General features: G+C 57.8%; 57 protein-coding genes and 2 pseudogenes. 13 read left to right on the top strand and 46 right to left on the bottom strand.

Annotated features, from left to right (window positions below; genetic code table 11):
* Positions 1 to 956 precede the first annotated feature (956 nt).
* Both ACZO0A_RS08290 and ACZO0A_RS08285 read left to right on the top strand, forming a co-directional pair.
* Positions 957 to 1274 (top strand): annotated as a pseudogene (locus ACZO0A_RS08290) (winged helix-turn-helix transcriptional regulator); the annotation flags it as partial.
* Between the two features lie 78 nt (positions 1275 to 1352).
* Positions 1353 to 1625 (top strand): GNAT family N-acetyltransferase, encoded by a 273-nt coding sequence (locus ACZO0A_RS08285; protein WP_308133119.1) that lies wholly within the window; start codon positions 1353 to 1355, stop codon positions 1623 to 1625.
* Between the two features lie 85 nt (positions 1626 to 1710).
* Here ACZO0A_RS08285 and ACZO0A_RS08280 read toward each other — a convergent pair whose 3' ends face one another.
* Both ACZO0A_RS08280 and ACZO0A_RS08275 read right to left on the bottom strand, forming a co-directional pair.
* Positions 1711 to 6192: a carboxypeptidase regulatory-like domain-containing protein gene (locus ACZO0A_RS08280; RefSeq protein ID WP_302375891.1), complete on the bottom strand. Its 4482-nt coding sequence runs from the start codon at positions 6190 to 6192 to the stop codon at positions 1711 to 1713.
* Between the two features lie 145 nt (positions 6193 to 6337).
* A complete protein-coding gene (locus ACZO0A_RS08275; protein WP_302375892.1) occupies positions 6338 to 7099 on the bottom strand; it encodes a sialate O-acetylesterase in 762 nt (253 codons plus the stop codon).
* A gap of 250 nt (positions 7100 to 7349) precedes the next feature.
* On the opposite strand from ACZO0A_RS08275, the gene ACZO0A_RS08270 reads away from it, so the two are divergent.
* From ACZO0A_RS08270 to ACZO0A_RS08240, 7 genes are all read left to right on the top strand, one after another.
* Positions 7350 to 8717: an ABC transporter substrate-binding protein gene (locus tag ACZO0A_RS08270; RefSeq protein ID WP_302375893.1), complete on the top strand. Its 1368-nt coding sequence runs from the start codon at positions 7350 to 7352 to the stop codon at positions 8715 to 8717.
* Between the two features lie 184 nt (positions 8718 to 8901).
* The gene (locus tag ACZO0A_RS08265; protein WP_279034024.1) at positions 8902 to 9816 is read left to right on the top strand and encodes a carbohydrate ABC transporter permease; all 915 of its coding nucleotides are present in this window, start codon (positions 8902 to 8904) and stop codon (positions 9814 to 9816) included.
* Between the two features lie 15 nt (positions 9817 to 9831).
* Positions 9832 to 10683: a carbohydrate ABC transporter permease gene (locus ACZO0A_RS08260; protein ID WP_279034023.1), complete on the top strand. Its 852-nt coding sequence runs from the start codon at positions 9832 to 9834 to the stop codon at positions 10681 to 10683.
* 151 nt (positions 10684 to 10834) lie between these two features.
* Positions 10835 to 12841, top strand: coding sequence for a glycosyl hydrolase 115 family protein (locus ACZO0A_RS08255; protein ID WP_279034021.1), 2007 nt, complete (start codon positions 10835 to 10837; stop codon positions 12839 to 12841).
* 82 nt (positions 12842 to 12923) lie between these two features.
* The gene (locus tag ACZO0A_RS08250; RefSeq protein WP_279034020.1) at positions 12924 to 14696 is read left to right on the top strand and encodes a sensor histidine kinase; all 1773 of its coding nucleotides are present in this window, start codon (positions 12924 to 12926) and stop codon (positions 14694 to 14696) included.
* The gene (locus ACZO0A_RS08245; RefSeq protein WP_279034018.1) at positions 14674 to 16182 is read left to right on the top strand and encodes a response regulator transcription factor; all 1509 of its coding nucleotides are present in this window, start codon (positions 14674 to 14676) and stop codon (positions 16180 to 16182) included. Before ACZO0A_RS08250 ends, ACZO0A_RS08245 begins: the two co-directional genes overlap by 23 nt.
* Before the next feature lie 711 nt (positions 16183 to 16893).
* Positions 16894 to 17913 carry an Abi family protein gene (locus ACZO0A_RS08240; RefSeq protein ID WP_279034017.1) on the top strand — a complete coding sequence of 340 codons (1020 nt, stop codon included), beginning with the start codon at positions 16894 to 16896 and terminating at the stop codon, positions 17911 to 17913.
* Positions 17914 to 18908: 995 nt separating this feature from the next.
* Here ACZO0A_RS08240 and ACZO0A_RS08235 read toward each other — a convergent pair.
* The 42 genes and pseudogenes from ACZO0A_RS08235 to ACZO0A_RS08030 form a co-directional block, all read right to left on the bottom strand.
* Positions 18909 to 19100, bottom strand: a complete 192-nt coding sequence (locus tag ACZO0A_RS08235; RefSeq protein ID WP_486846206.1) for a hypothetical protein — start codon at positions 19098 to 19100, stop codon at positions 18909 to 18911.
* A 3-nt stretch (positions 19101 to 19103) separates the two neighbouring features.
* Positions 19104 to 19457 carry a hypothetical protein gene (locus tag ACZO0A_RS08230; protein WP_444272132.1) on the bottom strand — a complete coding sequence of 118 codons (354 nt, stop codon included), beginning with the start codon at positions 19455 to 19457 and terminating at the stop codon, positions 19104 to 19106.
* 2 nt (positions 19458 to 19459) lie between these two features.
* Positions 19460 to 20251, bottom strand: coding sequence for a GH25 family lysozyme (locus tag ACZO0A_RS08225; protein ID WP_486846207.1), 792 nt, complete (start codon positions 20249 to 20251; stop codon positions 19460 to 19462).
* Between the two features lie 48 nt (positions 20252 to 20299).
* Positions 20300 to 20593, bottom strand: a pseudogene (locus ACZO0A_RS08220) (M23 family metallopeptidase); the annotation flags it as partial.
* Positions 20594 to 20746: 153 nt separating this feature from the next.
* Positions 20747 to 21790, bottom strand: a complete 1044-nt coding sequence (locus ACZO0A_RS08215; RefSeq protein ID WP_302377458.1) for a hypothetical protein — start codon at positions 21788 to 21790, stop codon at positions 20747 to 20749.
* On the bottom strand, positions 21791 to 22186 hold the full coding sequence (locus ACZO0A_RS08210; protein ID WP_302377457.1) for a hypothetical protein: 396 nt from the start codon (positions 22184 to 22186) through the stop codon (positions 21791 to 21793). It lies immediately after the preceding gene.
* A gap of 1 nt (position 22187) precedes the next feature.
* Complete coding sequence (locus tag ACZO0A_RS08205; RefSeq protein ID WP_486846205.1) at positions 22188 to 23948, bottom strand: hypothetical protein; 1761 nt, start codon at positions 23946 to 23948, stop codon at positions 22188 to 22190.
* Between the two features lie 12 nt (positions 23949 to 23960).
* A complete protein-coding gene (locus ACZO0A_RS08200; RefSeq protein WP_288672073.1) occupies positions 23961 to 24329 on the bottom strand; it encodes a hypothetical protein in 369 nt (122 codons plus the stop codon).
* Positions 24329 to 27268, bottom strand: a complete 2940-nt coding sequence (locus tag ACZO0A_RS08195) for a hypothetical protein (RefSeq protein WP_302377452.1) — start codon at positions 27266 to 27268, stop codon at positions 24329 to 24331. Before ACZO0A_RS08195 ends, ACZO0A_RS08200 begins: the two co-directional genes overlap by 1 nt.
* A gap of 4 nt (positions 27269 to 27272) precedes the next feature.
* Complete coding sequence (locus ACZO0A_RS08190; RefSeq protein ID WP_291231207.1) at positions 27273 to 27833, bottom strand: Gp15 family bacteriophage protein; 561 nt, start codon at positions 27831 to 27833, stop codon at positions 27273 to 27275.
* A complete protein-coding gene (locus tag ACZO0A_RS08185) occupies positions 27830 to 28273 on the bottom strand; it encodes a hypothetical protein (protein WP_291231206.1) in 444 nt (147 codons plus the stop codon). The genes ACZO0A_RS08190 and ACZO0A_RS08185 overlap by 4 nt, the downstream gene beginning before the upstream one ends.
* A gap of 15 nt (positions 28274 to 28288) precedes the next feature.
* On the bottom strand, positions 28289 to 28771 hold the full coding sequence (locus tag ACZO0A_RS08180) for a hypothetical protein (RefSeq protein WP_291231205.1): 483 nt from the start codon (positions 28769 to 28771) through the stop codon (positions 28289 to 28291).
* Between the two features lie 5 nt (positions 28772 to 28776).
* The gene (locus ACZO0A_RS08175; RefSeq protein ID WP_291210632.1) at positions 28777 to 29190 is read right to left on the bottom strand and encodes a hypothetical protein; all 414 of its coding nucleotides are present in this window, start codon (positions 29188 to 29190) and stop codon (positions 28777 to 28779) included.
* Positions 29187 to 29636 carry a minor capsid protein gene (locus tag ACZO0A_RS08170; RefSeq protein WP_291231204.1) on the bottom strand — a complete coding sequence of 150 codons (450 nt, stop codon included), beginning with the start codon at positions 29634 to 29636 and terminating at the stop codon, positions 29187 to 29189. The genes ACZO0A_RS08175 and ACZO0A_RS08170 overlap by 4 nt, the downstream gene beginning before the upstream one ends.
* Positions 29637 to 29702: 66 nt before the next feature.
* Positions 29703 to 30011 (bottom strand): DUF6751 family protein, encoded by a 309-nt coding sequence (locus ACZO0A_RS08165; protein WP_291231203.1) that lies wholly within the window; start codon positions 30009 to 30011, stop codon positions 29703 to 29705.
* On the bottom strand, positions 30011 to 30379 hold the full coding sequence (locus ACZO0A_RS08160) for a head-tail connector protein (RefSeq protein ID WP_291231202.1): 369 nt from the start codon (positions 30377 to 30379) through the stop codon (positions 30011 to 30013). Before ACZO0A_RS08160 ends, ACZO0A_RS08165 begins: the two co-directional genes overlap by 1 nt.
* Positions 30380 to 30392: 13 nt before the next feature.
* Positions 30393 to 31562: a phage major capsid protein gene (locus ACZO0A_RS08155; RefSeq protein WP_291210640.1), complete on the bottom strand. Its 1170-nt coding sequence runs from the start codon at positions 31560 to 31562 to the stop codon at positions 30393 to 30395.
* A 6-nt stretch (positions 31563 to 31568) separates the two neighbouring features.
* Positions 31569 to 32102, bottom strand: a complete 534-nt coding sequence (locus ACZO0A_RS08150) for a phage scaffolding protein (RefSeq protein ID WP_302377444.1) — start codon at positions 32100 to 32102, stop codon at positions 31569 to 31571.
* 190 nt (positions 32103 to 32292) lie between these two features.
* Positions 32293 to 32463, bottom strand: coding sequence for a hypothetical protein (locus ACZO0A_RS08145; RefSeq protein ID WP_291210526.1), 171 nt, complete (start codon positions 32461 to 32463; stop codon positions 32293 to 32295).
* Positions 32432 to 34123, bottom strand: a complete 1692-nt coding sequence (locus ACZO0A_RS08140; RefSeq protein ID WP_302377443.1) for a phage minor capsid protein — start codon at positions 34121 to 34123, stop codon at positions 32432 to 32434. The genes ACZO0A_RS08145 and ACZO0A_RS08140 overlap by 32 nt, the downstream gene beginning before the upstream one ends.
* Positions 34123 to 35529 (bottom strand): phage portal protein, encoded by a 1407-nt coding sequence (locus tag ACZO0A_RS08135; protein ID WP_302377441.1) that lies wholly within the window; start codon positions 35527 to 35529, stop codon positions 34123 to 34125. The genes ACZO0A_RS08140 and ACZO0A_RS08135 overlap by 1 nt, the downstream gene beginning before the upstream one ends.
* 1 nt (position 35530) lies before the next feature.
* Entirely contained in the window at positions 35531 to 36805 is a 1275-nt protein-coding gene (locus tag ACZO0A_RS08130; RefSeq protein WP_302377440.1) for a PBSX family phage terminase large subunit, read from the bottom strand.
* Complete coding sequence (locus ACZO0A_RS08125) at positions 36792 to 37202, bottom strand: hypothetical protein (RefSeq protein ID WP_302377438.1); 411 nt, start codon at positions 37200 to 37202, stop codon at positions 36792 to 36794. The genes ACZO0A_RS08130 and ACZO0A_RS08125 overlap by 14 nt, the downstream gene beginning before the upstream one ends.
* Positions 37203 to 37529: 327 nt before the next feature.
* Positions 37530 to 38114, bottom strand: coding sequence for a hypothetical protein (locus ACZO0A_RS08120; protein ID WP_486846204.1), 585 nt, complete (start codon positions 38112 to 38114; stop codon positions 37530 to 37532).
* Positions 38115 to 38138: 24 nt separating this feature from the next.
* Positions 38139 to 39179, bottom strand: a complete 1041-nt coding sequence (locus tag ACZO0A_RS08115) for a hypothetical protein (protein ID WP_337808372.1) — start codon at positions 39177 to 39179, stop codon at positions 38139 to 38141.
* A 114-nt stretch (positions 39180 to 39293) separates the two neighbouring features.
* A complete protein-coding gene (locus ACZO0A_RS08110; RefSeq protein ID WP_486846203.1) occupies positions 39294 to 39698 on the bottom strand; it encodes a hypothetical protein in 405 nt (134 codons plus the stop codon).
* Positions 39695 to 39850 carry a hypothetical protein gene (locus ACZO0A_RS08105; RefSeq protein WP_337808374.1) on the bottom strand — a complete coding sequence of 52 codons (156 nt, stop codon included), beginning with the start codon at positions 39848 to 39850 and terminating at the stop codon, positions 39695 to 39697. Before ACZO0A_RS08105 ends, ACZO0A_RS08110 begins: the two co-directional genes overlap by 4 nt.
* Positions 39847 to 40200, bottom strand: coding sequence for a hypothetical protein (locus ACZO0A_RS08100; protein WP_337808375.1), 354 nt, complete (start codon positions 40198 to 40200; stop codon positions 39847 to 39849). The genes ACZO0A_RS08105 and ACZO0A_RS08100 overlap by 4 nt, the downstream gene beginning before the upstream one ends.
* Positions 40197 to 40595: a RusA family crossover junction endodeoxyribonuclease gene (locus tag ACZO0A_RS08095; RefSeq protein WP_302377724.1), complete on the bottom strand. Its 399-nt coding sequence runs from the start codon at positions 40593 to 40595 to the stop codon at positions 40197 to 40199. The genes ACZO0A_RS08100 and ACZO0A_RS08095 overlap by 4 nt, the downstream gene beginning before the upstream one ends.
* Positions 40596 to 40852: 257 nt before the next feature.
* Complete coding sequence (locus ACZO0A_RS08090) at positions 40853 to 43072, bottom strand: AAA family ATPase (RefSeq protein WP_486846202.1); 2220 nt, start codon at positions 43070 to 43072, stop codon at positions 40853 to 40855.
* A gap of 9 nt (positions 43073 to 43081) precedes the next feature.
* Positions 43082 to 44662 carry a DEAD/DEAH box helicase gene (locus ACZO0A_RS08085; protein ID WP_486846201.1) on the bottom strand — a complete coding sequence of 527 codons (1581 nt, stop codon included), beginning with the start codon at positions 44660 to 44662 and terminating at the stop codon, positions 43082 to 43084.
* Entirely contained in the window at positions 44663 to 45151 is a 489-nt protein-coding gene (locus ACZO0A_RS08080) for a DUF669 domain-containing protein (protein WP_337808378.1), read from the bottom strand.
* A gap of 19 nt (positions 45152 to 45170) precedes the next feature.
* The gene (locus ACZO0A_RS08075; protein WP_337808379.1) at positions 45171 to 46289 is read right to left on the bottom strand and encodes an ATP-binding protein; all 1119 of its coding nucleotides are present in this window, start codon (positions 46287 to 46289) and stop codon (positions 45171 to 45173) included.
* The gene (locus ACZO0A_RS08070; RefSeq protein ID WP_337808380.1) at positions 46290 to 47600 is read right to left on the bottom strand and encodes an AAA family ATPase; all 1311 of its coding nucleotides are present in this window, start codon (positions 47598 to 47600) and stop codon (positions 46290 to 46292) included.
* The gene (locus ACZO0A_RS08065) at positions 47591 to 48730 is read right to left on the bottom strand and encodes a hypothetical protein (protein WP_486846200.1); all 1140 of its coding nucleotides are present in this window, start codon (positions 48728 to 48730) and stop codon (positions 47591 to 47593) included. The genes ACZO0A_RS08070 and ACZO0A_RS08065 overlap by 10 nt, the downstream gene beginning before the upstream one ends.
* Entirely contained in the window at positions 48720 to 49274 is a 555-nt protein-coding gene (locus ACZO0A_RS08060) for a hypothetical protein (protein WP_486846199.1), read from the bottom strand. The genes ACZO0A_RS08065 and ACZO0A_RS08060 overlap by 11 nt, the downstream gene beginning before the upstream one ends.
* Positions 49274 to 49543, bottom strand: a complete 270-nt coding sequence (locus ACZO0A_RS08055) for a hypothetical protein (protein WP_291210581.1) — start codon at positions 49541 to 49543, stop codon at positions 49274 to 49276. Before ACZO0A_RS08055 ends, ACZO0A_RS08060 begins: the two co-directional genes overlap by 1 nt.
* Entirely contained in the window at positions 49533 to 49733 is a 201-nt protein-coding gene (locus tag ACZO0A_RS08050) for a hypothetical protein (protein WP_337808384.1), read from the bottom strand. Before ACZO0A_RS08050 ends, ACZO0A_RS08055 begins: the two co-directional genes overlap by 11 nt.
* Complete coding sequence (locus ACZO0A_RS08045) at positions 49730 to 50032, bottom strand: hypothetical protein (RefSeq protein ID WP_337808385.1); 303 nt, start codon at positions 50030 to 50032, stop codon at positions 49730 to 49732. Before ACZO0A_RS08045 ends, ACZO0A_RS08050 begins: the two co-directional genes overlap by 4 nt.
* Entirely contained in the window at positions 50017 to 50313 is a 297-nt protein-coding gene (locus ACZO0A_RS08040) for a hypothetical protein (protein WP_337808386.1), read from the bottom strand. The genes ACZO0A_RS08045 and ACZO0A_RS08040 overlap by 16 nt, the downstream gene beginning before the upstream one ends.
* 1 nt (position 50314) lies before the next feature.
* Entirely contained in the window at positions 50315 to 50614 is a 300-nt protein-coding gene (locus ACZO0A_RS08035; protein ID WP_337808387.1) for a helix-turn-helix domain-containing protein, read from the bottom strand.
* A gap of 73 nt (positions 50615 to 50687) precedes the next feature.
* Positions 50688 to 50879 (bottom strand): helix-turn-helix domain-containing protein, encoded by a 192-nt coding sequence (locus tag ACZO0A_RS08030; RefSeq protein WP_302375157.1) that lies wholly within the window; start codon positions 50877 to 50879, stop codon positions 50688 to 50690.
* Between the two features lie 237 nt (positions 50880 to 51116).
* On the opposite strand from ACZO0A_RS08030, the gene ACZO0A_RS08025 reads away from it, so the two are divergent.
* From ACZO0A_RS08025 to ACZO0A_RS08010, 4 genes are all read left to right on the top strand, one after another.
* On the top strand, positions 51117 to 51455 hold the full coding sequence (locus ACZO0A_RS08025) for a helix-turn-helix domain-containing protein (RefSeq protein WP_291210596.1): 339 nt from the start codon (positions 51117 to 51119) through the stop codon (positions 51453 to 51455).
* A gap of 4 nt (positions 51456 to 51459) precedes the next feature.
* On the top strand, positions 51460 to 51879 hold the full coding sequence (locus tag ACZO0A_RS08020) for an ImmA/IrrE family metallo-endopeptidase (RefSeq protein ID WP_302375154.1): 420 nt from the start codon (positions 51460 to 51462) through the stop codon (positions 51877 to 51879).
* A gap of 97 nt (positions 51880 to 51976) precedes the next feature.
* Positions 51977 to 53290 (top strand): restriction endonuclease, encoded by a 1314-nt coding sequence (locus tag ACZO0A_RS08015; protein WP_302375152.1) that lies wholly within the window; start codon positions 51977 to 51979, stop codon positions 53288 to 53290.
* 152 nt (positions 53291 to 53442) lie between these two features.
* Positions 53443 to 54540, top strand: coding sequence for a site-specific integrase (locus ACZO0A_RS08010; RefSeq protein ID WP_302375148.1), 1098 nt, complete (start codon positions 53443 to 53445; stop codon positions 54538 to 54540).
* 342 nt (positions 54541 to 54882) lie between these two features.
* Here ACZO0A_RS08010 and ACZO0A_RS08005 read toward each other — a convergent pair whose 3' ends face one another.
* Positions 54883 to 56319, bottom strand: a complete 1437-nt coding sequence (locus ACZO0A_RS08005) for a tyrosine-type recombinase/integrase (protein WP_302375894.1) — start codon at positions 56317 to 56319, stop codon at positions 54883 to 54885.
* Positions 56320 to 56372: 53 nt separating this feature from the next.
* A complete protein-coding gene (locus ACZO0A_RS08000; protein WP_256272375.1) occupies positions 56373 to 56606 on the bottom strand; it encodes a helix-turn-helix domain-containing protein in 234 nt (77 codons plus the stop codon).
* Positions 56607 to 56823 lie beyond the last annotated feature (217 nt).

The raw sequence follows: 56823 nt of genomic DNA, 5'->3' as shown, positions 1-56823 counted from the left end.
CACTGGGAAAAGGCAAAAGGTAACGCTCGCTGAAAAAATAATGGAATTTTTTCATTAAATTTCAGTATAACAGTATAACTTGCAGGATTTCTGCAAGTTTAGAGATGTAAAGCGAAGAATTTTTTCTCAAGAACTGGCCTAAACGCCAAAATTACACTTCAAAAACAGCATATCACCCATTGTGCTAAAAACCCTTGCACTTTTACAAAATATCTAAATCCATTTTAACAGGCAACGGGGCAAAAACCCTGCCACATTACTCAAAATAAAACAGGCAAGCCGCAGATTAAAACGGCTTGCCTGTAGAATGACGATGCTGACGGTGATGACGATGTTTTTGATATACCCCTTTACCCTATCCCACGAACACCGTCACCATCGTCACCACCGTCACGCTTATAGTGAAATGACGCTTGCAGTTTACTACTGCTCGAAACAAAAACAATGATACTACGAGAAACACAAAATCAGAATGACGCAGATGACGCTAATGACGCTGAATCTGGGATATGGTATAGGGATGTCCTAAAAACAGCGTCACGAGCGTCATCAGCGTCACTATCGTCACGCAAGAACTGTGCCGGGGGTCTGGGGTACGCCCCAGAAATGTGCATGTGGATGACCACATGCTATGCTAGCAAAACACGTCTACCACCAAAACGAGGGCAATCAAACTCGATGCCCATACAAATCCGTATATTCCCAGAGTAAATCGACTATTGACTCACTTTGCCCACAAAAGAAAAAACACCCTCAAATCCAGCCAATACTCCAATAGTGAATCACTTCTGATTCATCCAAAAATCTTGACCCGAAAAAATGAATCCGTTCTGATTCACTTGAGATTTAAGATCGGTATCGCGATATTTAGTGTAATTTAAGACGAATAAATACCATAGCAGCTTCCATAATATGCAGCCATCTGCTAAACTAAGAGCAAGGGAGTGGCAGACAGTATGCATCAGAAAAAGCTGGAAAAAGACAACCGCTGCCCTTTGCAATATAGGCTACGCGTATTCGGCGGCAAGTGGAAGTCACGGATTATCTGCGTGCTGGCGGCAAAAGAGCCATTGCGTTACAGCGAACTGCGCAAAGAAATGGCGAACATCACGGATGCAGTGCTGGCCACAACGCTGAAAGAACTGATTGCGGACGGCATCCTTGTCCGCCAATCCTATGACGAGATACCGCCCAGAGTGGAATATTCCCTGACATCCAAAGGAACATCAGTTGTACCGATCTTGCAAAGCATCTGCCGCTGGTCGGGTGTTTTTATCGGTGCATTGGGTCTCCGGCAACTATCCCAAGAGGCTGTACAAGGCGCTGATGCACTCCTCCACCGTGCTTACGGCGTGGACGGTGACAAGCTGGTCGGCCTTATCCGGGTGCCGGGTGATTCCGAGACGCTGGCACAGATCCATTATATGCTGGTACACCCGGATTATCAGGGGCAGGGAATAGCCGGGAAGATGCTGGAACTTATCAAAGAAAAGTATAAAGACTACCTGTATATTGAGAGTATGCCCAAAGACAAAAGCAATGTGCCGCTTTATGTAAAGCACGGGTTCACCATGACGGAAAACGGCGCGGCTATTCAAATCTGCAATTACAGCAACGCGCAGTAAGTGCAGCATTACAAAGAAAAATCCCGGCTGGCGGCAGTCGGGATTTTTCTTTAATGAGAGAACGATTGTTCAGGGAATGGTTTGGTTAGTGCTCTTTCTTGCGGCAGATCACCAGCCCGGTCAGGGCAGCGGCACTGCACAGAGCCAGTATGGCCAGCAGAACCAGAGGGAAAGAATCGGCGGTCTGCGGGATAACAGCAGCCGGTGCCGTGGGTGCTGCCGTTGCCTTGGGGGCAGCGGTAGATGCCGGGGCAGAAGTAGTGCCGGAAGAATTGCCGCTGTTGGAGGAAGCATCACTCGCGGCAGGAGCAGCCGTCGGCGCGGGGGTCGCGGTGGGCGCTTGCGTGGGCTTCGGCTCTTCGCTCGGCTTGGGCTGCTCCTTGAGCTTCCAGCTGATGCCGAAGGGCGACAGGGAAGAAACCGTCACGACCAGCTTGCCGTCTTTCAGCGCGGGGGTAAGCAGTTCAACCTCGCCGCTGTCCTTCATATGGCTGACGACGAAATCATACTGTGCGGCCGTCTCGGCGGTAATACCGTTCGGCAAAGTGAAGCTTATCTCAAGGCCGTTCTTCGGGAAATCCTCAGCGGTGGCATCGACCCAGTTTATACCATCTGTGCTGACTTGCAGCCTGACTTCATAGACAACAATATTGTCGGAGGATAGCTTTTTGGAGCTTTCCAGTTTAAGCTTTTCGGTGATTTTTTCGGGAGTATCGTAGCCGACATTCTTCAGGGAATCGGGAATGTTGTTGTCAGAAAGATCATCCGTGACGACCTTTGTCTCAACCGTGGGCTTCGGTTCTTCGGTCGGCTTCACTTTGAGCGCTGCAGCGGCATCGGTCAGCGCCTTGGCAGCGGCATCGACCTGTGTCTGCGTGGCGTTCTCGTCGGCCAGCACGGCATTGGCATCGGCAAGGGCCTTGGCAAAATCAGCCCATGTTTCGGCCGTATAATCGGTTTCGACCTTGCCGGTGTTGGCATCAATGGCTTTCTGCAGAGCGGTCTTATCAACGGCGACAGGCTCCGGCTCGTTGCTGCGGGCGGTCAGCACAAAGTTGTCGATGTACTGGGTCTTGGCCTGATACCAGTTGCTGCTGTACATTCTGGCAAGGTTCTTGGCGGTGGTGGGGATGTTCAGCTCCTGCAGAACGACCTTATCGGTAGCTTTGTCCTTGAGCTGGTAGCTGACGGTGCCGGCTTCAAAGTCTGCGTGGACGCGGACGACATAGGTCTTGTTAGCGTCAGCCGTGTGATCCACCCATTTGGGCTCCGACATTTGGGTGCCGCCGACAAGGCTTGCTGCGGCAGGTGTGCGCATGGTGTTGCCGCCATCTGCGGTCTTGACGCACATGGCAAACAGAAGTCGGCCATCACTGTCACGGAACTGGAAGCCGCCCTTGTTGGTGCCGTTCTGGTACTTGAAGTCAAAGCTGAAGTCCACAGCGGTGCGGCTTTGTATCTCCGCAGCAAAATCCGCATAACTGGAAGCTGCGTTGCCGGGGCTAAGGGCAAGGCGGCCGTCCGCCACGGTTGCCTTGGTGTTAAAGGCGAGAGCGCCCGCGTTCTCATCAAAGGCTTCGCTGATGAGGGTATCGCTGTACGCGTTGGGCATAGCGGGCATCGGGACGGCAATGTCGAGAATGTTGACCTTGCCGCCCGCAAGGGTGATGGTTTTGGTGAGCGTGTCACGGCCCTCGACCACGGCGGTCACAGTAGCTTCACCGGCGGTCAAGCCCTCGGTGATGGTGTAGGTGCCGCTTGCGTTGGTGGTGGTCTCCACGGTTTTGCCGTTTACCGTGACGGTGATTTTGGCATTGCTGCAGGGGCTTACATCATCGCTGACCGTGCCGCGCAGGTAGACAGCATCCTCCGGCATGGAAACCTCAAACAGGCCGATGGTCGGCGCGGTGGTGCTGGCGGCGGTATGGGTGTAGCTGGTGTTCAGCGTTGCATTGGAATCGGTAGCGTCAAAAACGGGGTAGGCGGTGGCGGCCATCGGGACAATGCTGCCGTAGGCCTTGGCCAGAGAGGTAAAGTTAAAGCGGCTGCCCTTGGCAAACAGGCCATCCGTCAGCGCAGTGCCGGTGGCGTCTGTGCTGGCACCGGCGGCAACCAGTGCGGAGCCGGTCTTGGGCATCAGGCCGTTGGCCTCCAGCAGTGCGCCGGTGGCGGCATTGCCAAGGCGGCTCATGCTGGGGGCAGTGCCGACAAACGGATCCTCGCTCAGCATGATGGGGCTGGAATCCTTCCAGCAGGCGGGCGTGCCGTAGTAGGCATTGTTTTTGTAGGAGAAGCTGGTTCCGCCGCTGAAGCCGAAGCCTGTGCCCTTGCCGTCGTAGAACACATTGTTGACATAGGAGGCCGTGCCGCCGCCCCACGGGTCAAAGTTGGAGGTGCCATTGCCGTCCTTGCTGCGGTAAAAGACATTGTTGCTGAACTGGAAGTAACCGCCGCCCATCGAGTAATGGACATAGGAGTACAGGCAGTCCTGAATCAGGTTGTAGCGGATGATGCCGGAGTTGAATTTCATGCCGCAGAGCAGCAGACCTTCGCCGCAGTCATGGACATAATTGTACTGGATCAGGATGTTGGTGGCGCGCCAGTCGGGGTCGATGGCGTTGGAGTCCTGACCACCGCCCTTGTGGCGGACATCAAAGACCTCGTTGTACTGGATAGCAACATTGTCGGCAAAGAACAGCTCAATGCCGCAGGTGCCGATATGCTCCAGTAGGTTCTTCTCAACAACAGAATCCTTGACGCCGCACAGGTAGATGCCGTTGCAGGCGTAGGCAGAAGCGCCCTGATTGATGTAGTTGCCGGTGATGAGGATGTTGGTGTGGGGCTTCCAGTTGGGGTCATAGTAATCGGGTGCGCCGCCCGCACTGTTGCGGTTGGCCCAGCCGGTGCTGCCGTCGCGGCCTTTGCCGTTGTTCCACTGCTTGATTGTGATGCCGCCGAAGGAGTTGTTGACAAACTCGCTGTCAGCGATCGTAATATTGCTGAAAATGGTGGGGGTGTTGGTTGTGGTCGCAAGGCTTTCGATCAGGATGCCGCCGGTGCGCTTGGAGCCATCGAAGCCGTAGTTGTTGCCGATGCCGGCATCGCGCACGCCGGTATCGCCGATCCAGGTCACAATGCCGGAAACATCATGTACGCGGACATTGTGGATGTTGAAGCCCTGCAGGCTCGGAACATCGCGGCCTGCAATGTGTATGCCGCGGTAGTCGCCGAGCTTTTCACCCTCGCTGTTATCGCGGGCGGTCACATTGCCGGTGGGGTTTGTGTCGCCGGCAACCATCTTGCAGCCGTCCACGGTGTTGGAAATGTCCAGATTGCAGATCTCCCAGTATTCCTGATTGTACAGGTACAGGGCATCGTTGACCTTGCCGTTGGCGGCGATGCGGGGCATATGTTTGGTTTCGTCGCCGTAGGCGCCGATTGTGATGTGGGCATCGGCGCTGCCGCTTCCCTGGGGCTGCAGCGTGGTGTTCTCCCACTCGCCGCCGCGCTCAAACAGGATCTTGTCGCCGGGAATATAGGTGTCCTGATTCACGCGGGCGATGGTCTTCCATGCGGTTTGTTCGGTTTTGCCGTCTTTGCTGTCGTCGCCGTTGGGGCTGACGTAGTAAGTGGCAGCTGTGGTGTGCGGCGCAAAGGGGTCGGTGTTGCTGGCAGTTACGGAAACGGACTTGATGTAGAGTGTGCCGCGGTTCCAGCTGTCGGCGTAGAACTTGATTTTTTGCAGATTATCAGTGGCGGTGCGTGCCTTGGCGTTGCGCAGAGACATCACGCCGTCTACGGATACACGGAAGGTATCGCTCTGCATATCAATGTCCATGCGGACGGTCTGCCAAGTGTCGGTGGTCAGCGTACCGGCATCGGTTGTGTTTTTGCCGTTCACATGGGACTGGTACTTGGCAGCGCTGTCGTTGGTGAACAGGCTGTATGCAACCGCGCCGCTGTTGTCGAAGATATAGGGAATGCTGTACTGGTGGGCATAGCCGTCCTTGTCCAGCTTCATCTCGGCGGTGACGGTGACATAGCGGGTATCGCTCTCGGTGATGCTCAGGCCATCGTAAATCAGAGCAGTCTCGCCGCCGTCAGAGGTGCGGCTCATCTTGAGTACCTGCCCCATTTCGGCATCGGCAACAAGCTCGGTAGTGCCGCCGCCGTTGGAGTAAGTCCAGCCGTTCAAATCATCGTTCAGGCCGGCAACATCGGCAAAGTCGATAGAAGCGCCCACTTTGACATCCGGCTCGGCGGGGGCGGCTTTGGCCATTACGGCAGCGACGGCAGATTCGTCTGCCAGAACGGCGATTTCCGGGGCGGCAGTGGTCTCCGCAGCGGGGGATCCTTCTGCAAGGTCTGCTTCAGGCAGGGGGGCCTCCGCTTCGGAAAGTGCGCCATCGGGTACTTTCTCGGCGGCGGTTTCAGGCGTGGCCTGTACGGTTTCGGGCGCGGCGTCGTACTCTTCTGCCAGAACCGGAACAGCACCTAAATTAGAAAGTGCCATACCGCCCGCCAGCAGAAGCGCGAGCCCGCGCTGCAGGGTGCGTTTGTTTCTCATACGTTACTCCTTCTTCGTAGAATTGGTTTGCTAGAGCTACTTACAGGGTAACAGAGAAACAAAATTTGCGAAATGGACAAATCCGACTTTTTCCTTGAACGATTCCGACTTCTTTTGGGGAAAATGGGTCGCTTTTGTTCAAATCCTACTTTTCAGCCCAGTATTCAGCCACGCTGCGCCCGGCTTCCTCGCCTACTTCGTTGTAGGCGGGCTGTAAATAGTGGAAGCGGTCTTTCATCAAGCCTTTGGCGGCAAAGGTCTTGAAGCTGCGGCTGACCATGACAATATCATCGTAGGCTGCAGCCAGCTCCTCCTGCGCCTGCTGGATCGGCACGTACAGTTCCGGCTCGTCGCGCTGGTTGCCAATCTGGATCAAAAAACAGGTCTCCAGCCCGGCATCGGTCATAAACTCGTGGATGACGCGGTCGGTGTCCAGCTTATACACGGCTTTTAAGGTGTGCAGGTCGCCGTCGGTGCAGCCCTGGCACCAGACCATCGCGCTGTGGCGGATGGTGTAGCCGTTTTCGGCTAAGAATTTGCGCGCCTTGCGGGCGCGGCGGACGGCATCCTCAAAAAACGGCATGCCGGGCAGCCACTCGGTAATGGAAGAACCGCCCTTGGCGCAGGATACGCCCATGATGGCAACCCCGGTCTTGGCTGTGCAGGCATTGACAAAGGCGGAAACCATGCTGCCCGTTTTCATGCCCGGCTCATTGACGCCGGTGGGGTCGTTCTCGTTCACGCCGAACGGCTCGGCCAGCGGGTGCAGCTGCGCGGGGTCAGTCACGGCGCGGTACTCGTACCCCATGCCGGGGGGAACAGCGGGGGCAAGGGCGGCATCCCCGCGCCCGGCCATGTTGCTTTGGCCCATAAAGAAGATAAGATCGACCAACTGTGTGCATTCCATGCGAAATCGCTCCTCTCATCATTGTATAAAAGAGTATAGCAACCGCATTTTTAGATGCCAAGAGACAAATCCGACTTTTTGCTTGAACGTTTCCGACTTCCCGGCAGGAATCCGTAAAAATCCGAATAAAGTCGGATTTGTTCAAGGTTTAAGTCGGATTTGTCCATTTTCAAACCAACAAAAAGCGTGTATCATAAAGACAACGCAAGGGGCACAAGACAAAGCCCCACAATGAAGGAGGAAAATCCAAATGAAAAACAAGCGCATTATGAGCGCGGCGATGGCCGTCCTGATGGCCGGTTCTCTCGCAGCCTGCGGCGGTTCCGCTTCCAGCACTGCTGACAGCACCGCAGCCGAGAGCACTTCCACTGCCGCCTCCACCGAGGCCACTGCCGAAAGCACCGACGAGCCTGTTACCATCCGCATCACCTGGTGGGGCGGTCAGACCCGCCACGACCTGACGCAGCAGGTGCTCGATCTCTACACCAGCGAGCATCCCAACGTCACCTTCGAGGCTGTTCCCTCCGGCTGGGACGGCTACTTTGAGAAGCTGGCCACCGACACTGCCACCGGCGGTATGCCCGACATCGTGCAGATGGACTATATGTACATCTCCACCTACGCACAGAACGGCTCTCTGGCCGACCTGAGCGAGTACATCAACGACGGCACGATCGATGCCTCCGGCATTGACGAGGCCCTGATGAACGCCTCCAACATCGGCGGCAAGACCGTCGGCATCCCCCTGTCCACTTCTTTGGTCGCCTTCACCTATAACCCCTCCGTTCTGGAGGAGGCTGGCCTGGAAGCTCCTACCGACGACTGGACCTGGGACGACTTTGCCACCGCCGCCAAGACGGTGAAGGAAAAGACCGGCAAGTACGGTATGTCCACCTCCCCGGTCATCGACACCAACCTGTTCAATTACTGGGTGCGCGGTTACGGCGAGAAGCTGTTCGCCGACGACAACAAGAGCCTGGGCTACGATGACGACAAGATCACCGAGGACTTCTTCACCTACTGGCTCGACCTGATCGATGCCGGTGCCGTGCCCAACCCCGATGAGTACGAGCAGATCGCTACCCTGGGCAACGATGCGAACCCCGTCATCACCAACGATGCAGCCTTCCACCAGAGCTGGAACAACTTCACCACCATCGGCGCCAACGCCGGCAACGACACCCTGAAGCTGGTTGCTCCGCCGACCAACACCACCAACACCAAGGCACTGTGGTACAAGCCTGGTATGTTCTTCTCCGTTGCCGAGACCTCTTCCGTCAAGAAAGAGGCTGCCGAGTTCATCAACTGGTTCCTGAACTCCGACGAGGCCAACGACATCATGATGGGCGAGCGCGGCACGCCTGCTTCCGCTACCGCTCGTGAGCACCTGATCAACTCCGGCAAGCTGAGCGCCCAGCAGACCGATATGTTCAACTTTGTTGACACGGCCGCTGCTTACTGCGGTGACACCCCTGCAGCTGACCCCGCTGGCATCAGCGAGATCAACACCATCTTCAAGAACATCGGTTATGCCGTCTTCTACGGCCAGACCACCCCGGCCGACGCTGCTGCCCAGTTCCGCACTGAGGTCAACGCAGTTCTCGAAGCTAACAACTAATCACAAAATCTCCTGAAGTTTCTTCTTCTAAAAAGTGTTTTCTTCTTCTTTTTCATAAGCTTTCTCCTAAAAGTTTTTCTCCTTATATCATGTGAGCAGAAACGGGGGAGGGTCAAACCCTGACCCTCTCCCTTTCTTATGCCAAAAATCCAAGTCAATCCAAGGAAAAGGGGGATTTTTACCCATGCCCGCACTGAAAACCGCAGCACCGGCCAAGAAGTACTATAAGATGAAGGACAACGTGACCGGCTATCTTCTGCTGGCACCGTGGCTGTTCGGCTTCTTCTTTATGTGGCTGATCCCGGCTGCTATGTCCATCTACTACTCCTTGACAGACTATAACCTGCTGTCCGCCCCGAACTTTGTGGGGCTGAAAAACTACATCACGATTTTCACCAACGACAAAAACTTCAAGCAGGCAATGATCGTCACCTTCAGCTATGTTTTCATGGTTGTGCCGCTGCGTCTGGCGTTTGCCCTGTTTGTGGCAACGCTTTTGAACAAAAAGCACAAGGGCATGGCGGTCTACCGCGTTCTGTACTACATCCCGTCCATCGTCGGCGGCTCTATTGCGGTTGCCGTTGTCTGGAAGCAGATTTTCGGCAACAAGGGCGTTTTTATGACGCTGCTGGGCGCGATCGGCATCGAGCAGAAGATGTCCCTGCTGGGCAACCCCAAGACGGCGCTGTTCGTCATCGTGCTGATGGGCGTGTGGCAGTTCGGCTCCTGCATGCTGATCTTCCTCTCCGGCCTGAAGCAGATCCCAAACTCTCTGTATGAGTCCGCCGCCATCGACGGTGCTTCCCCGATGAAGCAGTTCTGGAAGATCACGATGCCGATGCTGACCCCCACCATCTTCTTCAACATGGTGCAGCAGATCATCACCAGCTTCCGCGTCTTTACCGAGAGCTATGTCATCACCAATGGCGGCCCGATGGACAGCACCCTGACCTACGTGCTGTACCTGTACCGCTCCGCATTCACCAACTTCCACATGGGTTACTCCTGCGCACTGGCGTGGATTCTGGTCGTCATCATCGGCATTGCGACCGCAATCCTCTTCAAGAGCCAGGATGCCTGGGTCCACTACGAGGGTTAAGGAGGAAATACAACTATGGTTGGTCAAAAGAGCTCCAAGGCACAGTCTGTGTTCTTCCACGTTTTTTCCTGCGCACTTGGCTTTATCATGATTTATCCGCTGCTCTGGCTGCTGATGAGTTCGTTCAAGTCCAATGACACGATGTTCCACAATGCGTTCAGCCTCATTCCCGAAAAGTGGGACATCATCCAGAACTACGCCTCCGGCTTTAAGGGCATCGCGGGCATCTCGTTCTGGACGTTCTTCAAGAACTCTGCCATCGTCACGGTGGCCTCGGTGGCCGGCTCTATCTTCTGCTCGCTGCTGGCGGCTTACGCCGTATCCCGCGTCGAGTTCAAGGGCGCGAACTTCTGGTTTGGCTGCATCGTTATGACGATGATGATCCCCTCGCAGGTCATGGTCGTGCCCCAGTACATCATCCTGAAAAAGGTCGGCCTGTCCGATACGCTGGTGTCCATGACGCTGCCGTGGATCTTCGGTTATGCGTTCTTTATCTTCCTGATCGTGCAGTATATGCGCGGCATCCCCCGCGATCTGGACGAGGCCGCCATGCTGGACGGCTGCTCCAAGATCGGCGTGCTGTTCAAGATTCTGGTGCCTGTCGTACAGCCTTCCATCGTCACGGCGTCCATCTTCGCGTTCTACTGGATCTGGCAGGACTTCTTCCAGCCGCTGATCTTCGTCTCGAACCCGAAGAACTTCACGATTCCTCTGGCGCTGAAACTGTACACCGATCCCAACAGCTACAACAACTACGGCGGCCTGTTCGCGATGTCGGTCATCTCGCTGCTGCCTGTTATTCTTATCTTTATCAAGTTCCAGAAATATCTGGTAGAGGGTATTGCCACCGACGGCATTAAGGGTTAAAATAATATAATATAGGAAACCAAATTGTAGGGGCGGTCATTGACCGCCCGCCAATGGAACGCGCGACGCTTTCTCGGAAAGTGTTTACCACGGGAAAGGGCGGGCGAGCAATGCTCGCCCCTACAATGCGTTCCCTAGAGGGGCATTTGTTATGATTCTCAACCGCAACACCATCCTCCCCGCCGCGCCTGCGGCCAAGCCGGTGCAGTACGCACTGAAAGCGCTGCGCCGCGATTTTGACCGCGTTTTTACAGATACCGCCGCACCGGGCGGGCGCATCCTGCTGACCATCAACGACACGCTCCCCGCCGAGCAGTACACGCTGACGGTGGATGCCGACACGCTGCTGCTCTCGGCTGCCGATGACCTCGGCTTTGTCTACGGTTTGTTTGAAATCAGCCGCCGCTTTTTGGGCGTGCAGCCGTTCTGGTTCTGGAACGACCAGCCGTTTACTGTGCGGGAGGGTGAGAAAATCCCCGTCGGAACGGTGGTGGAGTCCAAGTCCTACAAAGTAAAATACCGCGGCTGGTTCGTCAACGACGAGACGCTGCTCTCCCACTGGAAAGTCGAGCGCCGCGCCAATCTGCCGTTTGTTATGGCGTTTGAGACGCTGCTGCGGCTGGGCGGCAACATGGTAATCCCCGGCACGGGCAAAAACGCCGTGCTGTACCGCCGGACGGCTGCCGATATGGGGCTTATCATCACCCACCACCACGCCGAGCCGCTGGGCGCGGAGATGTTTGCCCAAGCCTACCCCGACTTAGAGCCGATGTACAGCAAGTACCCAGAGAAATTCCGCGCCTTGTGGCAGGCGGGTATTGACGCGCAGAAAGATATGCGTGTGATTTGGAACATCGGTTTCCGTGGGCAGGGCGACAAGCCTTTCTGGGACGACGACCCCCAATACGACACGCCGGAAAAGCGCGGCGCGTTGATTTCCGCGCTGATAAAAGAACAGTATGACCTCGTCAAAGCCAACGACAAGCACGCCGTCTGCTGCACCAACCTGTACGGCGAGACGATGGAGCTGTACAAGGACGGCTTTTTGCACCTGCCGGAGGATGTTATTAAAATCTGGGCGGACAACGGCTACGGCAAGATGGTCAGCCGCCGTCAGGGCAACAGCAATCCCCGCGTGCCTGCCCTGCCGCCGCGCGGAGATACCAGCGCGCACGGCATTTATTATCACGCGTCGTTCTATGATTTGCAGGCGGCCAGCCATATCACGATGCTGCCCAATTCCACCGAGTTTGTGGCGCGGGAGCTGGCCGACGTGATGGCGCACGGCGCGGACGATTACTGGCTTGTGAACTGCTCCAACGTCAAGCCCCACGCCTTTTTGCTGGATCTGATCGCCCGCTGCTGGCGGGACGGCACGGTGGACGCCGGGCAGCAGTGCATCGCCTACACGGCGGCCTATTACGGTCTTTTGCACCGCTGCGAGATTGCGCAGTGCCTTGTGGATTACGCACAGTTTGCCGTCCCCTACGGTTCTAACGCCGACGACCGCGCGGGCGACCAGTTCTATAACCATGTGCCGCGTATGCTGATTTCGCAGTTTGTCCAAGACCGCACCGCGCCCGCCGACGACCTGCGCTGGCTGTGTGAGCAGCCGACCCTTGCCGGGCAGCTGCAGCACTGCACCGCCGTCTTTGACAAGGCAGTCCAAAGCTATGCAGCCTACCGGCGCGAATGTGAAAAGGTGCTGGCCGAGCTGACCGGCCGCCCGCGCGTGCTGTTTATGGACAACATACTTTTGCAGGCGCAGCTGTATGACCTGTGGGCGCAGGGCGCAGCGTTTGTCTGCAAGGCGCTGGACGCCGGATTTACCGCGGACTGGCAGCACTGCTTCTACTATGCCGGCTGTGCCAAACGGCTGTACGCGCTGGCCTACCGCGCCATGCAGGATTGCGAACACGGCAAGTGGGTGGGCTACTACGCCAACGAGTGCCAGACCGACGTGCGCCAGACGGTGCAGGTGTGCGGATACCTGATGAGCTTTGCCCGCACCCTCGGCGAAGGACCGCACTACTATGCGTGGATGCGCGAGTTCGGCGACCCCGAGGACGAGCGCCGCATCATGCTGATCCTGAACACCGAGCCCCACCCCGGCGATGACGACCTCTGGCTGCTGATGGAGCAGCGGTGGGGGGAGTGAAATCTCTTGCCTTCCCCCAAGGGGGAAGCCATTTGCCGCCCCCACACCCATGCAACGATATTTTCCAAAGGAGTCTCTCCTCATGCTCACCCGCCTCAAAAAACGATTTCTTGACCTGCCTATATCGCAGAAATTCGTCAGCATCTTTGCGGTGATGACGCTGCTCAGCTGTGCCGTTATGGTCGGTGCGCTGCATCTGGGTCTGAGCGTTTTTGAGGAAAAGCTCTACGAGAAATCCCTGCAAGAGCTGGACTTCTTCGTCCAGAGCATTGATGACGATTTGCAGCAGATGGACGTGCTGACCCGCAGCATTGCGGTGGATACCACAATTCAAAGCCAACTGGCCCAGCTGACGGCGGCAGACCCCGAAACCGCACAGTATTACTATCTGCTGACCGGCGTGCGCCCGCTGCTGCTGGAAAAGCTCTATATGAGCGGGCAGGCGGACGCGCTGCAATTTGTCGATTTGAACGGCAACGCCATTGTGGTGGGGCAGTCCTTCCCCGACCCCGGCGAGGAGCGCCGCATACAGTTGGCCGATGCCCTGAACCGCACCCCCGGCAGCTTTGCCCTGCTGCCGCCGGATGCCGATTACCCCTATTTTATCTGCGGGCGCGATGTGCTGCGCAGCCAGAATATGAGTATGCAGCGGCTGGGCACAGTCCTTGTCACCGTGGATATTGAAAAGCTGCTGAACAACCAAATCGACGCACTGTCCAACAAGCCGTCAGAACTCTACCTTTATAATAAGGAAGCGCTCGTCTACCAAAGCGGCGAGACGGCGGCGGATTTTACACTGCCGGACACCCGCCAGGGCTATGCCGTGCAGACCATGAACGGGCAAAAGGTGTTTGTCTGCTGGCTGACTTCCGGCGTCAGCGGGCTGCGGCTGTGCAGCGTGTTCAACTACTCGGAAATTTACGGCCAGACCACCCGCGCACGCTGGGCGCTGCTGCTGGGCGGCTGCGCTATCCTTGTGCTGTTTGGCTGGGTCATGCTGCGGATGGCGCGCCTTGTCACCCGCCCCGTGCATACTTTAAGCGAGGCCGTCAAGAGCGTGGAGGGCGGCGACTTTACCACCGCCCGCGCGATGCTGCCCAACACACCCGCCGCCGATGAGATCGGTACGCTGACCCGCGATGTGGACGCGATGCTCGGCCAAATCGACACGCTGATCCACGAAAACTACGAAAAGCAGCTGCTTTTGCAGGATACCCGCTATAAGATGCTGCAAGCCCAGATCAATCCGCACTTTTTGTACAACACGTTAAGCACGCTGAGCTGGCTTGTGCGTGCCGGCAAGAACGAGGACGCCGGGCGGCTCATCATTAACTTGGGCGATATGCTGCGGGCGGCGCTCTCGCCCAAGCAGAACACCACCGCCGCCGCTGACGTGCAGCTGGTGCGCAGCTATATTGAGATCCAGCAGCTGCGCTATAAGCGCCGCGCAGTCTTTACGCTGGACGCGGACGGTGCGCTGGAAAGCTGGTATCTGCCCCACTTCACCTTGCAGCCACTGGTCGAAAACGCCATCAAGTACGGCGTGGAGGAGAGCGAGGATGTCTGCGAAATCACCGTGACCGCCCACGCCGAGGCCGACACCCTGCTGCTGGCCGTACATAACACCGGTACACCCATCGACACGGCGCGGCTGGCGGAAATTCGCAATTTTACCGTAAAGCCGCAGGGACACGGAATTGGGCTGAAAAATATCTACGAGCGCCTTTCCATGCTGTACAAGACGTTCGCCTTTACGGTGGACAGCACGGAAACGGACGGAACAACGGTACAAATACTTCTCAATCGGCAGGACGCAAAGGAGGAACAACCGCATGGAGAAACTGCTGATCGTTGACGATGAGGAAATCGAGCTGGACGGCATGGCCGAGCTCATCGACTGGCCGAGCTACGGCTATGAGCTGGTCGGTACAGCCATCAACGGCAAGCGCGGTCTGGCGCTGATACAGGAAAAACAGCCCGATATCGTGATAACCGACATCAAAATGCCGGTCATGGACGGTCTTGCCATGATCCGCGCCGCGCAGGAACAGCATGTTGACACGGTCTTTGTCGTGCTGTCCGGCTACGGCGATTACGAATATACGAGCCAAGCCATGCAGTTAGGGATACGGCATTATATCTTGAAGCCCTGCGATGAAGCGAAGATCCTGCCCGTGCTGGAGCAGGCCCGCGCCGAACTGCACGAGCGCCGCAGCAAGGCCCAAAAGACGACCGAGATGGAGAACACTGTCCGGCGTATGGCACCAATGGCGCGGGAAAAGGCCCTGCGCGACCTGCTGCTGGGGCGCGAAACGCTGACCCACCTGCCCGGCATTGCAGATGACCTGGGCGGCTTGGACAGAAAGCTGCTGTTATTGCTGCTGCACACCAAAGAGGGCATTGACCATCTGGAGCAGTACGCCATCACCAACATGATGGCCGAATTGCTGCCGGAGGGCGGCTTGCTGGGGGATACCTCGGTTTCGCAGGATGTCTGCCTGCTGGTGGATGCCGGTCTGTATGACCAACTCCCCCCGGCTGTGGAGCGGCTTTGTGATGAATTTGCGCGGTTTCGCGCCGGGCTGCTGACGGTTACAGGCAGCGCGCGCGGCACGGCGGCGCAGATGGCCGAACTGTACGAGCAGGCACGCCGCCTGCAGGCCGCCGCACCGGAAAATACGCTGACCCTGCTGGAACGCCTGAACGCCGAGCAGCACGCCGCCGCCCACCTGATGAACTACGATACGCTGCGCAATGCGGACAGCTATGCGGCGCTCTGCTTTGCCTGTTGTGATATTCTGGTTTCGATGCAGATGCAGGAGATTTCCCCCGCCGTGCAGCGCGATTTCTGTATGCGGGCGGTGCGCTACATCTGCGGCAGTGCGCCGACCACGACAGCCTCCACCCATGCGGAGCTGCTGATTTATCTGGTGGACAACATCTGGCAGCACCGCACCGGCGATGAGCCGATAGGCAAAGCCACCCGCACCGAGCAGATGATTCTGCGGGAATTTTACGCCTATCTGCCCGAAAAAAACTTCACTATGCAGTGGTTCGCGCGGGAAATCCTGTTTATGAACCCGGACTATTTAAGCCGTAAAATCGAAAAGATGACCGGGGATAAGTTTGCCACCCGCCTGATTGCCGACCGCATCGAGATCGCCCGCCATCTGCTGACGATAGACCCCACCCTAAAAATGACAAAGCTGGCTGAAACCGTCGGCTTTGCCGCCGATGAACAGTATTTCTCCCGCATCTTCCGCAAGCTCGTCGGCGCGACCCCGAAGCAGTATGCAATGGGTATAGCGGATAAACAAATTATACCGCACGGAAGAGTCTAAGCGCAATCGTAAGTTGTACTCTCTAGTGTTAAGTTGTACGCGCTGCCGCAAAACCAAAGTGGTAAAATCCGATTTTTTGAGGTTTTACGGATAGGATACGATAGTATCTTAGTATTTTATTTATTTAGTTATTTATTTGCGTTGGATTTACCTGTACAGGAAAATCCCGTCTAGGTAAATGCCTTTGTGGTAAAATAAAAAATCCCCGGAAAGCGGGGATTTTAGGGCAGTATTTGGCTGGGCGGCTACCGCGTCGATGCGCTGTAAACGCGCCCAAACAGGCGTGTTTCTCGCGGCGACAGGGGCAGTGCGCGGGGACGGTGCGGAGTGGGGTCGCGTACAACTTCTGCATAGAGGGTAAAACTTCATTATTAGTTCGTTGGGCTTTTCACTTGTGTGAACCCTGTGATGTGGGTATTTGTATTTCTCAATGAGACCAAAGCTGCGCATTTATTTGAGCGGTGCTAGTGAGAATTCGTCTCACCGATTTGCCCCCAAAACGAGAAAATGACTGCGCCCCAGATGCTGAGATTCTCAACATCTGGGGTACTTTTTGTGGATGAATCTTGCGGAACTGGCAGGTAAAAATATGAGCGGTCAGAAATGTGAGATAGGCATAGCGAAAAATAAGCAAACAAGAAACTTTATATGTGGTGTTGACGAGGTTGCTTTCGTATAGTAATATATATTTTATAAGGGAGGGGTGTATCGATGACAAAGAAGCGCCCTAAAACGACGGATGCGCTAATGCGGTATTTGCGTGAAGAAAAAGGAATATCAATTAGTGGTTCTTCTCAAAAGAGAAAACTAATGAATATAGGCTATTATCATGGCTATAAGGGGTATCGCTATATAGGTAAAGCGTCAAATTCAATTCACTATACAAATTTTGATGAACTGATGGCGGTATATGAATTCGATGCACAATTAAAGGCACTATTCTATCCTTATGTCATGCAAATAGAGACAGCACTTAAAAGTTACGTTCTTGAAGTGGTAGTTTCACAAGTCAATTCAGATAGTTTTATAGATGTCTATAATAAGCTTTTAGATAATTATAAGGCCTTTTCGACAGCAGGGAGCGTCTATTCAGACTTTAAGCAACGCAAAAAGGCAGAGGATAAATTTAAATATGAACTTAAACGACGTTTGGATCTTCGAAATAGGATTTATAAGGTACAGACGGACGCGTTTGGGAATGGAAATAAAATTGCAGAACACTATTTGAATAATGATATGAACTTACCAATTTGGGCAATTTATGAGTTGCTCAGTTTGGGAGAGTTTGGTCATTTTGTCTCTTGCTTGAATTTTCCTTGTCGCCAAGCAATCTCTAGCAAGCTTGGAATTAGGGCATCTGATGATAGCAATGCATTGCTACCGCAACGATTGATATATGTGATCAAAGATTTACGCAATGCAATTGCACATAATGATGTTGTTTTTGACACGAGATTCCGAACTAATAAAATAGACAGGCAGGTCTGTAATGCGATTTCAAATGCAACAAATGTTCCAAACTTGAACTTTGAAACGATAACAGATTACTTGGTGCTGATTGTTTATCTTCTTTCGTTGTTGCGTATTTCAAAGAATGACAGCAAACGATTGATTTCTTCTTATATAGAGTGTACGGAGCGACTACGAAAAGCAATCCCTGCGAATGTGTATAGTCAAATTATACGGACGGATAATAGTAGTAAAGTTGTGGCTCTACGAAAATTTATTTGAAGTTAACAAAACATATCGTTTTTTCTTGCATTTTTGCAATGGATATGGTATACTATTAATGTGAATTGCGGTAAGATTCTACGGAGCTTACCTAAGGAAATCGGATGCGTCCGGTTTCCTTTTTTATTTTTTATGGAAAATCATAATAAATAAACCCTAAAAGATGCAAAGAAAAGAGTATCTTGATTGAATAAGCACGAACAAACTATTTTGAGGCACGACGATTTGCTCCTGCTTAGTGGGAATGGGTGAGTTTACATCTTTATTGGAATATTATCAACCGGTATTCGACACATATGGGATCAATGAAAAAAATAAATGACGATTGATCTTTCGACTCGCAACCATTCATTTTTTCATTGCTGTTTGCCCCCGTCTAACAGGATGCCGTAAAATAGTTGAGCTGTGCCTAACTGCGCTTTATGTATACTCACCCAAAGAGGGGGGGGAAAAGGGCGGTATTTGGCTGGGCAGGAACTGCGCCGACGCAGTGCGCGAGGATGGTGTGAAAGTGATTTTCGTACAACTTCTTGCTAGAGAGTAAAACTTATATACTGGCTCGTTGGGATTTTCATTTGCGTGAACCCCGTAATGTAGGTATCCGCATTTCTCAATGAGACCAAAGCTGCGCATTTATTTGATTGGTGCGAGTCTGAATCTGTCTCGCAGATTTGCCCCCAAAACTGCCCCCAAAAGGGTTTGGAACGGGTCAGTACCATATGGCACTTCTTTGTACACATGGGACAAAATCCGTTCTGAGCCTTGGTACGCAATACCACCAAACCCAACAAAACAGCACGGTAACGCACAAATTTTAGATTTCTCATAACCCGGAGGTCGCAGGTTCAAGTCCTGTACCGCGCACTCTAAAAGACACATGGAATCGTTAAGATTCATGTGTCTTTTTCTTTTGGGTACACACTTTAGTACACACTCGCTTTCGCTGCAAACACAAAGAGCGGCAGGCCGCCCACACCGGGCAGCCTGCCGCTTTGTCATTTCTTATCGTTCTTGCCCTCCGTCTGCGTGCCGAAGTAGAACGCCACCACCATGGTGACGATCGTCATTACGGTGTCGGGCTGCAAGCCGCCGCGCAGGGCCAGCACTGCGAAAACGACCACGACGATCAGTGTCACGATGGTCTTGACCTTAACCAGTGCCGCCAGGTTCTTCCAGAAATCATTCATGGGTCAGTCCTCCTTCAGGGGCAGCGCCTTGGCGCGGTTGTACAGCTCGGTGCCTGTACCATTGCCGCCCAGGGCGTGGTATGCCTTGTAGATGTACTCGATGTTTTTGAGGCCCGCGGTGTCGATGTACCCCAGCGCGATGTAGTAGGTGCAGGCCTGGTACAGGCGGTCGTGCAGGATTGCCAGCAAGCCTTCCTTGATGGCCGCCATTTCCGCTTCTTGGGCCTTGGCTTTGGCTTGGCGTTCTTCCTCGTGCTTCTTGACCTTAGCCGAGAGGCGCTTGTACGCCAGCCCCAGTGCGCCGGTGATGATGCCGAAGGCCCATTGAATCCAGTATTTTGCTATCCACTCCGGCACGGTCAGCCCTCCACAAATTTGGCGTGGTACGCCTTATCGTTGTCCAGGCCGTACTTCTTGGCGACGGTGTAGAATTCCATCGCCGCGGCGTTCGGCAGTACAACGTGGTCGAGCCAAATCTCCTGATGGGTCGGCTCGGAGGGCTTGTCCAGCGTCGGCAGGGCCTTGACGATGCGGTTCAGGTCGGTTTCCGGCCCGATGCCCGGCACACCGCCCTTGGCGGTCTGACCGTACTGGTGGATGTAGCGCGGCAGGCTCGTGTCGTAGTTGGCGCGGGTGTCGGCCAGCCAGCCGATGTAGTCCTTGCACAGGCCCTCGTAGTCAAGGTTTGCCGTGGCAAACGAGGTAAATGTGTAGACGCCCGGCTGGAAGCCCAGCGCCGCCGCACGCACGCAGAACGCTCGGGCGCAGGCCGTGCGCTGCGCCTTAGTTAGGTTGTCCGCACGGCCATCGTGGACGCTGTGGCTCCACTCCGCATCGAAAAACAGGGGGTAGCCGGTGGGGGCCACGCTTGCGCAGAAGTCCGCCTCGGCGCGGGCCTCATCCTCGGTGATGGCCTGGCTGAAGAAGTAGAACCCCAGCAGCTTGTTGTTGGCCTTGGCCCCGGCTAGGTTGGCGTCAAACTGCTCATCCTTCATCAGCTTGCCGGTGCCATAGCCGCGGTAGCCGATGCGCACCAGGGCGCGGTAGGGGACTTTCGTCCAGTTGATGACGCCTTGGTGGTAGGACACGTCGATGACGATTTCCCCGTTCTCTGTCGGGGCGGCGTCCTCTGCCGTGCCATAAATGCCCACGGCATTATCGCAGCCCGCGTAGGCAGTGGGGTCAAGCCCCTTGCCCGTTGCCGTAGCACGGACTTCCAGATGGCAGTGGTCGTAGGGGCAATCCCCCAGTGCCGCGTTGCCGGTGCGTCCCATAACAGCCAGCGCGTCACCGCTGCTGACTTTCTGGCCGACCTGCACCAGCAGGGACGAGCAATGGCAGAAGTACAGGAAATTGACGGCGTCGGGCGTCTGGTTTGCGTCCAGCTGGACACAAACGTAGTAGCCCCACTCCCAGGTCTTGTTGCTGCGATCGAGCACAATCCGCGCCCGGACGACCTTGCCTGTGATCTTCTTGCCTTTGTAGTAGGGCATACGCACGGTGGTGTCGTCCAGCCCCACCAGGTCCAGCCCGCCGTGCCAGACTTTGCCGCCGCCGCGCGTCCAGCCGTAACGGCCCCAGCTGTACACGACCTGCACGCGGCCGTAGAAAATGCTTACCAATCTCATGCTGTTTCTCCTTCCTCTTTAGTAAATCATGTAGACCTTGTATTTTACTGCTGCCAAAAAGTGACCGGACACACCGTACTGAGGCTGGGCGACCGTAAGAACTCCGGTGCTGGCGTTGTACGATACGATGTCGCTTACAGCGCCAGAACCGCCGACGCCTTCGCTGCTGGAGTTTCCTTTCCACTCAAAGGGCACGGTGATAAAGTTGTTTCTTGTCAATTTGTTGTAGAGTGAAGGATAGTGGCTTTTTACGTTATAGCTAAAACTAGACCACCAGGATGTATGTTGCCCCAAAAGTACCGTAGTGTACTTTCTGTTTCCTGAGACATGGCCTTTGCCATTATGATACCCAGCAGGGATTGTATAAGTGCTGCCCGGGTCTACGCTCGCGGACACCGCGCCTTTGTTCGCCATCGTCCCGGTCTGCTTCGACTTGGCGTTGTCTTTGTAGAACGTGTACCCGGACAGCACCTGCGCGGCATTGGCGTTGCCGGAGAGCGCCAGCGTGCCAGTTTTCAGGTTCTTGTTACCAGCGTAGAACTTCTTCCCGGACAGCACATCGGATTCCGCGGCGGTGGCCTGTGCCAGCTTGCCGGAGGATAATCCACCGCCGCCGTTAAAATCCAGGCGCTGCCCATCAAAGGTAAACAGCACCCAGCGCCCTGCCACGATGCAGTCGCTGTCCACTGCGTCCGCACCGCAGTAGGCAGGGACGGCCTTGCCATTCACCGACCAGGTATCGCCGCTGTTCCACGCGGCGGGGATTTTGCAGCGCCCCACCGCGCCCGAGCCTGTCAATTCATAAACCGTGCCCGACTTGACGCAGGCGTACACCTGCACGCAGACATCCGCGCCCAAATCAGCAGGGTCGAGCGTAGAGAACCCCTCGGCCACGCGCTTTTCCAGGTCGTTCATCGTCTCGGCGTCGAATGCGTCGCCGTCCTCCATGATGACGCCCTCGGCGCGGGCCACGTCGTACTCATTGTCATTACCGGTGGGGGTCAGGCGTCGGCGGGCGGGGTGCTCGCTCTGGCGGTTTACCCAGGTCTTTTTCTCAAACATTCAGATCACTCCTATCGCTTGCCCGGCGCAGATTTCGCCGGTATATCGCCGTATGCTGTTGCGTCGCCATAGCTCGTGCAGGCTCCACAGCACTTCCTCCATGGCATTGATTCCTGTGTACAGCGTTGTGGGTTCCTCGGGCAGGTCGGATGTGCCCGGCAGCACAAAGTAGGCGTCCCGCACAGCTTGGATGTTTTGCAGGATCCGCTCCATCTCGTTGCGGGTCAGAAAATCCGTCGCCTCCCAGTGCCGCGTTGCCACTTTCGCCCCCAGCAGCGATGCCATATAGGCGGTGTTGCCCTCGATGCGGTTCAGCGTCTCGGCGTTCAGGTAGCATTTGTCCGCGCCCTCGGCCACGTTGGCCGCCGTGCGGTCATAGATGGGAATCTGCCACAACTTAGATCAGGCTCCTTTCCCCGGCGTGTATCTCGTCCCCGGCGTAGGCCGCTGCCGTGCCCGAAAGCCTACGCCCCACGACCTTGGCGTCTGCCACAAAGCCGCCGGTCAGGTCAAATTCCAGCTTGGTCAGCACGCCGCGTACCATCTCGCCGCCGAAGCTCTGCACGATGAGGCGATCAGCCAGCTTTTCATCCCCTGCGATCATGCGGAAGGTCTGCTCGTACCGCTGGGCGTAGTAGTCCAGCACCCGGTTTGCCACCGCGGTAGCCCGGTCGGGGCTGACCAGCGTTGCATCCGTCACGGTCAGTTCGTTGTCCTGGGCATTGGGCGGCAGGTGGGCTGCGGCCCGGCGCAGGATGATCGTACTGTCCACGTACTTTCGCCCGGTCACGCAGACCTCACCGGCCTTTGACACGGTCAGGGTGCAGCGGTTCACGCCGCGCCCGGCCAGGGTGGCCCCGGTCACGGTCAGGCTGTCGGCCACAGCCGGGGCGCTGAACGTGACCTGGTAGGTGCCCGGCTCCAGCGTGTCCTTGTACAGTTCGCTGGGGGCATCCTCGGCCTGGTAGCGGTGGGCTGTCACGGCCACAGCGGTTATCAGGGGATTCAGCGTGACCTTGCTGCCGTCCTGGAATTTTCGGTCATATGCGATCATACCGCTGGCCCGGGCCGGGACAGGAGAAATGCGTATCAGGTCGCTGCGGCTGCAATCCACCACCGCGCCCACGGCAAAGGCCAACTGCTGTAAAGCCTCCCGCCGTGTGCCCGCGGCCAGGTATCCCTGCACCCGCTCAGCGGCCAGTTCCGCGTCCAGGGTGTAGCTGTATCCGTCCAGGATGTCTGCTGCCAGCGCCCCGGCAGTGGTGTCATAGACGCCGCCGTCGTAGGGTGCACCGTCCAGCAGTCCCACGGCGTCCACGGCGGTAAAGTCCGCCAGCGTGTCACCGCTGTTCTCCCAGTCGGACAGGTAGAACGTGCCCATGCAGTAACTCGTGCTGCTGGTGCTGCGTGCCTCGGGTCTCACATCCTCCCAGACGGTCAGCTTTTGCTTGTGCTGTAAAACGTCAAAGTAGCCCTCGGGGTTCAGGATGGAGAAGCGCCCTTCCTTGTTGTAGAGCGTCAGGCCCAGCGTGTTGATGCTGATTTCCGCGCTGAGGGGGTCGCATTCCTCCAGCACATGGGCCTTGACGATCTCGTCCCCTGCAAAGTGCAGGTAGACGCCGTAGTCCAACCCGGCCAGCTTCAGGTAGCGCCCCGGGTGGTTGGTTTCCAAAAACGTTAGCCGGATGCGGCGGTAGCGGTCTACCTTCTTGGCACAGTAAAAATCTACGGCGTCAGGCGTAAACAGCGCGGAGGCCAGCAGGCCTCCGTCTGCGCCGTACCATTGGATTTTCAGCTTGCTGGCCCAGTCCCCGGTAGGCCCGTAAAAATGCAGCGTCAGACCGCTGCTGCTGTGCGCCTGGCTGAACTGGATATCCAGCACAGGCGGGTCGGCAAAGGCCCCGCTCTCGCCGGACTGCACGGCGCTCCACAGTCCCCAGAAGTACGCCTCGGGCACTTCGGGAAAAAATGAGAAGCTCCCATCCATGAGCCATTGGCGGCTTTCCAGCGTGCCGTATTTCACCTGGCTGGGGGCAGCCTCCACCAGCAGGTCACGGCGCAGACGGCAGAACGGCTGTGCTGCGTCGCAGACGGGGTTGCTGTCACCCCGGGCCGTCACGTCGTACAGGCCAAATTCCACGCGCGTGTTGGTGCGCATTTGTCCGCCTCCTTACGTCCTTGCGGGTTCCTTCGCGATAAAGTTCACGGTCAGACCCTTCCAGTAGTTCTTGGCCCCCTTCTTGCGCAGCAGCTCGTCGCCCACGTTGGAGAAGTACGCTTTGAACGTGTAGTCGCCCGCCTCGTCGGGCACCGTGACGGTGTGAAACTCCACCGGCTCCGTCAGCTTGCGCCAGAACCGGGCATATTCGTCCGGCTTGATGCCTGGCCCCAGCTCTAGCTTGTAGTTGAAGTACACGCCGATCAGCTCGCGCTTCAAATCGCCGGATTCCGTGCGCTCGGCGTATTTGTCGAGAAAATCGGCAGTTCGTTTCAGATGCAGCACGTCAATGTCGTAGCCAATGCCATCCACAATGACCATCAGTACACACCTCCGCTCACCAGCCGCGCTCCGCGACGGTTGTTTTCCTTGTCGATGTAGGGGTTCAGCAGCCGCACCAGCTGCGCCAGGTCGCCCGCAAAGCGGATTGTGATATCCTGTCCGCCCTGGGCGGCCAACACCTCCGCCAGCGCCTCCTGGATGGTCTCCAGCGGGGCCTCGACGTTTGTGCCATTGGTCTGGTCGCCCAGCACGGCTAAAAATTCATGGTTGGCCGGAATGACCGCACCCTGTGCCAGGTAGGGTATCTGCGGCGCAGTGATAGGGTCGATGTTGAAACCGATTTTCGCCGTGCCCAGCGCACCCTGCGCAAACTCCGGCACGTCGAAGGAGAATCCGTTCAGCACCCCGATGACGGCGTTCACGCCGCCAACCACAGCCGAGATCATACCGTTGACGAGAGAAATCACGCTGTTGACCGCGGTCTTTATCGTCCCGACAATGCCATCCCAGATTTTCTTTACCGTGTTGCCCAGCGCCGTCCAGGCCGACGACCAGGCCGATTGCAGCGCCGCACCGGCACTGTTCAGCAACCGGTGCAGCCCCTGCCAAAAATTGCTCCAGGCAGTGGTAATATTCTCCCAAATCTGCATACCGATGAGCTTAATCGTCAGCCAGAATGCGTTCCAGATGGCTTTCAGATTCTCGCCCGCGCTGCGCATCTTCTCGGTCAACATCTCGCAAGTCTCGCTGAATTTCTGCTTGATCTCCTCCCAGTGCGTCACCAGATACGCGATAATGGCCGCCGCCAACACTGCCAGCACAGCCAGCAGAACGGCAGGCCACAGGCCGATAGCCCCCACAATCGCCGTAATCAGGGCCGACAACCCGCTCATAATAGCGGGCAGCAGCGTCCCGGTCAGCCAGGTGACAGCCTGGCCCAGCAGCGTTGCGCCCAGCGTGACGAGATGCCCCACCAGAGACGGCAGCACCGTCCCGAGGATAAAGGCCCCCAGCTGCGGCAGCAGACTGGCCGCCAGTGCAGCCAGCATCACCGGCCAGCTGTTGGCGATAAACGTGCCTGCCTGGGTCAGCAGGCCCGCCCAGTCAATGGCTTGCAGGCAGCCCACCAGTGTGGTGCCTACGGCGGCCCAATCCACCTGGCCCAGGATATCGTTGATGGCGGTCAGCACCGCCACAGACAGCGTGCTTAACGCGGCGAATAGCCCCGCCCAGTCAAGCGAGCCTATCATCCCGACCACATTCTGCCCAAAGGTCGTCCAGTCCGTGCCCTGCACGGCGGCAATCAGCGTGTTCAGCAGGCCGATGACCAGCTTGCTCATGCCGACGGCGGTCTCCTGCCAGGGGATGTTGTTGATGGCGGCATTCAGGCAGGCGGCAATGCCGTTGCCCAAATCCGTCCAGCCGGTAAAGGTCATCGTAAAGTTGTACAGCGTCACGATAGCCGCCCGCATCCCATCGGTCAGGGCGCGGCCCAGCGTGTCCCACTGTATCTCCGCAATGGCCTGGGTCAGCCCGGCAGCCAGGCCCGCGCCCAGGCTGGCCCAGTGGAACGTCTGCATAAAGGTGTCGTAGAACAGCAGCGCCGTGTTCAGCCCCTGGGCCAGCGTGTGGCCGATGGCCTCCCACAGCCCCGGTGTCTCCACAATGCCGTTCAGCATCGTGGCAAGGTTCGTGGCCCACTGTACGGCCTTATCCTGGATGTCCGGCCAGGGGATGGCGTTCAGGCTGTCCCGCAGCTTCTCGCCGATGAGCTGGCCGACCTTGTACCAGTCGCCCGCCTCCACCGCGTCCAGGATGCTGTCCAGAAAGGGGCTTTCCGCGGTAAAATCGTAGTCGGGCACAATGTCGCCCGCACTGCCGCCGCCCCCGCCGGAACCGCCGTTGTCCTCGTCGGATTTCTTGTTCAGCACGTTCAGCTCATCAAAGGCGGCCAGCTCGCCGTTGGCGTCCTTGACCTTTTTCGCCGTACCGCCCGCCGCTTTGCCCACGCCGCCCATGGCCTTGGCTGCACTCGCGCTGGCGCTGATGGTCTTGCCGGTAAAAAACGCCACCAGCCGCGCAATGTAGCTGAACACCATGGCCGCCGCATTGGCAAGCGCTGTCAAGGCGGGCACCAGCACCGCCAACAGGGGAGCCGCCGCTGTGGACGCTGCGCCCTGCAAATTGCCCAGCGCCGCCCGCAGCTGGGACGAGGACAGCAGCGCCGTCCCCATCCAGCTTGTCAGCGTGCGCAGGCCGGATGACAGCACATTGAACACCAGTGCGCCGGACACCAGCCGTGCGACCCGGCTGCGGAACTGTGCCGCGCTCTGGGCCGCCTGGGCAATCCGGTCCCGGACCGCCTGCGCCTTGCCGCCCACCCAGGCAAACGCCTTCTGCCCAACAGTCCCCACTGTGTGCAACGCTTTTTGCAGTGTGCCGCTGGTCAGGGCCGCCCGAGTCAGTTTCTCGGCCAATGCACCCGCCGCCTCGGCAGCTGCCCGGATACGGTCGGCGTTGGCGACCCTATTGCCCTGCGCCTGTGCGGCCTGCTGCTCGCGTTCCAGCTGGGCGATCAGGTCGGTATGGCGCTGCTGCAAGGTCTTTACAGTGCTGTTTTGGGCGCGGTAGTCTGCCTCAATCTCGCGGGCTTTGGCATCCTGCGCGTTCAGCTGGGCGGCCAGCTTGTTGCTCAGCGCTTCATCGGCGGTATTGGTCACACCGAACTTAGATTTTCGCCCCGCATCCAGCCGGGCGTTTACCTCTTCCAGCGCGGCGGCGGTCTCGCTGGCCTTCTGGCGGGCTGCTTCCAGATCGTCCCGCAGGGTGTTTCGCCGCTTTGTCTCACCGCCCAGCTGCTTATCCACCGCCGCGATCTGCTGCGCCGTGCTCTTGGCTTTAGCCTGCAATGCCTGCAATTCGGCCTCCGCACCCTTTTTGTTGATGCGGGCATCAATGATGATCGAACCGTCGGCCATAGCTTCACCTCCCCAGCAATTCCAGTAATCTTTCCTTCTCCGCCTTATCCTCGGCGCTCTCGGGGGCGCGGATTTTGATAAGGATGGCGTTTTCTCTCGCAAACTCGCGTTCTTGGTCGTTCAGCTTTTTACCCTTGGCCCGCTTGCTGCGGATACTGACCACCTGCGCAAACAACCCATCGCCGATACCGTAGAACGCCCCCAAAAACTCCCACCAGTGCAGGTAATCGCACCGGCGGCAGCTATAACCCAGCACCTTGTCCACAGCGGGCGCAATCAGGGCGGCATCCTGCTCCCAGTCCACCAGGCGGGGCAGGGGACCGCGGGCTTCTTCCTCTTTGCCGCCGTTGATAAAAACAAAAGCCGCCCGCAGCGCCTCGTTGGCGTCGGGCAGCTCCTGCCAGCGCGGGTAGAGTATCTGCAAACAGGCCATATACTGTTCCTGCCGGGTCAGTTCCGGGTCGGCCAGGGCCGCCAGCGCATCCAGCACCGCGCGGAAGTCCGTGCGTATGGCAAACGCCCGCCCGGCAACCTCCACGGTGGTGGGTAAATTCCAGGCGCTCACGCCTGCTGGCCGGGGGCCAGGCCCTTGTCCGGTGTGGCATACGCGGCGGTGTACTTTTCCATCCGCTTCCGGCTGGCCTTCATGGCGTCGCCCACGGCGTCCTCGATGATAGGTGCAAAGGCGCTGAACACCTTTTCCAGCAGCAGTGCGCCGTCATCACAGAGTGCCAGCGCCGACGTTCCCTTGAAGAACACAGCCGATGCGTCACTGCCAAAGATGTAGTTGACCTGCTCCTTGATCTGCCGGTCAACGTCGCTGATCTTCTCGGCGTCCACATCGTCGCCCAGCCCATCTGCCAGCGCCTGTACGGCCTTGCGGGCCTCGTCCAGCCGGGCGGCAATGCCCAGGTCAGCGGGGTTGACATAGATGGTGCCCAGCGGCGTGCCGTCAGCGTCCTCGATATCGTAGCTTTTCAGGCCGCGGTCCAGTGTCAGTTTCATAGTGCAGTGCCTCCTTTATTCCGGGGTAAAGGTCTTTTGGCTCACGTCAAACGTGCCCTTGGTCTTGACGCCGGTGTAATGCACGTTGAAGGGGATCTGGTAGCCAGTGGTGTCGCCGCCGTAGCTGGATACCTCGATGTAGCACTCTTCCTTAACGGCAGGGTAGGCACCGGCGCTCGCCTCGCCCCAGAGCTTGACCTCGACGATGTCGGTTTTCAGGTCGTCCAGCACCAGATCACCGTCGATGATGGTCTGCAATTTTTCAAACAGCGGGTCACCCTTCTCGGCATAGTAGGGGCTGACCTCGCCCTGCTTCTGGTAGCTGTCGATGGTGACGGTGGTGTTGCCCAGGATGTTGTTTTTCTTCTCGACGTTGGCGGACAGCTCGGGGCTGTATTCCTCCAGGTCCTGGCCCAGGCGCACATAACCGGCCGTGCCGTCGTCGTTGGCAAAGTTCGCGTTCAGGTAGTGGGCCATGTATTTGCGTTCGATTTTCATATTCGTTACCTCTCTTTCAAAACCAGCTTGATCTGCAGCTGGTATCGCGCTGTGGCGGCGGTGGCTGTGGTGATAAGCCCCGCGTTGCTCACGGTCAGGCTGTCCACCTCATAACCGGGCACAGTGGGGCAGTTGTGGGCCGCCGCTGCGCCCCGCACCCAGGCCGAAAGCCCGGCAAAAAAGTCTGCCGCTGCAATGTTCGGGGCCGTGGCCGTGCCGTAGGGCATGACCGCCTCAAACACCAGGTCGTGGGTGGCAATATCTGCACCCCACAGGTTTTGGCGGTGGCTCTCGCCGCTGGTGCGCAGCGTGTACTCGGTAGCATCCGCGCCCAGATAGTTGGCGTTGAAGCGGTTGCCCCGGTCGATCAGCGGGCACTCGTCCCGCAGCCACTTTCGCGTGGCGTCCAGTACATTCATTTTCCGGCCCTCCCTCCGGCAGCGGCCGCAGCGACCCGCACAACATCCTCTCGGTGTTCCGCCATGGCGCGTTCAAACCAGAACGCCCCGCGCTCCGGCGCACCGTTGTAGGTCAACGCCCGGCCTGTGGGATGCTTGGTGGGCGGCGAGACAAACCCTGCCAACACGCCGTCCTTAAAAATCGGGATGTTCGGGCCGTACACCTCGCCGTAGTAAAGATACCGGGCGTAGGGTGTTGCGTACACCAGCAGGCCGTCACCCACCGTGCTGGCCGTGATGCCGCTGTGCTTCAGCGTGCCGGTGGCAAAGGGAACCTTGGGGTCACAGTAGCGCAGCACCTCGCTGTCAACGACCCTCTGCACCTTGCCGCCCGGGCATAACCCGCGCTTTTCCAGTGCATCCGTCAGGTCGTCCAGGTCAAGTTTTGCATCATAGCGTATCTTCATTTCAGCCTCCTCCGCCTGCTGGGAGGTGGCCGCCCTGGGCGGCCGGAGGGAGCATCCCCGCAAGCCTCATCCCTGGCCCTCCACATACACATGCCCAATGGCCCCGCCGCGGTTGTCGTGTACATCCACCACCGTCACGGCCACAGCGCCGCAGGTCAGTGTATCACCGGGCGCCGGCAGGGCCGCATCCCCCAGCGCACCGGGCGGGATACGGCATTTCACGCTCAATGCGGCCCGCAGGCCGTTGTCCGCCGCGGCCTTGTGCTGGGCGTACCAGTGTACACCGCGCAGCTCGGTCACGGTCTCCCGGTCGCCGCCGGTGTCAGGGTCAAAGGTGCGGTGGGTCAGCGTCACCGTCTTATCGCAGTGCAGCATCACAGCACCCCCGCATAGCGCAGCGGGTGGCTGCGCGGCAGGTATAGGTCTGCCGCGTCCAGCTTCTCGCGGGCAAAATCTGCCGCCAGTTCTGCGTCCGAGCGGTAGCTCTCCGATTCGCCGTCGGTGTTGGCGGCACTCAGCCCCGCCGGGCGCTCGGCCCGGGCGCGGGTGTAGCGGTCCACAATCTCCGCCACAGCGCAGACAGCTTTCTTTACGGCGTCATCCACCGTAGCGCCCCGCTGCAATCGCCCAAAGGTCAGGCAATCGATGTAGGCCGCAGCCTGCCGCTCTGCCGCCGGAAATGTCTCCTTCGTCAGCAGAGCGCCGCAGTAGGCGCTCGTATAGTAGGTAAAATCCGCATACATTCTCCGGGCCTCCTTACGCTTTGGCCAGCGTCACAGCGACCGGCACGGCAGCATCCGCCACCGTCACAGTGCCGGTGGTGGGGCGGCAGCCGTCGGCCTGCACGCTGTACGGATAATCGCCCGCACGCAGGTCAAACACCGCCGTGCCGTCCGCGCCGGTTTTCTTGATGGAACCGTTCACGTTGACGGCAGCGCCCTCCACCGCCTTGGACGCGCTCTTGACCGTAAAGGTCACGCTCTGGGTGGTGTAGGCAGTGGCGGCCTCGATGTAGGCAAAGGGCACGTTCACGCGGCCGTCGTTCAGGCGGGTGGCGGGGTTCGGCAGCGCCCAGCCCATGCGGAAGGTCACGCGCAGCGCGATCATATCCTGCTGGGCCAGGTTAAAGACGATCTCCTTGGTGGCCGGATCCTGGATGACCGCCTGGTCAAGGATCTTCACGTCGATATCCTGGCGAATGGCATAGACCAGCTGCTTGAAGTTGCCCGCCACCATGCGGGCCACGCTGGTGTCAAAGCTGCCATTCTCGGGGAAGAACATCGGCGCACCGTCCAGCGCGTAGGGGGTCGCGCCCTGCATATCCTTGGTGTACAGCGGGTGGCCGTTCTCGTCCTTGATGCCGCGCAGCGACGCCTTGGCGGTCATGGCCGCCACAACGCCGTCCACCGCATAGCCGCAGTTCTCGACCTTGCTCAGCAGGCCGTCCTCGCCCATCAGGGTGTCGTAGGTGATGCCGCCGGATACGTTGTTACCCGCCTGGCGTGCAGCGGTGATGATATCGTTCTGCCACTCCGCCGGGCGGTTGATGCCAAACAGAACAGCCTGGTCCACGCGCATACCCACCGCCTCATTGACGCGGGGCGTGACCTCACCCAGGATATCAAAGTCCGCATCCGCCAGCACCGCTTCCGGGATGGGCACGATGACGGCCAGCTCGGCGGCGGTCAGGTAGACGTTCTCCCACGCCTGGCGGGACGTCTGCTTGAAGCCGGTATCGCCGTTGACCCAGTAGGCCAGCGGCAGCATGGACAGCACCGGCACGCGGGTCTGCTTGCTGGTCATGTTGGGCAGCTTGCGGCCCAGTTGCATGACGGTGGAATTTTTCGGCGCATCCTGGAAGATGGTCGGCACGACCTGCTCGCGGATCAGCGCCTCGGCGCGGGAACGATCAATGACATTCGGCATAATTTTTTACTCCTTTCCATTGCCAAACGCAGCACGCAGCGCTGCATTGGCCTGTTCGCGGCCGGTCGGCTGTACCGGGCTGCCGGGCGTGCCCGCCGCAAAGCGCGGGGGCGTCACCTCGGCGGCAAAGGCCGAAGGGTCGCTTTCCTTGTAGTTCTTCACAAAGTCGTCAAAGCCCAGCAGGGAACCATCCTGCAAGGGCAGCTTCTTGGCGTTCAGGTCGGCCAAAAAGGCTTTCCTCGCGCTCTCGCTGGTAAATTTCAGCCCGGCGGCAGCGTTCTGGGCCGCATACCCGGCCTGCAATGCGGCGATCTTCTCGTCAGCAGCCTGCTGGGTGTCGGCGGCTTTCTGTTTCCAGTCCGGGTCGTAGCCTTCCAGTTTCTTATTGGCGTCGGCCAGCTGGCTGCGCAGGGTGTCACGCTCGGCCACAGCCGTGGCGGCGGCCTGCTTCTCGCGGTTGACGTCGGCACCGTGCAGCGCAAACACACGCTGCACCTGGTCATCCGTCAGGCCCAGTGCTTTGAGTTCTTCGGTTTTCATGGGTTTTACCTCCTGTGTAGGGTGTCAGATAGGCGTTTTAAGGTGGTCGCCGTCACCGTCTGTGCGGCCCTGTAAGCCCTGCCGCATCCGGGCAAAAGGGTATAAAAATTGCCCGCCCCGGCCTCATGCAGCCAAAGGTAGGCATAAAAAAGCCACGGTGCGGTTCGCATCGTGGTTTTGTGTAGGGTTGTTATTCGGGGAGTTCGCCAAGTTGTTTCAGCAGAGATTCATAAATCAGCGCATGCGCTTGTTCGGTCGGAATGTCCCCATCCAGCAGCCCATCATACTGCGGGTCGACAGGATGTTCTTTCAGGAACGCCTTCATTTTTTCAATCTCTTCCGGCGTAATAGTGGACTCCATATTGCGCAACCTCTCCAAGAAAATGAGTAACAAGATTCATTATAGCCTGCCGCGTCAGCGAAGGGTCATTCGCCGCATCGTATAACGACAATGCTGCCTTTTTCAGCAAGCAGGAATTGGTTGCAGCTGTTTTTTCCAACGCATATACAGTGCCATCATTGCCGACGACCGTCAGCATCTGCATAGAATCCCTGTGCGCAAAGCCAAGAATATCGCCCGGCGAGAACGTCAGTCCGCTGGGATGGTTGTGTATCGCAATATACGGCTCACTAAAATTCGAAATGCGAACACTTCCGGCCTGCTCACCGGTATAATACCCGCCCAACGGCTGCATATCCAGCCCATAGCAGCGGGCCTTTTCCACGCCAAGCGGCACTTTGCGGGCTTCCAGCAGCAGCTTCTTGTGCGCGTTTGCCAACGCACGGCTGCCCGCGGCGTCCAAAGTCTCACAGGCAAACGGCTGAACATTCTGGATGCTCTGCATCGTGATTTCCTTGTAACTGCCGCTGGTTTCTTTCAGTATAGCATTGTTTCGGGCAGATTGCAACCGCGTTCGCCCTTCGTCCTGCTTGCCGTCAGTATCCTGCACAAACGCAGTCAGCGCCTTCCGCGCGGCTTTCAGCTTGACTGCCGTCGGCCCGGTATCCACCCCGGCGGCGTCCTCAGCCAGAAAGCGCCGCTGGTACTTCCGCACCCGGCGCTCCAAATCACGCCGCATCTGGCTGATCTCGTACCGGGTGTACTGCTTTCCACCGTAGGTCACACACTTGGCGTTCAGCGCGGCCAGCCGCGTTTCCGTGTAATTCGGTACGCTGATGCCCGGCCAGTAGGGGTAGAAATTGTGTCGGCAATTCCACCCGCACAGCCCCGCGCCGGTGCCGTAGCCGGTGGCCTTGGCAAAGTCCTCGTACCGCACGCCGTCCAATGTGACGGCACCACCTATGTGGTAAATCTTCCCCTGCCACACGGCGTGGCTCGGGCGGGCGCCCTCGTGGGCTGTCACCTCCACAAATTCGCAGCCCAGCTCCTCCATGCGGGCCAGCTGCAACTTGGCGGCGGTCTGGTTCACGCCGGTCAGCACACAGCGGCGCACTGCAGTTTCCAGCGTGTCCCGGTGGCCGGTGGGGTAGGTGACATACTTCATGCCGTCGGCCAGGTCGTCCACGGCCCGGCGGATGGCAGTGTTGTAGTCTATCGCCCCGGTGCTGACCTGCAGCCAGGCCCGGTCAAGGCGCTGTTCCAGCTCGCCGGTCACGGTGGCAGCCGTCGTGGCCGTCAGGTTTTGCCAGCTGCCCAGGGTCTGGCGGTATCCGGCATTCAAAAGATCCAGCAGGGCAGGGGATTCATTCACCGGCACCGAGTCCTTGCCCGCCGCGCGGTGGATGGCATCATCGGCGGCCAGTGTCGCCGTGCCCGCCTCGGTCAGCAGGCGGCGTATCTCGCTGCGGCTGCGCTTGGCGTACTTAGCCAGCGTGTTGACAGTATCGTTCTGCACCGTGCGCAGCAGTTCCATCCGCTGCGCCTGCCAGACCGCTGTCTCGGTCATGCCGTCTGCCGCTGTGATGCGCCGGGCAATGTCCCGCAGGATGTCGTCCTCGACCTGCCGCCACAGGCTGCACAGCGCGTCCGGCAGCTGTGCCAGATACTCCGGCCCCAGCATCACGCACCGCCAAAGGTCAGCGTATCACCGCCGCCGTTTTCGGCGTCTGCAGCGGCCACAATGGCGGCGGCCTCTTCCTCGGTGTAGCCCTCAAACTCCACCAGATACCGTGCAAAGGGGAACTTGCCCGCCTGCACATAGCCCCAGAACAGCGCCTTGCGCTCGCCGGGGGCGTTCACAATGGAATCATCCCAGTCACAGGCAAGCGACCAATCGCCCGCCGGGCACAGGCCGTACAGGTCTGCGTAGGCGTTCATGGCGTATAGCAAATCGTCCAGCGCACATTGCAGCGCGTGCTGGATGCTCCTCACCGTGGCATAGCTGCGCTGCTTGCTGGCAAGCACCTCGGTGGCGGTCTTGTCCACGTTCTGCGGGTCGCTCAGCGTGCCGTAGGCAAGCCCGCACTGGAACTCAATGCGCTTTAAGGCGCTGTCCAGCCCGCGCAGGTAGCTTTCATCCCGCAGCGCCGGAGCAAACACGTTGAACAGCGGCCGGTCGCCCACGTTGCCGGTAATGCCGCCCCGGTACAGCCGTTTGCCACGCTGGTCCATCTGCTGGCCGCCGTTCTCGGTAGGGCGCAGGGCCGCCGCATCCACATCCACGGCCAGCTGGCCGCCCTCGTACTCCCACAGCAGGCGGCCGTACTGCTCGTCGGCATCGCGGATGTTCCCCGCCGCCAACCCATAGACCGACGCCCCCAGCGGGCTGTGCCGGTCATTGCGGTTTGCCAGCGGAATGCGGAAATACGCGAACAGCGGCCGCTGCAAATCCGTCAGCGTCACCTCGGGGGCAATGTCGGCCCACTCGGACACATCGGTCAGCGGTATCTCGCTGCCCAGTGCCGCCGTAGTGCTGCTGGCAAACGCCTTGTTGCGGATAACTTCCGTCCCGGCGGTGAACTCGTGGCGTTCCAGCCGGGTGTAGATCGTGCCGCGGCGCTTGATCTGCTCGCTGAACACGGCCCCCACCAGCCGCCCCGATGTGTCAAAAGCGGTGGGGAAGAAGCAATCCCCCTGCACCACATCCACTACCAGCCGCCCGCCGCTGACATAGGGCTTGAACACCGCCCCGCCCAGCGCACAGGCGATCTCGGTGTGATTGGGCAGCTCATCCAGGAACGGTGCCAGCTGCGCCGCCAAAAAGTCCGCCCGGGGCGAGCCGGTCACACTGACAGCAAGTTCCATCGTCACCAGGCGGGCAAATTCCCGCGCCACCGCCGCCGGGATGTACAGGCTGTGCAGCCCGCTCTCGGCATTGCACCAGGGGCCGCCGGTCTCGTACATCTGCGCCCACAAATGCAGCGCGTTCTCCATCGGGCCGCTCAGGGCAATGTCAGCCGTGTCGGCCGCATCGCCGAACAGCTCGGCCAGCCGGGCACGCAGCCAGCGCAGCAGTTTGTCAAACATATCAGCGCCTCCAGTCTGCCCAACGGTATTCGCGGGCCAAAATTGTGTAGCAAAAATAGCGGATATCATCCATGGCGTGGTCGTTTTCTTTCAGCACAGCGTCCTCGTGGGCGGCATCGTCCCAGCAGTAGGCCGCAAACTCCCGCAGCGCGTCGGTGCAGTTCTCGTGCAGTTTCACGCGCCCGGCCTGCAAAAGGCTGGCCGTCACCCGGATGCCGTCCAACACGCTGTTGGACGCCGCCCGCACCGCAAACCGGCCATGGCGGCGGATCGTCTCGATGAAAGACGCCGCCGAAGGGTCGATGATGACCTCCCGGACGTAATACCCCCGCGCCAGTTCCTCCAGCGCGGCGTAGTGTTCCTCATCGGTGCGCTGGTGCTGCATCGCGCGGGAATCGTAGTAGCTCTCCTTGAGGCGCACAGCCACAGTGCGCTGCACGCACCACAGCCCCATACTGCAAGGGTTATGGGTGCCGTAGTCGATGGAGATGTAAAACGCACCGTCCATCCCCGCAGTCGTCCCGCGCAGGATGTAGCTGTCCGGGTGCTCGGCCACAAAGGGGTAAACAAGCCCCTGCGCCGCCACCCACCGCCCACGGATGTACCGCTCATAGAACACGCCGGTGTATTGGGCGCGGTAGCGGGCCTTGATGGGCGGGGTCAGGCTGAGGTTGTCCTCCATCGTAAAGTGGAGGTAGAGCAACCGCTTGTCGGCAGCCCTGCCGATCCAGTTTTTGCGGAACCAGTGCTCCGGGCCCTCGGGGTTGCAGTTGAACCAGAACTTGCTCCCCGCTACCGAGCAGCGGGCCGTGGCCTGGTTGACAAAACTTTCCGGCATCAGGGCGACCTCATCAAAGAGCGCCCCTGCCAGCGTGATGCCCTGGATCAGGTCTTGGCTGGCCTCATCCTTGCCGCCGAAAAGATAGTAGTAGTTCTCGACGCTGCCGCGCCGCAAGATCAGCAGATTGTCGCCCCGGCGCTCGGCGGCGGTGTACCCCCGGGCGGTCAGCATCTGCTTCAGCCCGCCCAGTACATTGCGCCGCAGGCTGGCAATCGTCTTGCCGCACAGGGCAAAATTCTGGCCGCTGAACCGGCTCATGCTCCACAGGCAGAACCCCAGCGACAGCGACACCGTCTTGCCGGAGCGGATGGAACCGTCCGCAATAATGCCCTCGGCGTCCCGCACCGGGGAGCCGTCACACCACCAGGTCAATACCTGCTTCTGGCGGCGGCTGAACGGCTGGAACCGAAACGCCGCCGGTCTACTCTGGTTCATCACCGCCCTCCTTCCACACCTGCGCCGCCTGCTGCAGCGCCTCCACAAAGCCGTCATCGGCAGGCGGGGGCGTGAGCTTTTCGGCGGGCGTCTCCTCACCCAGCAGCTTGACCAGCACCGCAGCGGCGCGGGCGTCACCGTCGGTAGCTGCTGCGTGCAGCCCCGCGATCATTGCCATCTGGTTGTCGATATCCTCGGCAGGCACATAGCGGCGCAAAAGTTTATTGACCTGTCGCTTGTCTGCAACAGGCAGCGAAAGATAGAGGTCCGCGGCTTCCCGCAGGCTGCGCTTGCGCCGCCGGGCCGCCCCGCTGGCAACGCCGCCCTTCTGCGCAATTTCTCTGCGTTCTTCCGGGGTTCGCTCGGAGTTTGGGATAAGGTTTTCTTCATTCGGCATTACCACCACCTCTCTTTTGGGTAAAATAAACCCACCCCGGCAACGCGCAGACAGAGACAAGAATAAAGGATGTGTGATTCTCTCCGGCCTGCCGGGATGGTACTGCGCCGCGCCCACCCTCATGCAGATGGGTGGCGGCATAAAAATAGCCCGGGTTCTCACCGGGCAGTGGGTGCTTCTCGCGGCCCGCACTGATGCAGCAGTGCAGCACCCGTGCCGCTGTTTTGAGAAGGAAATACTATGCGCAACACAAAAGCCGCAAGGAGTTTTACGTTCCTTACGGCTTTTGATGATAGTATTATAGCATGATTTTTTGGCTCTAAAGTACTATTTTAACTCCTCGCATATTTCGTATAACCGTTTGACCATAAAGAAAATGTTGAAAAGAAAAAAGTAAAATAATGCGTATACTAAAAAACAAATGGAGTAAAAAGAAATTTTCTCAGATGGATCTGGAACAAAGAATAGCAACACAAGCAAAACAGTAGCCAGAATAATTTCGATGATTCCAAAAGACAACGCTTCGCCACTTTGCCACATTGCTCTGTTTTCATTGATATTACGAACATCTTTTGAAGAGACGACAGCTTTTTTATCCTCAGTCATTGCCATAAAGCTGAGTACAGCACCGATTAAGATTGAAATTATAACACCTAAGAGATTTATAATATCAGAGTTTAGAGGTCTTTCAATAAGTGTCAGCATTGCCAATGTGCCAGAAATAAATACAAAAAAGACCAAATCCACTTTTGTGCTAAAACACTTCAAATATTTATGGAAGATGTTTTTGGGTAATAACTGATTGACAGAATTGTTTGCTTTTAAAATCAATCTCCGGATAAGAAATGCAAACACAAGAAGAAATATCCATGTCATCGGAGAAAAAATAAAGCTCTTGATGCAATCTGGCATCGGTGCGATACCTCCTTCCATGAATTAAAGGTTTATGTGTTGAGATACAAAAATCTGCTTTGCTTCCTCGCAAAATTTGTCTTCGTTGGTTACGCCATCAGGACCAACGATATTGCTCAAATCGATCTGAGCTAAGGCAGCTCTGTTGTCTCCTGCCGTATAAGTCCTGGACCGACCACCTTCCCCAGCTACCTCGAATTTAATTTCATCCGGCATAAAATTTGTTATATCTTCGATATCACAGGGGGTGTTTTTGAAGCCGGCCGTAAGGATTTCTTTTAGATACCTTGTTATGGAAGTTCCCGTAGGCTGATAGTAAACAAGTTCTCTTCCAGTATAGTTCATAGGAGAATGAGGCGTATCCGGGCGAGCGTTACTGATAAGGCGAACTTTCTTTACTCTACCACGGTCAATAAGATTTTTGACCGCTTCAGCCTCAGCAAAGGGTGTAATAGTAGCGGTGTAAGAGCAACCAGAAATCTTTTTAGTCGCACGTTTTAATACGCGAACCATAGGAGATATAATGCTGTGTCTACCACGGGATTCGATAATGACAACGCCATTTTTAGATTGACTGTCATCTGAAAATGCAATAAACACATTAAAATGTCGACATACTTGATCATCGGGTAAAATTTGAAACGACTCCTGGGCTCCAGCCCGATGGACAATAGAATTGTCTCCCGTTTCACCATATTCGACTACAAAATGAATATATTTGCCAAGATGAATTTGTTTATCGTCGCTATAAATATCTCCTGAAGATGCTATGTGGTCCAAGCGAATGCTGGCATGAGTGTTTGAAGTAACATATCCGATGCTTTCCTCAGATAATGTTTGTTCATAGCCACTATCAGCAGCAGTGTTTGCACCAAAGCGCTCTCTTTTAAGATCAAATGTGTCTGCAATTTGCAGATTGGTCTCAAGAACGTCAATAATATCACGAGGGGAACTATTTTCCGATGGATTTTCTTGGGAAAAAGACGTTTGCAGATTGATTTTTTCTGTCTGCTTTCCACGGGGAGAAATTTCTATAATATAGCTGCTGGCAAGGGATTTTTGCATAAATACTGCTCCTTACATTGCGCTTTTTGCTTATTATAACATATAACGACGAATTTTCAATATAAGGAGTACAGATAAATTATAGCTTACGTCGTTGGCTCTAAAGGATCACAGCTAAAGGAGTCCAAAATTTTCCCCGACAAGGAGAATAAACTCTTTATGCCATCTTTTGGCGGTAGGATAACTAATATAGCATTTTATCGCTGCCCCTTCCAATGTATGCGTCTTCTTCCAGAAAACCAGCCTGACCATCTCCAGCCGTCCCTCACCGTTTGGTAGGGTGCGTGTCTCCTCAATGGCCTGCCGTACCGCTTCCAGTTCCCGGCGGTTGATCTCCGGCAGCTCCCGCAGGGCGGCGTCGGCTACAGGATCACTGGTCTGGCCGTGGGCACCGGGCATCCCGGTCAGGTTTGGGGACATCTTTGTGCGGCGCAGTTCTTCCTGCCGGGCACACAGCTCTGGGTAGCGGCGGATCATGCCTTTTACATAGGGCCACCAGTCGTATCGTGGGCTGCTCAATCGTCCTCACCTCCATGCCTGTGTTCCATGGCGATGCTGTCCTCCGGCTCCTGCCGGGTGGCGTCCCTCCCGGCGGAGACACCCAGCGCGTAGAACCTGGCAAACATGCAGCCTAGCACAATATCGCCGAGGATTGTTAAAATCACGTTCACGTTCCCACCTCCCCAATCTCATAACATGGGATGCCATGCCCCGTCAGATACTCTTGCACCCAGATGTCGCCATCGCGGACGTGCTGGGCGTTGCCGGCGTTTTTCAGCCCACCGTCCGGGTTGCGCAGGTCGTCCACATAGGGCAGGACTACATTGTCCAGTTTCTCGGTCACCCGGCGGATGGTCCGTGGCGAAAGCCCAGCCTGGTGCATGGCCACCAGCATCTCATTCCAGCTGCGGCGCACGACCTGTTCACACTGCTGCGCCATGATCTCATGCGCCACCTGGATGGCAGCGGCCCGCACATCCGAGGGCAGGGCCCGCTTGCGCTGGCCGTACATACATTTCACAGTTCCCGCACCTCCACATAGATGCCCGGCGTGTCCGCCCAGAACTTTTCGGCCACCTCGCTGCATACCTGGGCATCGTCACGCCAGAAGTGCAGCCGGGTCATCTCGTCCTTCAGGGCTTTTTCCAGGTTGTCGGTGTCCGGCTTGGTGGTTTTCCAACTGCCATTGGGGCGGCCCTCGGCAGGGAACAGCCACTTCACCACCAGCTGCACCGCGCCGGTCATCGGCTGCGCGGGGGCAAAAGGTGCCAGGGCGGCGTGCAGCTTGGCGCGGGCGTCCTTCAGTTCCGGCGTGTCGTGCAGCACGGCGCAGGGCTTGCCGCCCCGCATGAAGGCATGGAGCTGTTTATCGTGGTGCGTGACCGTGGGCGGGCGCATCGGCATAAAAAATTGCATCGTTTTTCTCCTTCCGTTTCAGCCAACGTGTTGGGGAGGGCTGCCCAAACGTATGGGGCGCTTTAGGCCCCCATACTTTGGGACACCCCAACACAATGCGTTGTTTTTGCTTATATATATATAAGGCTATTTTGCTTGCCAAAAATAGCGGGCATAGCGGCTATTTTGCAAAAATCGACGTCTTGCACGCATTGCATGATAGCGGCTATTTTGCGAAAATTATACAGCTTGTATCACGCAAAAATACGAACTGTATATCATCCGCTGCTGCCCGGTTCCTTGATGCCGACGACCTCATCGTCCAGCCAGAAGCCACCGTCCGCTTTCAGCCGCTTCTTCACGGTGGCGGGGCGCAGGTTCATGTACTCGGCCATGGTGTAGATCGTGACCTTGCCGTCCATCGTGCAGGCTTCAAAGGCGTTGTGCAGCTCGGCGCTCTTGTCCTTGGTGACTTTTTCCTTGTTGCCCCAGCGCTTGGCCGCGCCCCGGGCACCCAGGGTCTGGTAGCTGCTCTCGGGCTGCAAGTCCTCCAGCAGGCCGCTGTCCAGCTTGTGGACAGGGTAGTCGAACCACAGATTCACCGGGTCGAACCGCGCGAACTCACGCAGCGTGCCCTCAATGCGCCAGGCCGTCATCCCGGCGGCACGCTTCTGGCGGGCGGCAATGTCGGCATCCAACGCACGCAGGTCGGCCAGGCCCAGCTGCTCCTTGGCGATTGCCAGCATCCGGGCACGGCTGCAAGCGTCGTCCTGGCTGTAACTGTCGGCGTGGCCGCGGGCGTCCAGCAGGGCCGTACAGGCCGCGCAGGCGGCTTTGTTCTTCAGCTGGTCGCGGATGGCATCGGTCGGGGTCAGTTCGGTCATGTCCAGCATAGCGTCGGGGTCGCGGGCAAACACGCCGGAACCACTGGCGCGGTCCATGCTGCGCTTGCCGCCCTGGGCGCCCTTGCTGTGGTGGTGGCAGTAGATGACAGCGCAGCCCAGCTCACGGCAGACCAAATCGAACTGATTGCAGAATTTCGCCATTTGATCCGCGCTGTTCTCGTCGCCGGTGATGACTTTATAAATCGGGTCCAGCACCACCGCAATGTAGCCCTTCTTGGCGGCCCGGCGGATGAGCCGCGGGGCCAGCTTGTCCATCGGCACCGACGCGCCGCGCAGGTTCCACACATCGATGCGGCCTACGTTGTCCGGGGCATAGCCCAGTGCCGCGTACACATCCTTGAAGCGGTGCAGGCAGCTGGGGCGGTCGAGTTCCAGGTTGATGTACAGCACCTTGCCCTGGGTGCAGCCGAACCGTCCCAGCCAGGGCTTGCCCTCGGCAATGCAGATGCACAACTCGATCAGGGCAAAGCTCTTGCCTGCCTTGCTCGGGCCGGCCAGCAGCATTTTATGTCCCTGGCGCAGCACGCCGTCGATGAGGGAATCCGCCAGCGGCGGAAGGTCGCCCCAGTCGTCGGCCAGGTTCTCGGTGTCGGGTAGGTCGTCGGTGCTGGCTTCCACCCAGTCGCGCCACTCTTCCCAGCAGCTCTTGCCCAGGTTCGTACCCAGCAGGTATTGCTTTTGGCCGCCGCGCACGATGCCCGGCATTCGGGAAAGGCGGCTGGGATTGCGGTTGGCCTGATCCAGCGTCAGTCCGTTTTTCTGGCAGACGGTGTACAGGTAGTCCACCCGCTTGCGGTACTCGGCGTAGTCCGGCGCGTTCACCCGCACGATGGCGTGTAGGCTTTTCCCGCCGCTGTACACCAGCGCCGCGCAGGGCAGTTCCAGCTGGCGGATGATGGCCTGCTGCTTTTCCAGTTCCAGGTTGTCACACTCTACCAGCGCATAGCGGTAATCGGTCACGTTGCCGTTGCTGCGGCCGCCGTTGACAGGGTTGAAGCAGATCCACGCCCCCGCTGCGGCGTCACAGTCGCCCACGACCTTGTGGATATCGCCGTAGTGGCGCAGTTCCTCAATGAGCTGCCCTGCCGTGCGGTCCCAGCAGCCTTTTGTGGGGGCAGGGCGGCCGTCCCTCAGGTAGCTTTCGGTCACATAGGCGACGTGTTCCTCCGGCTCAAACAGGGCTTGCAGGTAGCGCACCAGCTGGTCGGCAGGGTCCCACTCGGCGGGGATGGCCAGTTCCTGCACATCCAGCCAGTGCGGGTCCACGACTATGCCGTCACTGCGCCCGGCCGGGGCGTCGATGACATCGTTCCAGTCCAGGGCGTACCCCGCAGGCCCAGCCCAGCCATGGTCGCGGGCCAGCTTGAAGATGCTGTTCTCGGTCACAGGGTTGGCATTGCCGTGGAAGCTGCCCCACTTGCGGGCACATTCGCCCCTGTGGTATCGTCCACCGTCGCGGGCGCTCCACTGCTCCCAACTTGTGACCGGGAATCCGGCCTGCTTCAGCCCCATGCCCACCATCGTCCATTCCTCATAGGTCAGGCTGCCGGGGTTGATAAAGTCCAATGCTTCTAAAAGGTCTTGATTTTCCATCGTAAGTCCTTATGGGGTGTAGGTTTTCGGGTCAACACCCTTGGGCACGCCGCGCCATCCTGCCGCCGCAATGCGGTCGATCATGCTGCGGGCGGCGTCAAAGTTCCAGGTGCCCACATGGGTAAAGCCGTACCGTTCCAGGCAGCGGATCTGCTTGGGTGTTGTCAGCCCCTCGTGGCGGCGATTTTCCAGCCGTTCCAGCAGCAGCCCCGCCTTGCCCGCGCTGTCGATGCCGTCGGGCTGGATGCCCTGCTTTTCCAGGCTTGCCAGCTGGGTGTCACTGGGCGGCTGGGATTCCCACCCGAAGGCGGGCACATAGCCGGTCAGGTCCTCGGCCTGGATGCTCATTTCGTATTGCAGCGGGTCCACCAGCCGGGCACGCTTGCGGCGCTGTTCGGCCAGCTGCTTGGCAAGGGCTTCCTCCCGCTGGGCCACAACGTCCTCACCGGCCTGCTTAGCGGCATCCTCGATATCCTCGGGGCAGGCGGCCGCGGCCAGGTTATCCGTCATCTGCTGGGCCACGGCGCGGTCCTCACAGATCAGGTCTGCGGGGCGGCACAGCTCGTGGCGGTCGGTCAGCCACAAAAAATCGAGCAGCAGTAAATCTTTCTTGCCGGGGGACAGCCGCGTGCCGCGTCCCACCATCTGGCTGTATAGGCTGCGCACCTTGGTAGGCCGCAGCACCACCACGCAATCCACGCTGGGGCAGTCCCAGCCCTCGGTCAGCAGCATCGAGTTACACAGCACGTTATACTTCCCGGCGTCAAAATCGGCCAGCACCTCGGCGCGGTCGTCGCTTTGGCCGTTGACCTCGGCGGCACAGAAGCCGTGGGCGTTCAGGATATCCCTGAATTTCTGACTCGTCTTGATAAGCGGCAGAAACACAACGGTCTTACGTTCCTTGCAATAGCGGGCCATCTCGGCGGCGATCTGGTCAAGGTATGGGTCCAGCGCACTGCCCAGCTCGCCCACGGCGTAGTCACCGCCGCTCATGCCCACGGTGGAGATATCCAGCTGCAGCGGGATGGTCTGGGCCATGATGCGGCAGAGGAACCCTTCCCGGATGGCGTCGGTCAGTTTGTACTCGTAGGCCAGGCTGTCAAATACCTCGCCCAGGTTGCGCAGGTCGCCGCGGTCCGGCGTGGCCGTCACGCCCAGCACGTGGGCGGCAGGGAACCAGTCCAGAATGCGGCGGTAGCCGTCGGTCACGGCATGGTGCGCCTCGTCAATGACGATGGTGCCGAAGTAGTCATGGGGGAATTGTTCCAGCCGCTGGGGCCGCTGCAAGCTCTGCACGCTGCCCACGGCCACACGGTACCAGCTGCCCAGGCAGCTGTTCTCGGCTTTTTCCAGTGCGCTGGCAAGCCCGGTCGAGCGCTGTATCTTGTCGGCAGCCTGGGTCAGCAGCTCGCCGCGGTGGGCTAAAATCAGCACACGGTTCCCGGCGCGGACTTCATCCTCGGTCACGGCGGCAAACACGATGGTCTTGCCGGTGCCCGTAGGCAAAACAAGCAGGGTGCGCTGCACCCCGCTGTCCCATTGCCTGTGGATATTCTGCCGCGCCGTTTCCTGATACGGGCGCAGTTCCATTTAAAATGCCCCCTGTGCCCAGGATTGCTGCGGCGCAGCCTTCGGCTCCGGCGGCGGCAGGAAACGGGTGATCTCGTTGGACTGGCCGGTCTCCCCGGCGTTGGGGCCGCTCTTTTTGGTGAACTCCCGCACGCCCACGTGGGCCAGACCCTGGGCGCCCACCAGTTCATCCCAGCGAGGGCGCAGCGGCTCGCCGTGCTTGCGCTGGCCGATGCTCTCAAAGAAGGCGCAGAGCAGCCCCTCGCAGCGGGAATGCAGGTAGAGGCGGTGGGTGACACTCGTCTCGCCCTTGTCGCCGCCGTGGATGCGGATGGTCAGCTTTGCCATAGAGCAGGGCGGCAGCTTGGCCCCGCCCTCGTAGCGGGCACGCTCAAACCCTGTAACGGTGAACAGGTAGTCACCCTCGGGCAGCAGCACATAATCGGGGCCGTCGTTTTTGATCTCGTCGTCCCAGCCAAACGCGCGTTCGTTGATTTCCTCGTAAGCCATAACAGAAAACTCCTTTCAGTTAAAACGGTACATCGGCATTGTCGTTGATGAATTGCAGCCACTTGTCCCAGGACGCCACCAGGCTGCCCGCCACGAACTGCGGGTCATAGTTGGCAATGGGCGTATCCTCGGGGTAGCAGCCGCGCTGGTGCACGGCGTGGCGCAGGGTCGCGCTGTCGATCAGGTCGTGCAGCATCAGGGCACGCAGCTTGTCAGGTACCTGCTCGGCGATCAGCGTCTTTTCCAGCTGTTCCCGGGCGGTGCTGCGCAGCCGGGTGGCCTGCTGGGCGGGGGATTCTGCAGGTGCGGTGTCCTCCGCCGTCACGCTGCCGCCCGGCGTCCAGGTTGCAGCGGGCGCAGGTTCAGGTGCGGCCGGGGCAGGGGAAGGCGGTGCAGCGGGCGCGGGGGCGCTGCCCTCGATGCAGGCGGCGATGCTGGCGTAGTCGAAGGGTATTTCCTCCGGAAGGCCAAAGCGATTTTTCGCGTCCCAGCAGGCGTGGTGGGCGGTGTACAGCACCCGGCGCGCGCCGCTGGCCTTGTTTTTGGCGTTCTGGCCGCTGCCGGATTTTTCCACAATGGTCTTGTAGTTGGCGAACAGCAGCATATCGCACCATTCCCGCAGCAGCGGGGCGACCTGTTTGCTGGTTTTCATGCTCCAGCGGTCGTAGTTGCCCACGGCGTCGGGCTGTTCAAATTTCGTGATGGCGGCATGGGCCAGCACCACCACATGGCGGCCGGTCGTCAGCACTTCTTCCAGGGCGTCCAGCAGGCGGCTGAACTCTTCCTTCAGATAGGTGTAGCCCTTGCCGTACCCGAAATCCTCGATGCCGTGTACCTTGGCCCGGGCGCAGACGGCCTCGGTGCAAAGGCGCTCGGCCCAGTCTGCCGTGTCGATGACCAGCGTGCGGCAGGGGACATTGCCCTTGCGGACCTCGGACACCTCATCCAGCAGCATGGCCCAGCTGGTGGGTGCGGGCAGGCGGGCCACGTTCAGCCGCTTGGTGCCGCCCTCGGTGTCAATGAACACCGGCTGGGGGAATTTTGCAGCAAAGCTGCTTTTGCCGATGCCCTCCGGCCCATACAGCACGACCTTGACCGGTGCGGTCTGCACGCCGCTGGTCACAGAATACTTGCTCATTTAAAACGCTCCCTTCATCCAGGCTGGGGCGGGTGCCGGGGCTTCCTCGGCATCCTTGACCCTGCCGTCCTCAATAATGATCTGGCACTCGCCGCCGGTCGATACCCGCGTTGCGATGGCCTGCAAACCTTCAGCCTCCAGCCAGCGGCCAAACTCGGCCAGCGTGGCAAGGTCCATCTGTTCCAGCTTGTCCAACAGCACGAAGCCGCAGTTGGGGTTCAGCCGCCGCACAATGGCCGTGGCGACCCGCAGCTGGTCACTGCCGCTCATATCGCGCCAGCGCTTGCCGTGGTAGGTCAGGCAGCCGTCCTCGACGCCCAGGCCGGGCAGCGGCAGGTCTGCGCCATCCAACAGGGCCGTGCGCTGGCGGCGGGCCTCGGCGATTTGCTCTGTCAGCTTGCTGTACTGGGTAGACATTTCATCGGCTTCATCCTCGGCCCTGGCTTTGTCCAGGTTGGCCCGCACCTTGCGGTTCGTGTCCTCCACGTTGCGGATGCTCTCTTCCAGCGCGGCGGTGGATTCATCCTGCAGCTCGGCCACCGTCTTGGTGGCGGCAGTCTCGGCGGCAGCGGCCTCGTCGTAACTTGCCTGCAACTTGCCGCGCTGGGCCTGCAATTCCTCAATGCGTTCATCCAGCCGCTGCATTTCATCGAAATACCGATGTTTCGCGTGGGTAATTTCCACAAGCCGGTCACGCTGGCGCTGGTTCTCGGCGTTGCGCAGCAGAATCTCCTGCTGCTGTTGGATCAGTTCGATGGCGCTCACCGGCTCGGCGGGGGCATCGGGGTAGCTGAGCATCTCGTCGGCGTAGGCTTTTTTCTGGGTGGCGATTTGTCCCACTGCGGTGCGCTTGTCGTACAGCGCCTTGATGCGGCGGTCCAGCGCGGCCAGTTCGTCGCCCACGCCGATAATTTTGAGCAGCGTGTCGGCCTTTTCCTTGTCGCCCGCCTCCATAAAGCGGGGCAGGTCCAGGGCCAGCACCTCCACAAACTCATTCAGCAGCTGCTGCCCGGCGCGGCGGCCCGTGGGGTCGGTGACGGTCAGGGTGCTGTTTTTGCCGCGGCGCTCCACCACGATGCCGTTGGAGAGCGTTACTTTCAGGTGCGGCGGCGTGATGGCCCCGTCACGGGCCGCAGCCGCCGGGCGGAACTTTTCGCCGCCCAGTGCCCAGGCCAGAGCATCCAGCACGCTGGTCTTGCCCTGGTTGTTGTTGCCGCCCACCAGCGTCAGCCCGGTAGGGGCAGGGGTGATTTCCACCGCTTTGATGCGCTTGACGTTTTCCGCCTCCAGCGCAGTGATTGTCACAGACATTTCATGGCCTCCGTTTGTATTTCCGTCAAAGTTTTGTTCAGCATATCAATGGCCCCGGCGCGTGTGTTCTCGGGCAGCTTGGCCAGTTGGGGCTTGACCGACGCCCAGGCGTTCTTCATACTGCGCCCAATGAGCAGCAGGCTGTCGTAGGCGTTGCGGGCGTCCGTCTCGGTGTCTGGCACGGCGGCAGGGTGTGCCTTTAGGGCATCCAGTTCCTCCCGCAGCGGGGCGGTCATGTCGGCGGCCAGCTGGCGGGCGCGGCGGTCGATCTCGTCCTCATCCACCACAGCCGCAACCGGCTGGGCCTTGGCGGCCTCAACTTCCTTCTGCCACTTGTCGGCCCGCAGCCGGGCGGCCTCGGCCACCTGCCGGGCACCGTCCCGCTGCTTTTCGGCTTCTTTTGCCCGCTGTTCGGCTTCGGCGGCACGGCGCAGGGCGGAATCTTCGTTTTTGTGGGCGGTGCGGTAACTTTCCTGGGCACCAGTGACGGCGGCGGTCAGCTGGCGATTCTGCTCATGCAGGCCGTTCACATCGGCCAGGGCGGCATCGCGCTGGGATTCGGCGGTTTTCAGCTGCGCCAGAAGTTCCTGATACTGCTTGTGGGTGGTAATGTCGCCATCCTTGACCGCCTGCACCAGGTCAGCGGGGGCGGTGGGCTTTCCCGCAGCGTACAGCAGCTTGGCCGGAGCCAGCTGTAAGTTTTTCTGCTGCTCAGGGCTGGCGTCACAAATCAGGGTGTAGGCGTTCAGCAGGTTGTAGGCGGTAGGGCGGCTGATTCCGATGAAATTACACCAAGCCGTAAATGTAGCGTCGCCGCGATTTCCGTTTGCTTTTTTGTCGAGTTGTCTAACCGTTAGACAACTCCCGCCCCCGCACAGCAAATCGTGCGCCCGGCCAACCTGGTAGGCCATGCCCCAGGCGTAACTCTGCTGCAACTCGGCCACACACTCTGTAATGCCGCGCAGCTTGTCCGCCGTGTCGACGTCCAGCACGGAATAATCAAACGCCGGAGCCGAACAGGCAGTTTCCGCATCGGACAGGCTTGACATTGCAGCAGCAGGGTCGGCCGTAGTCGCAGCAGCATCCGCAGTCGGGACATTTTTGCATGAAAGAATCTCCTTATTTGTCATGGTGCGCCTCGCTGTATTCGATGCCCTCGCGGAAAGCGTCGGCCATAGCCATGACGTGTTCGCAGGTGTTAAGCTCACTTTCGCTCAGCAGCTTTTCACGGTTCAGCAGGTCGGCCAGATAGCTCATACGCTCAATGGCGGCATAGACGTTCTGGGCCTCATTCCCGCTCTTGGCCGGGACGGTATAATCAGCCGGGGCGATTGGCTCTGGTGCGGTTTCTTTATTGTTCATAGCAGTCAGTCCCTCTTTCATTCGTTTGTAAGCATTCCAGCCTGCCGATTGGCTGAGCTGAAATTTAGCGGCGGCGGCCCTAATGCTCATGCCGCCGTCCACCAGCGCACAGAACGCAGCGGCTTCGTCCGGGTGCTTTTTCTCCCAGGTGCGCCCGCCGCTCTTTGCGTACTTGGCCGGGTCAAGGCCCAGTGCCTGCACGACCTCCGGCTGTGTACAGCCGTGCAGCTCGGCCACGATCTTGACGTTGTGGGTACGCTGCCAGTCCACTTGCATTTCGTCCAACTCGGCAGCGTTAAAGCTGCGGGGCATCACTGTACACCTCCCGGAAAATCCTTCACCGGGATTTTGATGCACGTCGATTCGATGGGGCGCTTTTTCTTGCTCAGATTGATGAGATGTGCAATGTACACGTCCCGCAACTCCTTGCCGCGCAGACCGAGCACGGACGCATTGTTCAGAATGGCGATCGTCGACTCTGAAAGAGCGTTAATCATATCGACGTCACAGCCCTTAGCACTGGTGAGAATCTCGCTACTGCCGGCCTGCCAGCTGATTATAATTTTTCCGTCATACTTCATCTGTAAATCCTCCCTTGATGCGGCCAATGCAGAGCCGCGCACCGTCGGCGGCCGCATTCAGCAACCGGCGGGTCTGTACGCCCAATTCAGCATCGGTCTGGTGTTCTGCCATGCGCACGGCAGCGTAAAAGCACAGATACTTGCCGGGTTCGTTGTGCTCAAATGCTTCCCGGATGTCAGTCTCGCTCATACCTGCACCTCCACTTTCGCCCATTTGCGGCACAGTTCCTCGGCCAGGTCGTGCGGCAGGTCGGTCATGCGGTTGCTGCGCCAGCCTACAATGAGCAGCCGCCCATAGTACCAGCGGTCAATGTAGTGCCGGTTGGGCATGGCCTGTGTGGCCTGGTGGGTGTAGACCAGCGCCGCGAACACCTGCCCGAAGCGCCTGATCTGTACCGCCCCGCCGAGGAAACCGTTCAGTCCCTGGGCGGTGTCCGGCAGCTTGCAGACCTTCGGCTCACAACCGGGGTCAATCAGGATTCCGCGCATAAGTACGCCTCCGTTTCCCCCAGGCTGAACCATGCGCCCAGCGCCCAGTTGTCGGCCACGATGGCCGCCAGCATGGCAAGCACGGCCGGCAGTCCGCCGCCCTGCACCGCCCCCGCAAACGCCGCCAGGCCCAGCAGGGTCAGCGTGACGGCGCAGGTTTTGGCAAACAGCTTGCCAAACCGCACGAAATGCAGTAAAATAGTCTTGTGAGTTTTCGTAAGTTCACATTCCAGGCCGTTCGGGTGTTCCAGCACCCGGGCGGCCGCTTTGTTTTCGGTCATATCAAGTCTCCTGTTCTAAGTAGTCCAGCAGTGCTTTCACTGCGTCGATGGCCCGCTCTTTCTTGGTGGGCGGCCGCTTCGGGGCTGCGGGCTTTACGTCCGCGGCGGGGAAGTAGGCCGCAAACTCGTCGTAACTGATGTCCAGTGTGCGGCATACCAGGCTGACCTCATCCCAACCCCACGCCTTGACTCCGCAGATGCGCTGCGAGATCATCGACGGTGAGATTCCGCACGCCCGCGCCAGGCGGTCTTTGTTGTAGCCTTTGCTTTTGATAAGAGCGGTAAAGGGGACGTTTGTCATGGTTCACCTCCCGAATTTTCGTGTCAGCTTCTTGCAGTCCAGACTATCGGACTGCCCCTCTGGTATAATGGGCTTAGGGCTTGGCGGAGACGATGCGGCTGAACGCCTCGTTGAACTCCTGCTCCGCGTTTTTGGGGGAGTAGTGGCCGTTCATGACCTGGGATACATACTTGGGATTTTTGCCCATGGCCGCCGCCAGCTGCTTTGCCGTGACCCCAGCGTTGTGCATTCTTCCAACAAGCTCACCCGTCCATTGTGCAGGCATACAAATCTAACCTCCTTTTCTTTAAAAACTTGACTTTGGTTAGATTTTGCGGTAAGATAAAAGCGCCAACAAATATCAGCGCAAAATCTCTCCAAAGCCGACAGACTGCGGGGGCTTTCTGTGCCTTACCGGATTCAATCTGCATCACTATAATATCTGAATTTGGTTAGAAAGTCAACACTAAAATCTGAATTTGGTTAGTTTTAGCGCTCTGCACAAAAAGGAGCGTCGAAAATTGTGTTTTATGACGTATATGCCGCACTCTGCAAAGGCAAGGGCATAAGCCCCAGCCGCGCAGCGGATGAAATCGGCCTGAGCAACTCGACCGTAACTAAATGGAAAAAGACTGGCGCAACGCCGTCTGGTGATACACTATCTAAGGTAGCCGCCTACTTTGGCGTGACCGTGGATGACCTGATTGGAGAAGTCCGGCCGGATGATTCCGCCATGCAGGATGAGCTGATGGCCTTCTACGGCAAGGTAAAAGACCTTCTGACCGAGGATGACAAAGACGACATCATGGTCGCCATGCGTGCCAAGGCTGAACGAAACAAGAAAAAGGGAACCGGAGTATAAGACGATGAACACTGCTGTCAGCGCAATGTATAATGACTTACATGGGCTTGGCGTAGATATTGCCGATTTAAAGCTGAAAGCCAACACGGCAATCGCCTTCATGGACAACTTTCTCGTCATCGACCGTTCGCGCTGCAGAACTGCCGCCAAGGAGCGCACCGTACTGGCCCATGAGGCGGGGCACTATTTGAGCGGCGCGTTTTATCTTGCGTACAGCCCCTACGAAATCAAAGAGCAGGCCGAGAACAAGGCATTTGCAGCCTCTGTGGAAAAATACGTTCCTGTGGAGGAGCTGCGCCGCGCCATGGCAAACGGATTCACCGAACCGTGGCAGCTGGCCGATTACTTCAACCTGGAAGAAGATTACATAAAAGAAGCCCTGCACTACTGGACGGAGTGCAGGGGAGTGGACTTTAATCAGTGAGTAATGGGGAGGTGCTGTTGTGAAGGCCTGTACAAGCAAAAAGCTTAGAAGGACTGCGCCTTACGCCGTGTCATACCTTATAATGTGGGTTCTTGTAATGATTCTTGCATACTCGACTAAGGTAACAGATGGCAGTTCTCTAGCAATGAATCTATGGGTCGGGGCAACAATGGCACTGTTTTTTGCCGCGCCGGTATGGGCAGTAATTTTCTTGTGGCATTTTAAAAAAGCCTACGCTGTGAATAGAAGCCACAATGAGAAAAAAGTCTGCAATTCGGAAAAAGCAAGCACAGTACCAGATAATGTTTCCGCCCATGAGAAACAAACAACAATCCCTGCTTATGAACGTTGGAAAACCGACATAGATCAGAACACTGCCGAAATCCTTGCAAAGATAAAAGCTCTTGACAACAAGATAAAGGCCGCTGCCAACTTGCAGAAAGCCCCCTCTCAGGCTGATTTGGAACAGGCCGAGGCTCAGATAGAGGCAGAACGCCAAAAGGAAGAGGAACATCAGCGTCAGGAAGAAGCGGCCGAAGAGGCCAAGTGGCTCGAGGCACGGCGAAGTTGGAAAGAACGCCGGCAGAAGGAAATAGAACTAGAACGCCAGCAAAGGCTCCTGCAAAAAGAGAACAATATCAAGCTGGAACAAGCCGCGGAACGCGGACGCAGAAATATCTATGTTGCACGTGTTGAGTCTATACAGAATCAGAAGAAGGCCGCGGAAGATATTGCGGAGCAAGAACGGCAAAAGCGGGCGGCACAGTTTTCCTCACTGTCCCATAATGCGTTGCTGTTGGAAGCGGGAAAGTTTGCTGCTGCACATATGTTTGTATCCGTGGAAACACTGTCCGATTGGCTGGCCGGTATTGACACTTCCGAAATTGAAAAACTGCTTGGACAGTTGAAGTCCTATGGCTTAATTACAGAAACTGCCGATCACAAAAAATTCTGGAGTTCTCTGGATGAGAGCGAGTTTCTTGCAAAGCTCAATCAAAAAATGACCGCACCAGCCTCGACATCATCTACGGCAGAATGTGCTGATGCGGATATGAACGGCATCGAATTTGAGCATTACTGCGCAGAGCTTCTTCTCCAAAATGGCTTTTCCAAAGCTGACGTCACACAGGCAAGCGGAGATTATGGTATCGATATCCGAGCAGAAAAGGGCGGCATCACTTACGGCATCCAGTGCAAATACTATACAGATAAGGTAGGCAACCATGCTGTGCAGGAAGCCTATTCCGGCGCGCAATTCTATCATTGCATGGTCGCTGTTGTCATGACAAACTGCTCCTTTACCCAACACGCAAAAGAAACCGCAGCTGCAAACAACGTATTACTGTGGGATAAAAATAAGATTGCCGAATTTGAAGCTGCGGCACAGGCTAAGCAGCTAAAAATCACGTAGACTCTATTGAAAAAGAAAAAACGCCCCCGGTGCGCCAACACCGAGAGCGTTCAAGAAAGCGGCTCACCCAAACGGGGTCATCGCACACTCACCAATGCGATTATACCTCTTTTGGGTAGGCTTGTCAAAGTGTACCTATAAGGAGGTTTATCATGAAACGAACCAACACAGCCAAGTGGATCGAATCGGCCCACCGCTGGCAGATCAACGTGCAAAAGGACGGCGTGCGCAAGACGTTCACGTCCGCCAAGCCGGGGCGCACCGGCCAGCGTGAGGCCAACCGCAAGGCAGACGACTGGCTGGAGCACGGCGTAAAAAACAGCGGCAAGGTTGCCGATGCCTGGGCGCTGTTTCTGCAATCCCGCGCCGCGATCTCCGACAATGAGTATTGCAGCGCAGAGAGCTTCGGCCGTGTGCGTATCCTGCCGTACATCGGGGATAAAAAACTGGCCTCCGTGACAGAGCAGGACTACCAGGCCATTCTGGATCACGCCTTCCGCAGTCCGGCCAGGCCTGGGCGGGATACGCTGTCTCGTAAAACGCTGCGCAATTTAAAGGCCACGATTACGCAGTTTGTCAAATTCTGCCGTAAAAGCCGCCTGCCCGCGCCGGAGCTGTACGACTTGAAGATCCCGGAGGCTGCACGGTACGTCGGCAAACGCGTCGTGGAAGTGGACGACCTTAAGGCCATCTTCACGGATGACACCACCTTGTATCGCGGTGCCGTCTGCCGGGATGAGTACATCAATTACTATCGCTTCCAGCTGCTTACCGGGGTGCGCCCGGGCGAACTGCGCGGCTTAAAGTGGGCCAACGTATCCGGCAATACCTGCAAGATCGACGGCGCGATCAACACACATGGTGCGCATACCCGCGGCAAAAACGATAACGCCATTCGCTCCATCGTGCTGTCAGATTACGCCCTGGCCGTACTGGACGCGCAGCGGGCCTACACCGGCCGGCAGAAATATATCTTCCCGATGGAGTCCATGCGTGCCTACTACCGCCGCTGGGAGCGTTACCAGCAGCTGCACAAGATGCCCCCGGTATCTCTCTACGAAATGCGCCACACGTTCGTAAGCATCGCCAAGCAGCTGCCCACCGGCCAGCTCAAACAACTCGTCGGCCACAGCGAAAACATGGACACATACGGCACCTACGCCCACGCGCTGAGCACTGACGCCGCCGAGACTGCCGCGAATTTAGAGACCGTTTTCGGCAAGATTCTGGGGCCGGAAAGTACACACTAAAAGTACACACTTTTTCTTTTCGGGGCGGTGCAGACGGGGAAAGAAGTTTATAAATCCATCCTATATACGTGCAATTTTAAAGCCTTAGAGCCGGTGTTCCAGCACATTCCTGGTTCAAGTCCTGTCTCCGCAACCAACAAAAGCTCGTTGAAACGACAAGTTTCAACGAGCTTTTTTCTACCTTATGGCAAAAGTGGTAACAATCTGGTAACTTTGACCTCAAAATGACCCCAAAACGGCAAAACGACTGCGCCCGGACGGTTGAGATTTTCAACCGTCCGGGCGCTTTTTGTGGATAAATCTTGCGGAGTTGGCAGGTAAAAATAGGAGCGGTCAGCGTAGTCAGCTTGCCTTGACGAGTACCAACACGCTGTTGTTTGGCACTACGATTTGGTCTTGTTTGGTGGGAATGGGTGGGTTCTTATATTGGCGCAGGGCTTTTTGGATTTGCTGCTTGGCCTCCAGCAGGGCGGCGTCCAATGTAGGGGTCTGCACTTCAATTTTTGGAAAGTCAGGAACATGGGCAGTGCAGCCGTCTGCCGAGAGTGTACAAAGCACAGGATAAGGCTGGTTCTCTACGGAGATACTATACTGCATCCCGAACATATCATCCATCTTGTCCATCTCATGGCGCTTGTGTTCGTCCATGCTGTGGACGTAGGTGTCCATTGTGAATGCTACGGAGTAATGACCGAGGATGGCTGACAGGGTCTTGTAGTCCATGCCGCGCTCCAGCGCACGGGTGGCAAAGGTATGCCGCAGGGCGTGGAAGGTAAAGTGCCCGATGTCAGCATCTTTCAACAGGCGGTCGTAGTAATCCTTGAAGGTTTTCTGCTCAAAGTAGTGTCCAAACTCGTTGGTGACGATGAAGCCATCGTCGGTGTACTTATCCCCTGCCCGAATCTTGTCCTGCGCCTGCTGCTGTTTCCAACGGGCAAGCTCGTCTGCCATTGTGCGGGTCAGAGGAACCGTGCGGCGAGAGTTTTTCGTTTTGGGGGTGCCGAATACGATTTCGGTTTTGTTTTCGCCGTCGTGGGATTCGTACTTGGTAAGGCGGTTGATGGTGCGCCTAACATGAAGTTGGGCGGTACTGAAATCAATATCTTCCCACTTCAGTGCCAGCAACTCCCCCATGCGTAATCCCGTACACAAATCCAGCCGGATAAATACCCCGTAGCGGTGGCGGTAGCTGGCCTGCACCAGCGCCCGCTGCTGGTCGTTGGTAAATACGCTGATTTCGGGCTTTTCTCCGCTGGGCAGTGTCACGGCATCGCAGGGATTGTACACGAACAGGCGCTCTTTCACGGCTTGCTGTAAGCACTTGTGCAATGCCATGTGGTAGTTGCGCAAGGTCTTGGGGGATAAGCCTTCCTCGCGGAATTTGTAGTTGTAAAACTCCTGCAAGGTGTGCGGCTCCAGCTTTTTAAGCAGGATTTTCCCCAGCACACAAAAGTGCTTGTTGAGATAGCTGCGATAGCTGGCATGGGTGGACTGTTTCACTGTATCTTTCATGTAAGTGTCCAGCCAGTATTCATACCATTCGCCCAATGTCACCGACATAGGATCGCGCCAGCCCTGTGTGCGGACTTCGTGGGCTTGCTGCTGTAAAATGGCAATGGCCTCCTGCCGGGTGTTGCAGCAGGTGGATGTACGCTTGGGCTTGCCGGTTTTGTAGTCGATTCCGGCTGACAGGCGAACCTCCCACCGCCCGTCTGTACGCTGACGGATGTTGCCCTCGTTATGCCCACGGCGCAGGGCTTTTTTAGATGTGTCTTTCACGATGCATCGTCTCCTTTCGTGACACAAAGACTACCACAGGTACGACCACAAAGCTATTCATCAGACCCGACAATCTTCGGGTTCTCGTTTTGGGCTTTATTGACCTTTTGCCGTTCCAGCCAGTCCAGCAGTTCATCCCGCCGCACCAGCAGTCGGTTTCCAATGTGGAACGCAGGAAAAGTCGCGTCATGAAATATCCGATAGGTGGTCGAGCGTGAGATACCGAAGTAAGTTTGCACTTCCTTGGGGCTGACAACATTGGGTAAATTTTGAAATTCCGTGTTCATGGGTTCCTCCTATGTAAATAATTTATAAAAAGGTCTTTACTATATAGCCGCTGAGAATGGCGAAAATTACGAGGTTTTTTAAACTGTTTAGAAAAAGTTCAAATTCTTAGAAAGATACCAAATCATATCATACAGACCGGCAGTCGCAACTTTTGCAACTGTCCTCAAAATTTTTGAAAAATTATCTCTACTATATAGCCACTGGGGAAGGGCAAAA

This window comes from Gemmiger sp. (assembly GCF_057431175.1).
Note: the sequence above shows the minus strand (reverse complement) of the source record. Positions and strands in the feature narration are given on the sequence as shown.

Excerpts from the sequence above, each read along its gene's own strand:
- ACZO0A_RS08040 (WP_337808386.1), bottom strand. The coding sequence starts at position 50,313 with ATGACCGAAAACAAAGCGGCCGCCCGGGTGCTGGAACACCCGAACGGC.
- ACZO0A_RS08245 (WP_279034018.1), top strand. The coding sequence starts at position 14,674 with ATGGAGAAACTGCTGATCGTTGACGATGAGGAAATCGAGCTGGACGGC.
- ACZO0A_RS08265 (WP_279034024.1), top strand. The coding sequence starts at position 8,902 with ATGCCCGCACTGAAAACCGCAGCACCGGCCAAGAAGTACTATAAGATG.
- ACZO0A_RS08080 (WP_337808378.1), bottom strand. The coding sequence starts at position 45,151 with ATGGCTTACGAGGAAATCAACGAACGCGCGTTTGGCTGGGACGACGAG.
- ACZO0A_RS08235 (WP_486846206.1), bottom strand. The coding sequence starts at position 19,100 with ATGAATGATTTCTGGAAGAACCTGGCGGCACTGGTTAAGGTCAAGACC.
- ACZO0A_RS08200 (WP_288672073.1), bottom strand. The coding sequence starts at position 24,329 with ATGGTCATTGTGGATGGCATTGGCTACGACATTGACGTGCTGCATCTG.
- ACZO0A_RS08000 (WP_256272375.1), bottom strand. The coding sequence starts at position 56,606 with ATGAACACGGAATTTCAAAATTTACCCAATGTTGTCAGCCCCAAGGAA.
- ACZO0A_RS08180 (WP_291231205.1), bottom strand. The coding sequence starts at position 28,771 with ATGAAAATCGAACGCAAATACATGGCCCACTACCTGAACGCGAACTTT.
- ACZO0A_RS08205 (WP_486846205.1), bottom strand. The coding sequence starts at position 23,948 with ATGCGCACCAACACGCGCGTGGAATTTGGCCTGTACGACGTGACGGCC.
- ACZO0A_RS08155 (WP_291210640.1), bottom strand. The coding sequence starts at position 31,562 with ATGCCGAATGTCATTGATCGTTCCCGCGCCGAGGCGCTGATCCGCGAG.
- ACZO0A_RS08055 (WP_291210581.1), bottom strand. The coding sequence starts at position 49,543 with ATGAAGTATGACGGAAAAATTATAATCAGCTGGCAGGCCGGCAGTAGC.
- ACZO0A_RS08085 (WP_486846201.1), bottom strand. The coding sequence starts at position 44,662 with ATGGAACTGCGCCCGTATCAGGAAACGGCGCGGCAGAATATCCACAGG.
- ACZO0A_RS08260 (WP_279034023.1), top strand. The coding sequence starts at position 9,832 with ATGGTTGGTCAAAAGAGCTCCAAGGCACAGTCTGTGTTCTTCCACGTT.
- ACZO0A_RS08165 (WP_291231203.1), bottom strand. The coding sequence starts at position 30,011 with ATGCTGCACTGCGATAAGACGGTGACGCTGACCCACCGCACCTTTGAC.
- ACZO0A_RS08215 (WP_302377458.1), bottom strand. The coding sequence starts at position 21,790 with ATGTTTGAGAAAAAGACCTGGGTAAACCGCCAGAGCGAGCACCCCGCC.
- ACZO0A_RS08060 (WP_486846199.1), bottom strand. The coding sequence starts at position 49,274 with ATGCCCCGCAGCTTTAACGCTGCCGAGTTGGACGAAATGCAAGTGGAC.
- ACZO0A_RS08185 (WP_291231206.1), bottom strand. The coding sequence starts at position 28,273 with ATGAAACTGACACTGGACCGCGGCCTGAAAAGCTACGATATCGAGGAC.
- ACZO0A_RS08255 (WP_279034021.1), top strand. The coding sequence starts at position 10,835 with ATGATTCTCAACCGCAACACCATCCTCCCCGCCGCGCCTGCGGCCAAG.
- ACZO0A_RS08070 (WP_337808380.1), bottom strand. The coding sequence starts at position 47,600 with ATGTCTGTGACAATCACTGCGCTGGAGGCGGAAAACGTCAAGCGCATC.
- ACZO0A_RS08015 (WP_302375152.1), top strand. The coding sequence starts at position 51,977 with ATGATTCTTGCATACTCGACTAAGGTAACAGATGGCAGTTCTCTAGCA.
- ACZO0A_RS08030 (WP_302375157.1), bottom strand. The coding sequence starts at position 50,879 with ATGCCTGCACAATGGACGGGTGAGCTTGTTGGAAGAATGCACAACGCT.
- ACZO0A_RS08250 (WP_279034020.1), top strand. The coding sequence starts at position 12,924 with ATGCTCACCCGCCTCAAAAAACGATTTCTTGACCTGCCTATATCGCAG.
- ACZO0A_RS08160 (WP_291231202.1), bottom strand. The coding sequence starts at position 30,379 with ATGTATGCGGATTTTACCTACTATACGAGCGCCTACTGCGGCGCTCTG.
- ACZO0A_RS08135 (WP_302377441.1), bottom strand. The coding sequence starts at position 35,529 with ATGTTTGACAAACTGCTGCGCTGGCTGCGTGCCCGGCTGGCCGAGCTG.
- ACZO0A_RS08035 (WP_337808387.1), bottom strand. The coding sequence starts at position 50,614 with ATGACAAACGTCCCCTTTACCGCTCTTATCAAAAGCAAAGGCTACAAC.
- ACZO0A_RS08280 (WP_302375891.1), bottom strand. The coding sequence starts at position 6,192 with ATGAGAAACAAACGCACCCTGCAGCGCGGGCTCGCGCTTCTGCTGGCG.
- ACZO0A_RS08095 (WP_302377724.1), bottom strand. The coding sequence starts at position 40,595 with ATGCAATTTTTTATGCCGATGCGCCCGCCCACGGTCACGCACCACGAT.
- ACZO0A_RS08010 (WP_302375148.1), top strand. The coding sequence starts at position 53,443 with ATGAAACGAACCAACACAGCCAAGTGGATCGAATCGGCCCACCGCTGG.
- ACZO0A_RS08045 (WP_337808385.1), bottom strand. The coding sequence starts at position 50,032 with ATGCGCGGAATCCTGATTGACCCCGGTTGTGAGCCGAAGGTCTGCAAG.
- ACZO0A_RS08275 (WP_302375892.1), bottom strand. The coding sequence starts at position 7,099 with ATGGAATGCACACAGTTGGTCGATCTTATCTTCTTTATGGGCCAAAGC.
- ACZO0A_RS08020 (WP_302375154.1), top strand. The coding sequence starts at position 51,460 with ATGAACACTGCTGTCAGCGCAATGTATAATGACTTACATGGGCTTGGC.
- ACZO0A_RS08145 (WP_291210526.1), bottom strand. The coding sequence starts at position 32,463 with ATGGAGTCCACTATTACGCCGGAAGAGATTGAAAAAATGAAGGCGTTC.
- ACZO0A_RS08240 (WP_279034017.1), top strand. The coding sequence starts at position 16,894 with ATGACAAAGAAGCGCCCTAAAACGACGGATGCGCTAATGCGGTATTTG.
- ACZO0A_RS08065 (WP_486846200.1), bottom strand. The coding sequence starts at position 48,730 with ATGACAAATAAGGAGATTCTTTCATGCAAAAATGTCCCGACTGCGGAT.
- ACZO0A_RS08120 (WP_486846204.1), bottom strand. The coding sequence starts at position 38,114 with ATGCCAGATTGCATCAAGAGCTTTATTTTTTCTCCGATGACATGGATA.
- ACZO0A_RS08270 (WP_302375893.1), top strand. The coding sequence starts at position 7,350 with ATGAAAAACAAGCGCATTATGAGCGCGGCGATGGCCGTCCTGATGGCC.
- ACZO0A_RS08195 (WP_302377452.1), bottom strand. The coding sequence starts at position 27,268 with ATGGCCGACGGTTCGATCATCATTGATGCCCGCATCAACAAAAAGGGT.
- ACZO0A_RS08050 (WP_337808384.1), bottom strand. The coding sequence starts at position 49,733 with ATGAGCGAGACTGACATCCGGGAAGCATTTGAGCACAACGAACCCGGC.
- ACZO0A_RS08170 (WP_291231204.1), bottom strand. The coding sequence starts at position 29,636 with ATGAAGATACGCTATGATGCAAAACTTGACCTGGACGACCTGACGGAT.
- ACZO0A_RS08115 (WP_337808372.1), bottom strand. The coding sequence starts at position 39,179 with ATGCAAAAATCCCTTGCCAGCAGCTATATTATAGAAATTTCTCCCCGT.
- ACZO0A_RS08140 (WP_302377443.1), bottom strand. The coding sequence starts at position 34,123 with ATGCTGGGGCCGGAGTATCTGGCACAGCTGCCGGACGCGCTGTGCAGC.
- ACZO0A_RS08090 (WP_486846202.1), bottom strand. The coding sequence starts at position 43,072 with ATGGAAAATCAAGACCTTTTAGAAGCATTGGACTTTATCAACCCCGGC.
- ACZO0A_RS08125 (WP_302377438.1), bottom strand. The coding sequence starts at position 37,202 with ATGCCGAATGAAGAAAACCTTATCCCAAACTCCGAGCGAACCCCGGAA.
- ACZO0A_RS08130 (WP_302377440.1), bottom strand. The coding sequence starts at position 36,805 with ATGAACCAGAGTAGACCGGCGGCGTTTCGGTTCCAGCCGTTCAGCCGC.
- ACZO0A_RS08075 (WP_337808379.1), bottom strand. The coding sequence starts at position 46,289 with ATGAGCAAGTATTCTGTGACCAGCGGCGTGCAGACCGCACCGGTCAAG.
- ACZO0A_RS08175 (WP_291210632.1), bottom strand. The coding sequence starts at position 29,190 with ATGAATGTACTGGACGCCACGCGAAAGTGGCTGCGGGACGAGTGCCCG.
- ACZO0A_RS08150 (WP_302377444.1), bottom strand. The coding sequence starts at position 32,102 with ATGAAAACCGAAGAACTCAAAGCACTGGGCCTGACGGATGACCAGGTG.